The following is a 57,671-nucleotide window of genomic DNA, read 5'->3' on the forward strand; positions in this document are numbered from 1 at the left end:
AATGGAGCACTTACTGGATCGAAAGAAAAGCGGTGATCGTCGAGTGATTCTCGCTCAATATTCGTATCCAATAAGCGCATACCCTGATGCATATCAAAGTGTAGTTCTCAGGGTACGAATGACTATACTTCGCTCAAAGCTGACATTAATTCCAGCGCTAATTTTTCAAAAAAATGCAAATGCCTTTTCCCCAAGAAAATTTCGGCCAGGTACTAAAAACCTAAACCTTTACATCCATGAGGTGGAATGCCTTTAGAAAGCTCTTTTTGTTTTGCTCGAATATTTTATGGTCTGGATGATTTATTGAGCGTTTCTCTTCAAGAAATGCTGGTGCGACACACCCCCAGTTCGAATTCCTTGCGAAGTAGACGACACAATCGACATTACTTTCTTTCCATTGGTTCGAGACGTCGTGTTTGAGATCAGAAGCGGCGACTGTTTTAACTTGAATTCGATAGTAGTTTGGTCCATCAGAAATCAATAAATCAGTTTGATGTCCGTGATCTAAAATAGGTAAGAATACTTGCCATCCATCCTGCATTAGCCATGAAACCACCATGCTTTCAAATGAAGTATTTTTTAGAGCTTGATGCGTACCCTTTTGCGTTTGAGTTAGGCGACGTGGCATTTCACTATCCTCTGTAAGCCTTTCAAGCGACCACACCTCGGCACTTAGGAAATGCCGAGCATCCCCAGAACTGCCGCCCTTGATGTTCACCTCGTTTAACCAATCGCTTTACCATCTGTGCACCACATTTTGGGCACTGAACGCCCTCATCAGCGGAATTTGATTTATTGGTCTTCTGCTCAATGATTTCTTTAACGTGCTGGCGATGCGCACGAGAAGTTTGAATTGAACGTGTTAGCGCATTTGATTCAATCTTATCTCTAATTACACGCACTTCCTCAGTGCTCAACACAGGCATTTTCTTGGCTTGAATAAAATTAATATAACGTGCACCAAAGAAAACATTGTCCGGCATTTGTGACTTAAATTGGCTATCACCGATAAATACAATCAGCGAGTAAATCTGTTCATCGGTTAGTTGCAGTATTTCTTTGAGTACTTGGGTATGTTTGTAGTTTTGATGCAACGGATTTTGAAAGTTATATTTATTGCGGTAAATAACCTGAGTCCATGTCTTTTGCTTCTCAGAACCGAAAATCCAACCGCGGAAGTACTTTGTCTCAACAACAAATACGCCATAAATCGAGACAATAATATGATCAATTTGTGTAGTGCCGTCATCAGTAGGTAACGTCACATCTTTTATGAGGTGGTATTGGTTTTTATCTAAATGAATTTTCGCGGCAAGGTTCACTAAAAACTCACCGAGTTTTCCTTTGAACCACGACGTATTGAAGATTTTGATAACAACAAGCAGCAACGCCATAGCACCAAGATACTTAAACATATCGGTGTTTTGCTGAAACGCTGACAGCAGAATATCCATATTCATTTTCTCCATTTTCGTCTCGTGACTGGCTAATATATCGCCATAGAACCGCTAAGCAGTCAAACATAAAAAAAGGCGAGCTAAAAAGCTCGCCTTTTTCATCACATCAAAACCAATCAACGATAACTATCAACCGCTGGGCAGCTACACATCAAATTTCGGTCGCCGTATACGTCATCAATACGGTTCACGCTTGGCCAGAACTTGTTGATTTTAACCGCAGCTACTGGGTATGCAGCCACTTCACGGCTGTATGGGCGTTCCCAGTTGGCGTCAACGATGTCTGCTAACGTGTGTGGTGCGTTGTGTAATGGGTTATTGTCTTGCGCCCAGTCACCTGCTTCAACACGTTTTGCTTCTTCGCGAATGCTAATCATGGCTTCAATGAAGCGGTCTAGCTCAGCTTTTGACTCTGACTCGGTTGGCTCAACCATTAAGGTGCCCGCTACTGGGAAGCTCATGGTTGGGCTGTGGAAGCCATAGTCTTGCAAGCGTTTTGCTACGTCCATTTCAGTTACGCCGCTGGCGTCTTTCAATGGGCGTAAGTCAATGATGCACTCGTGCGCAACGCGGTCGTTACGGCCTTTGTACAGAATTGGGTAATGCTTGCTTAAGTGCTTGGCAATGTAGTTGGCGTTCATGATTGCCACTTCAGTTGCTTCGCGTAAGCCGCGGCTGCCCATCATGACAATGTACATCCACGAGATTGGCAGAATGCTTGCGCTGCCGAATGGTGCTGCAGAAACTGCGCCGTTGGCTTTGTCGGTACCTTCAATGGTAATCACGCTGTGATTCGGCAAAAACGGTGCTAAGTGTTGTTTAACACCAATTGGGCCCATACCTGGACCGCCGCCACCGTGTGGAATGCAGAAGGTTTTGTGCAAGTTCAAATGCGAAACGTCAGCACCAATATAGCCCGGCGATGTAACGCCTACTTGTGCGTTCATGTTGGCGCCGTCAAGGTACACTTGGCCACCGTGCGCGTGCACAATTTCACAAATGTCTTTAATGCCTTCTTCGTACACACCATGCGTTGATGGATACGTAACCATGATGCACGACAAATTGTCGCCGGCTTCAGCGGCTTTCGCTTTCAGGTCGTTCAGGTCAACGTTGCCGTTCTTATCGCAATCTACCACCACCACGTTCATGCTCATCATTTGTGCAGAAGCTGGGTTGGTGCCGTGTGCAGAGCTTGGAATCAAGCAGATGTTACGGTGCGCGTCGCCGCGGCTCTGGTGATACTTCTGAATCGCCAGCAAGCCAGCATATTCACCTTGAGCACCCGAGTTTGGCTGCATAGACATCACGTCGTAGCCAGTAATATCCACTAACCACGTTGACAAGGTGCTCAGCAATTCTGCGTAGCCTTGTGCTTGGTCTGCTGGGCAGAACGGGTGCAACTGACCAAACTCAGGCCAGGTAACCGGAATCATTTCTGCAGTTGCGTTCAGCTTCATGGTGCATGAACCCAACGAGATCATGCTGTGGTTCAACGACAAGTCTTTGTTTTCAAGCTGCTTGATGTAACGCAGCATTTCAGTTTCTGAATGGTAGCTGTTGAACACTGGGTGTTCCAGAATTGCACTTTCGCGGCGCAATGCTGCTGGAATTGACTCAACGTCGCCTGAGGCAACGCGTGAATCCAGTACGTCAACTTCTAAGCCGTGGTCATCACCGAATAGCACTGCAAACAATGCAGCGACGTCGTGACGGGTTTTGGCTTCATCAAGGCTTACGCCAAACTGGCCGTTGCCATCAACACGTAAGTTAATTTCTGCTTGGTCAGCGCGTGCTAACACGGCATCGGTATCGCCTTCCAGCTTGAAGGTTAGCGTGTCGAACCAATGGTTATTAACCAGTTTCACGCCCTTTTCTTTCAAGCCCAGCGCCACAATGTCAGTTAAGCGATGAATGCGTGAAGCGATTGTTTTCAGGCCTTGCGGGCCATGGTATACCGCGTAAAACGAAGCCATATTGGCTAACAGAACCTGCGCGGTACAGATGTTTGAGTTGGCTTTTTCACGGCGAATGTGTTGCTCACGCGTTTGCATGGCCATACGCAGTGCTTGGTTGTCGCGCGAGTCTTTTGACACACCAATGATACGGCCTGGCAACGAACGCTTGTACTTGTCGCGGGTTGCGAAGAATGCAGCGTGTGGGCCACCATAGCCCATAGGTACGCCGAAACGTTGGGCTGAACCCAGCACCATGTCTGCGCCCATTTCACCCGGTGACTTCAACAGCACCAAGCTCATGATATCTGCAGCAACGGCAACCACGCCTTTGTTCGCTTGAATGTCGGCAATCAGTTTTTCAATGTTATGAATTTCACCGTTGCGATCTGGATATTGCAGCAATGCACCAAATACGTCCTGACTGTCGGCGTCACGTGCTGGGCCAACTAAAACTTCAAAGCCAAACTGTTCGGCGCGGGTTTTAACCACGTCAATTGTTTGCGGGTAAACGTTGTCCGCAACGTAATAGGTGTTTGATTTGCTCTTGCTTACGCGCTTGGACATTGCCATGGCTTCGGCAGCCGCGGTTGCTTCATCAAGCAACGAGGCGCTGGCCAATTCAAGGCCGGTTAGGTCCATGGTCATCTGTTGGAAGTTCAAAATAGCTTCTAAACGACCTTGCGCAATCTCTGGCTGATAAGGCGTATAAGCGGTGTACCAACCTGGGTTTTCTAACACGTTACGCAGAATAACGTTGGGCACTAGGGTGTCGTAATACCCCATACCAATAAATGACTTGTAGACTTTATTCTTGCCGGCGATGGCTTTCAATTTAGCCAGCGCATCGCGCTCGGTCATTGGTTCGCCAACTGACAAGAATGGGTCGCGGCGAATCGCGCCAGGAACGGTGTCTTGCGTGAGCTCTTCGAGTGAATGAACACCCAGCTCTGCTAACATTGCTGCCGTTTCATCAGCACTTGGGCCAATGTGACGCGCAATAAATTCACCGTGATTTTCTAACTGCTTCAGCGTGGTCGTAGTCATTTACTTCAGATCCCCTAGCTTTCGGGTTGATACAAGACATTTGAAACACAAAACCCCGGTGCAAATGACCGGGGCTTAGCAACAAAACGAGCTGTTATTCTTCGTCGATAACTGCTTGATAACCTTCGGCATCAAGCAAGCTTTCAACTTCAGTTGGGTCTTCGGCTTTGATTTTGAACAACCAGCCGTCACCAAATGGGTCATTATTTACAGTTTCTGGTGCATCTTCTAAATCTTCGTTAATTTCAACAATTTCACCAGCAATTGGTGCATAAATGTCAGAAGCTGCTTTTACTGATTCTGCAACGGCAACATCATCACCGGCAGCAACATTGGCACCAACATCTGGCAGCTCAACAAACACCATATCGCCTAACAAATCTTGCGCGTGCTCAGTGATGCCGACAGTAAAAATGCCGTCGCCGTCGTTACGCACCCATTCGTGCGTTGATGCGTACTTAAGTTCCTTTGGGATGTTGCTCATGTTCTGTTCCTCATTTTCTGTTCTTCAGAAAGGTAATAAATGCTTAGGCAAGTACTGACTTACCGTTACGGACGAAGCTTGGTTTGACCACGCTTACTGTAACTAATTTTTTGCGAATTTCCACCTCAACGCTGTCACCGACTGTGGCCGGCACGCGGGCCATAGCAATCGAGAAGCCTAAGGTTGGTGAAAAGGTACCTGATGTGATCACGCCTTCTGCGCCATCAACCACTACTTTTTGACCGTGGCGTAGCACGCCTTTTTCTTTCATGACCAAGCCAACCAACTTATCGTGGCCCGCAGCTTTTTGCTGTTCAAGCACTGCACGCCCAATAAAATCGCGATCAGCCGGTTCAAAGGCAACGCTCCACCCCATATTTGATTCTAGTGGTGTAACGCTTTCGTCCATATCTTGACCGTACAAGTTCATGCCTGCTTCTAAACGCAGTGTATCACGGGCGCCGAGCCCACATGGTTGTACGCCAACATTTAACAGGTCGTCCCACAGCTTCTCAACTTTGTCGCCAGGCACAACAATTTCGTAGCCTTTTTCACCGGTGTAGCCGGTGGTCGCGATAAAGTAGTCACCTGCTTGTACAGACATAAACGGCTTCATGTCTGCCACTGGCGCAAATGCTTCGTCGCCCAGTACTAGCTTAAGTTTTTCTGCAGCTTTTGGCCCTTGCAACGCCACCATACCGAAACTTGGTTGTTCTGTGATGGTTACTTTGAAGCTTGCCGCAACGCTGTGAATCCAGTCCATGTCGCGCTCGCGGGTTGCGGAGTTCACAACCAGGCGATACGACTCGTCACTGAAGAAATAAACGATAAGGTCATCAATTACGCCGCCTTGTTCGTTCAGCATGCCGCTGTAAAGGGCTTTACCCGGAATGCTGAGTTTTGCAACGTCATTGGCTAACAGGTAGCGCAGGAAAGGTTTCGCATCAATACCGGCCACATCAACAATTGTCATGTGCGACACATCGAATACGCCTGAGTCGTTGCGCACCGCATTGTGTTCTTCTATTTGCGAGCCGTAATTCAGCGGCATGTCCCAGCCGTGGAAGTCGACCATTTTCGCGCCAGCTTTCACATGCGCGTCATATAAAGGAGTGCGATTTGCCATGAGCTAGTTGTCCTTTTTTGGTGTCGATGCGCCGAAGTTTTCACAGTGCTTGCGCATTCAAAAAATTAGGGCGAATTATAGAACTCTAAGGCCCCCGCAACAAATGAATATTACTTATACATTCATAAATATTTTAAATATATTTGATATTCATATAAGATTCAGTAATGAAACCCATGAGAATAGGGGCTGCAGCATGCAACATCTCCCGTTAGAAGCGCTACGTGCATTTATAAGTATTTATGAATTGCAGAGTTATACCGCTGCCGCCCAACAATTGAATCGTTCGCAACCGGCAATAAGCTTGCAATTGCAGCGCCTTGAAGACTTACTTGGCGTGTCGTTATTAAGTCGCAGCGGTGGCCGTATTCATCTGACCCCTTCTGGCGCAGAGCTGCTTGATCAAGCGCGGCTGTTGCTCGGCCTGAATGATCAAATCTTTGCGCGCTTTACCGAGCCCAGTGTGTCGGGGCAAGTGCGCTTAGGTATTCCAAGCGAGTTCGCCAGTAAACTGTTGCCGCAGGTGCTTGGTCAGTTTGCGCAGGCCTATCCGAATGTTTCGCTGTCGGTCACATCGGCGCTTAGCAAAGACTTACTCAAAGACGAACAAGCGCATTTTGACTTAGTTATTGCCTTAAAAGAGCCCGATAAGCGCGTTACCCGTCCCGGTTTGATTATCTTAAAACAAGAACCTTTAGTTTGGGTGGGCAGCCACAGCGAAATCGGTGGTAGCAGTGAAGCCCTGTCTTTGGTTGTGGCGCCCGAAGGCTGTATTTATCGGCGGCGCGCTTTAGCTGTGCTACGACAAGCCAATACGCCGGTTCGCATCAGTTACACCAACGCGGATTTCTCGGGCCTCACGGCCGCCATTGAAAGCGGTTTGGGGTTAACGGTGTTGGCGCAAAGTACGGTGCCGGACAACTTAGCGCGATTGCAACGTAGCCACTACCATGCGCTGCCTGAACTTGGCGAGGTAAGCGTTGCGATGTGGCAAGCCGATGCCGACAATCAAGCCGCCACGCAGCTTGCCCAGTTTATTCAAGAACGCATCTAGCGGCTATTCGCCCAGCGCTGCTTTTACCAGCATACGTTTGATAGGCGCCGTGCTATTGGCCACTTTAAAGCCCACACCGCGCACCAATTTAAGTAACGGATTGGCACTGCCGAAACCACGTTTGAAGGCTTCCATTGCGGTGATCATGGTAAGCGCGGCAGCTTTGCGCTTGCGCTCCCAGCCTCGCAAGCTGCGCTGGGACGGCGATTGCTCAAATACCGCGAGTAAATCAATAACATCACCAAAACCCAGGTTAGCCCCCTGCCCCGCTAACGGGTGAATGCTGTGCGCGGCGTCGCCGATAATCAGCAAGCGGTCTTGCAGCCACCGCTGCGCATATTGCATGCGCAATGGAAAGCCAACCCGCTGTGACGCTAACTGCAGGGTGCCAAGGCACTGATCACTCGCGGCTTGCAACTGGTGTATAAATGTTTTGTCGTCATCGGCAAGCAACTGCTGTGCATAATCCGAGTCGGCCGACCATACCAATGACACATGGTGTGGATCATGCAACGGCAGCCAGGCCACCGGCCCTGTCGGCAAGAACACCTGCCGTGCTACGCCTTGATGCGGTTGCTCAGTTTCAATGACGGCGACAATGCCGGTTTGTTCGTAGTCCCAAAAGCTAATGGGTAACTTCGCACGTTCGCGAATGGCTGAACGCGCGCCGTCTGCGGCAATTAAATAGTCACCGTGCAATTGCTGGCCTGAACTTAAGGTTACGTGCGCATGTTCGGCATCAACCTGATGCGCGGTCACTTCTTCTTCGGCGTGCATGACCACACCGCTTGCTTCAGCGGCATCCCATAATGCTTGCTCTAACACGCGGTTTTCAACAATCGCACCAAGGTCATCCGCATCAACTTCTGCCGCGGCAAAGCTAATCTCACCAAAACTGTCGTGGTCCCACACCTGCATGCCGGTGTACGGGCCCAAGCGTTCGCTCGGAAGCTTCTGCCACACGCCAAGGTTTTGCAGTAATGCCCGGCTATGATGCGCCAGTGCGCTTACGCGCAGCTCGGTTTGTTCGCTATAGGTCGGTCGGCCAGAGCGCTCAACCATGTGCACGCGGTGGCCTTGCTGGCGTAAGCCTAAAGCAGCGCTTAAACCAATCATGCCGCCACCAACAATAATGACTGTCAGGGCATTCGTTTGAGTTGTCATAGGTCACGGAACCCCATCGTTTGTCGCGCAAAAACATGGCGCAACGGCGGTAAGTTATCTAACCCAAATAAGGCTAAATTACGTCCCATAATCAATGGTGCATAGTGGTTGGAAAAGCCACGCACTAAACTGTCCGTTAACCCAATAATATGCTTGTAGTCGGCTTGGCGCGCTTGGTTGTAACCACTTAATATTGCGTAGCTGCCGGGGTCGGTGGCATTGATGAGTTTTGCACTCAACTCAATGGCGTCACGCACCCCTAAATTAAACCCTTGCCCGGCAATTGGATGCAAGGTGTGCGAGGCATTCCCAATAATGACCGTACGATGGGCAATGCTGGTATCTGCCAAGTGCAATTGCAGGGGGTATTGCACCCTGTCGGTAACCGCTAAAAAGCGACCGGCACGGTAGCCAAAGGCCTGCTGACAAGCTGCCAGAAAGTCATCATCGGCACTTGTTAATGTGCGTTGAGACTCTTCAGGGCTTAAGCTCCAAACCAGTGAGGCTTGGTTATTCGGTAAAGGCAATAACGCAATGGGGCCGGTTTCCGTGAAACGTTCGTAGGCCCAGCCTTGTAATGACTCAGATAAAGTCAGTGTGGCGATAATACCGGCTTGTTTATAGTCGGTGTGTTGCATGGTAATACCGGCATCGGTGCGTACTTGAGAACGCTGCCCGTCGGCACCAACCAGCAACAGCGCTGAGCTTGTGTGCTCGGTGTCATTCACCGTGTAGGTGATTTGAATGGCGGCAGGTTGGCGTTCCGCACGCACAAACCACGCACCGCCAACCCAATCAATATTGTCCTGCACCTGACACGCCTCATACAACGCCTTGTTCAGCGTTGCTGCGGCAATCACTTGCCCCATTGCTGGCACACCATGCTGGTGCGCGTGCAGTCGTGTCATCCCTAAATGGCCGCGATCGCTCACATGAATGTGTTCAATCGGGCTCGCCTTGTCCGCGATAGCTTGCCAAATACCTTGGCGCTGCAATAGCGATACGGTGGCGGCTGCCAGCGCAATGGTGCGCTTGTCTTGGGCGGGGCCTTGTTGTTGCGGTTCAAGCACGCGAATACGCCAATCGGGCCGGCCACGTGCCAGCAGCAATGCGGTCAAAGCGCCAACCAGACCGCCGCCAGCGATGATTACTGGCTGCTGTGCTACTGAGCCATCCATTGCTCAATCTCTTCAACTGTTTTAGGTACGCCTTGTGTCATGTTTTCATAACCTTGTTCGGTAATAATGACATCGTCTTCGATGCGAATACCTATACCATGCCATTTTTCATCAACATCGGCTGTGCCTTTGGGAATGTAGATACCCGGCTCAATGGTTAACACCATACCCGGTTCAAACTTGCGCTTTTTACCGGCTTGGGTGTAGGTGCCTACGTCATGCACATCAAGCCCTAACCAATGGCCTAACCCATGAATCATCAACGGCCGAAATGCGTCATTTGCTATCAGTTCTTTTAGGTTGCCCTTAATAATGCCAAGTTCATGCAAGCCTTCGGTTAACGCCTTGCCCGCCGCAACCATAGCTTTTTGCATGTCGCTGCCCGGCTTTAACGTATCAAGCGCTGCCTGCTGAGCGGCAAGCACAACGTTATACAGCGCCTTCTGATCGGCGCTAAAGCGTCCGTTGACGGGGAATGTTCGCGTAATATCACCGGCATAGCCTTGATATTCAGCGCCTGCGTCAATCAATAGCAGGTCGCCATCGCGCAGCTCACTTTCGTTTTCGGTGTAATGCAAAATACAAGCATTTTCACCGCTGCCACAAATGGTTCCGTAGGCTGGCGAAAGCGCGTTTTGCATGGCAAATTCATGGTGAATTTCTGCTGCAACCTGGTATTCAAATTTACCCGGTTTCACAAATTTCATCGCACGCTTGTGTGCATCAACACTTATACGCGCGGCGTGGCGCATAAGCTCAAGCTCTGCGGCACTTTTTACTATGCGCATATCGGCTAACCACGGGTTAATATCAACCCACGAATGCGGCGCTTGATGGCCTTTTTTCGGTGAGGCACGCAGCTCATCGGCCAGCGCGTGCAGTTGCCCGGCGAGTTCTGGCTTGTCATGCGGGTAATAAACTTGTTCCGCGCCATCAAGAATGGCAAATAAGTGATCGTCCACATCGTCAATGCTGGCGGTAAAGTCGACGCCCAAAGTTTCCCGTGCGCGGTCAACACCAAGACGACGGCCGTGCCACACTTCATCGATTGGGCTGCTCGGCTGACAGAATAACTGCACCGGGGTTTCGCTATCTGGCGCAAGAATCAACAGTGCATTGGGTTCGTTAAAGCCAGTAAGGTAGAAAAAGTCGCTGTCCTGACGAAATGGAAATTCCGTATCGCGGCTACGCGTTTGCAATTGTGCACTTGGAATAACGGCCACAGCCGCAGGCGACGACTTTTTTAAAAGTTTTAATACGTGGGCGCGTCGCTTTTTGAATTCGGCAGAAACTTGGGTATGTGACATGTGAACCTACATCAGAAACGGGTCAGTGAATTAATGTAAAATCTTATTGGTGACACAATCGGTGCCGGCTCGCTGGCCCAACTCGTTAAAGCACAACATGGCGGAAATCCGTAAATACTCCACCACTTCATAGTAGGCGCGCTCGCCTTCTTCGTCGTCATCCACGGCAAAATCAAGTTTTGCAATTTCGACCATGTCGTCAATAACTTCGCGAACATCGTCAGATAGCCCCGCCAAGTTAGTTTGATTCACACCAAAACCAACCAGATAGGACTGTACCCAACCGATCATGCTACCAAGGCGTTCAACTAAAGCTTCGTGGTCATTCGGCAATAACAGGTTAAAGCCTAAATCCGGATCGCGCATGCTGGCGCATACGTCTGCGGCCATCTCGATAAGCTGTTCTTTGACGACAGGCTTAAACGATTGACCTTCATGGATTAAGTCGCTCAGTAGCGTCAACCAATCTTCGCCTTTCAGGCTGGCGCCGCTCGCAACCATTCCGGTTAAAATGCCGTGAACTTCGGCCGCACTGGATAATATTCCTTGCTGCTCGAAGAATTCGTTTAACTGGTCGTAATTAAGTGGTTTAGCATTACTGCTACCCGTTTCAGACATAGCTATATTCTCTTTACGTTCTTTACGCACATCCTACCATATTCTCTTTACGTTCTTTACGCACATCCTACCATTGCAAAGCTATTCAGGCTAGCTGACAAAGGCCGGTAGGACGTGTCATAATATTAGCAGTGTAATTAATAAGAATAGTTCAAGCACAGAGGAAGCGGCATGAGTCAACGCACCATGGACATAAGATTGATGGAACGTCACTACAAGGTGAATTGTCCTGCTGGACAAGAAGTGGCGTTGCAACAGGCCGCCGACCGCTTAAATAAAAAGCTCGAAACTATTCGCGGGGCAACGAAGTTATCAAACCCTGAACAAATTGCGGTTATGGCGGCGTTGAATTTATGCCATGAATTTGCGCAAGATGAACAACGTAAACAACAGTACATTGTTGATTTAGAAGAAAAGCTGAAGTTGTTGCAAGAAACGCTTGAGCAAGTAATGGCCGAGCAACGCCCCGGACGTTAGTACAAAGAATTATGACTGCCTGGGATGTGCGCCAGCACGCCGATGTCCCTGAGCCGATGCTAGCAGTAAAGGGGCTCACTGGGCGACTATTGTGCAAGCTCGACATGTATCGAGAAGCCTGCGGTCGTTTCAATTGCGCCCCGCCTTGAACCAGTGGGTTCAAGGGCCAAGGCACGCAGCGGCATTCTGGGTGGTCACCCTTTCGAAAAAACCAGTACGCAATTAGATATTGAAGAGCGATATTAGATATTAGTCAAAGTCCAACCCGCTAATATCTAATATCTAATATCTAATATCTAATATCTATTACCGTTTTTGCTTTTCTTTTTGCACGATGGTGCGGACGTCGGATAGCAGCTCTTGTGCATCGTAGATGATGCCATCTTTGATGGTGTAGCGAATGCCTTTGGTGCGCATTGGCTCATTGTTTTCGTCGAGCTTGTAGTGGCCGGTACCGTACAGCACCTTAAAGTTTGCTAGCGGGTTTTCGTCAACCACAATTAAGTCGGCTTTTTTGCCCGGCACCACACTGCCAATTTCATCTTCAAGGCCAAGCGCTTCGGCGCCGTTAAGCGTTGCAGCTTGAATCACTTCAAGCGCATTGAAGCCTGCTTCACGTAATAATTCCAACTCGCGGATGTAACCAAAGCCGTATATTTTGTAAATGTAACCGGCATCCGAACCTGTGGTGATGCGACCACCATGGTTTTTAAAGTCGTTTAAGAAGGTCATCCACAATTGGTAATTCTTGCGCCATGCAATCTCTTCATCGGTGGTCCAGTCAAACCAGTATGAACCGTGCGCATAACGGCTTGGCGTAAAGAAGTCCCACAGTTGCGGTAAGGTGTATTCGTCGTGCCAAATTGCCTGACGCTCCCGCATCAAGTCACGGCTTGCTTCATAAATAGTAAGCGTGGGGTTAATGGTAAAGTCGAGCGCTATCAACTCATCACGTACCTGATTCCATTTCTCTGAACCCGGCTCTGCAGCTTGTGCCCAGAGCTTACCTGCTTCACGGAAGCGATCTTGTTCGTTGTTGTAGTTGTAATCGGCCGGGTAATTTTGAATTTGCTGGCCGGTAAATAGCGCTTCTGGCAAACCATACCAGTGCTCCATGCTACCCAAGCCTAAACGGGCAGAGTCAATAACGCTGGTACGTACCACGTTCAACTGTGCATGGTGCATCATGGTGCCAAGCTTTTGCTGGTTGGCTTCATCAAGCGCCGCCGCCATCACTTTCGGGGTTGCACCAAAGAATTTTATCCCGGCTGCACCCTGTTTCTTGATACCGCGTACCCAATCACGTGCTTGTTCGCCATTAAAAATAGGAGCGTCAGCGCCCATTCCAAAACCTGCGTATGGGATAAGTCGCGGTGAAACAATCGAATTCTTCTCAGCCTGTTGCTGATGCCACTTGGTCCAGTCCAGACCGTTAAAGCTGCCCGGTTCGCGCACCGTGGTAATCCCGTGTGCCAGCATGAGCTTCAGCACATATTCGGCTGGAATGCCTTCAGCAGAGCCACCAATATGGCCGTGCATATCAATAAAGCCCGGCAATACGTATTTACCGGTTACATCCAGTTCGGTGTCGTTAGGCCCAGCTTTCGGCCGCCCTTGCGCTTTAATTGGTACTCCGGGGTTGCCGACACTCACCACATTCACAATGCGATCGTTTTCGATAACGATATCAACCGGCCCTTGCGCAGGTGCACCTTCACCGTTTATCAAGGTTGCCCCGCGTAGAATTAAACGCGTGTATGGGCCGTCGCCTTGGTCGCCCCGAGCTGGTGCTTTTGGCGGTGCAGCGACAGCTGTACTGGCTATCACAAAGGTCAGGGTTAACGTGGTCAGTAATTGGCGTATCATGGTATAACTCACTGTTATTCGATTTATTATGCAACTAAGGATATCAGCGCCGTGTCGCAACAGCAATTACGCAGCCACCTTCTTAACGCACGCGCTAGCCTATCTGCCGCAGAGCGCGATGATGCGGCGCGACAGGTCGGTGAACACTTACGTAACTTACCTGAGCTGCAGCAATCTTGCACACTCGGCAGCTATTTTAGCGTGCGTGCTGAGCTACCCACCCATGCCATAAACCAACACCTTATGGATGCGCAGCATCAACTTGCTTTACCCATTTTGCACCCTATTCTTGCGGGGCATTTGTTGTTTCTGCAGCTCAGCGAAACCACCCAATGGACCCACAACAAATACGGTATACCTGAACCCGAATTAAACGCGCAGCACATTGTGCCGCTGCAGCAGATGCAAGTACTGCTAGTGCCGCTGGTGGGATTCGACCGCAGTGGCAACCGCATGGGTATGGGCGGTGGCTTTTATGATCGTACCTTAAGCGCCTGGCACAAGGGGCATATCAAAAACCTACTGCCTATTGGCTTAGCACTTGATTGTCAGTTGGTGGATGAACTGCCCAAAAACCCTTGGGATGTGCCGCTACCGATGGTGATTACACCCGCGAAAACATGGGACTTTCGCAGTTAAGACTGTATACTCAAAGGCCATAGATAACTGACTGTGGGAATCCGTATGACGACCTCTCAAGACCTACTCAAAAAGCAAGCCGCTGAAGCCGCACTAAAGTATGTAGAACCCAACACCATTGTGGGCGTTGGTACCGGCTCAACGGTAAATTTTTTCATTGACGCACTCGCGACCATGAAGAATGACATTGAAGGCGCGGTTTCAAGCTCGGAAGAATCTACAAAACGTTTGAAAGCCCATGGCATTGAAGTTGTTGAGCTCAACAATGTTGGCAACCTGCCCGTTTACATTGACGGCGCCGACGAAATTGATGAGCACCTGCGCATGGTGAAAGGTGGCGGCGGCGCACTGACGCGCGAGAAAATCATCGCTGCTGTAGCCGATAAATTCATCTGCATTGCAGACGAAAGCAAGGTGGTTGGGCGCTTAGGTAATTTCCCGGTGCCGATAGAAGTGATTCCAATGGCTCGCTCTTACGTTGCCCGCGAGATTGTAAAGCTCGGCGGTGACCCTGTTTGGCGACAAGGGTTTACCACCGACAACGGGAACGTCATTCTGGATATTCATAACTTTGATATCTTAGACCCTGTTCAACTGGAGCAACAATTGAATAGTATTGTAGGTGTTGTCACCAATGGCCTCTTCGCCAAACGCGGCGCCAATAAAGCAATTATCGCAAGCCCCGCAGGCTTAAAATTTATGGAGTAGCAATGAACGACGTGACCGCACCACAGGTTTCACTGGCCAAAGAGCGTATTCAAATTTTATTGCTTGAAGGTGTGCATGACAGTGCTATTGAAGTGCTTAAACAGCATGGCTATACCAACATTCGGGCACTCAAAACATCGCTCAATGAAGATGAACTGTGCGAAGCAATTAAAGATGTGCACTTTATTGGTATTCGGTCACGCACGCAGTTAACGCCGAAGGTGTTTGCTGCGGCCGAGAAACTGGCAGCGGTTGGATGCTTTTGTATTGGCACCAACCAAGTTGATTTAGAAGCTGCACGCGACCATGGCGTGGTGGTATTTAACGCGCCATTTTCAAATACCCGCAGTGTGGCCGAGTTGGTGCTTGCAGAAATTATCATGCTGTTGCGGCGTATTCCGGAAAAGAGCGCGTCAGCGCACCGTGGCGGCTGGGATAAAGCTGCGAAAGGTTCATTTGAAGCCCGCGGCAAAATTTTAGGCATTATTGGGTACGGGCATATTGGTAGCCAACTGAGCATACTCGCCGAACAGCTTGGTATGCAGGTGCGTTATTACGATATCGAAACCAAATTGTCGCTGGGTAATGCTCTACAGGTGCGCAGCTTAAATGAGCTGCTTAGCCAGGCGGATGTTATTACGCTGCACGTTCCTGAAACCCCGCAAACCCAGTGGATGATTGGCGCAGAGCAACTGGCCAAAATGAAGCCTGGCGCGGTATTGATCAATGCATCACGCGGCACTGTGGTGAAGATTAATGCATTGGCTGATGCGCTTAAATCAGGGCACTTAGCTGGGGCTGCAATCGATGTATTCCCAGTTGAACCCAAAGGCAACAACGAGCAGTTTGAGTCGCCACTTCGTGGTCTGGATAATTGTATTTTGACGCCGCACATCGGCGGCTCGACCCAAGAAGCACAAGAAAACATTGGCATTGAAGTGGCGGGCAAGCTGGTGCGTTATTCCGATAACGGTTCAACGTTGTCTGCGGTTAACTTCCCTGAAGTGGCCTTGCCAACCCATGCTGGCGCACGCCGGTTGCTGCATATCCACCAAAACCGCCCGGGCATGCTAACGCGCATTAACCAATTGTTGGCCGACAACAACATCAACGTTTCCGGCCAGTATCTGCAGACTGACAGCAAAGTCGGTTATGTGGTGATTGATATCGACACACCACCGAAAAGCACCATTGCCGACGACCTTTTGGTTGAGATGCGCGCCATTGAAGGCACGATTAAAGCGCGCGTACTCTACTAACAAAAACGCCGACATCTTGTGTCGGCGTTTTGCTATAAGGCTTAAGGCTTAGCGGTTGCCTTTAACCGTTTTCTCCATCGATTCTGGCGACACGTGACGTACGTCTTTGCCTTTCACGAAGAAGATAATGTACTCCGCAATATTCTGGCAACGGTCACCAATACGTTCAAGTGAACGCGCCGACCACAACACATTCATGACTTTCGGAATACCACGTGGGTCTTCCATCATGTAGGTCATTAATTGGCGTGTGAGCGCTTCATATTGACGGTCAGCTTGAGCATCCATTTGATGCACTTCATAAGCTGAATCAAGATCCATACGCGCAAATGCATCCAGCACACCTTGCAGCATGGCGAGTACTTGTTGGCCTAGATTTTCCAGGCTCACCAAAAACTGCTGCTGGTCGTTGTTGAAACTCTCAAGCGCGACACGTGCAATGCGCTCAGCTTCATCGCCAATACGCTCAAGATCAGAAATGGTCTTGAAGATGGCAATCACTAACCGCAGGTCGCTAGCTGCTGGCTGACGCTTGGCAATAATTTGCACACACGCTTCGTCAATTTGAACTTCTAACGCGTTGATTTTGTAATCGCGCTGCAGAATCTTTTCTGCCATTTCGTGATCAGACTTTTCAATGGCATGCAACGAATCACGCAGTTGCTGTTCCACCAAGCCACCCATAGTGAGTACTTGGTTACGAACCGCTTCAAGTTCATCGTTAAACTTACCGGAGATATGCCGGCTCATATTGTTTTTATCCATAGCCTTCTCCTATTAACCGTAACGTCCGGTAATGTAGTCTTCCGTTTGCTTCTGTTCTGGCGTGGTAAACAAGGTATTGGTATCTGCGTACTCAATCAACTTACCCATATACATGAACGCCGTTTGATCAGAAACCCGGGCGGCTTGTTGCATGTTGTGGGTAACAATCACCACGGTAAACTGCTCTTTTAATTCCGTGATCAACTCTTCAATAGTAAGCGTCGAAATTGGGTCCAATGCCGAGGTTGGTTCATCAAGCAATAGCACTTCAGGCTCAATCGCAATTGCACGGGCAATAACCAAACGCTGTTGCTGACCACCTGATAAACCGAATGCAGATTCGTTCAGTCGGTCTTTCACTTCTTCCCAAAGCGCGGCACCTTTTAACGAGCGCTCAACCACTTCGTCCAAGGTGCGACGGTCATTCACACCCTGCAACCGCATCCCGTACACAACGTTCTCGTAAATTGACTTAGGAAACGGGTTCGGGCGCTGAAATACCATACCAACACGGCGGCGTAATGCTGCTGCATCAACGTCTTTTTCGTAAATGTTTTTATCATGCAAGCGAATTTCACCACTTACACGGCAGATTTCAACCAAGTCGTTCATACGGTTAATGCAACGCAACAGTGTTGATTTACCACAACCTGACGGCCCGATGAAGGCGGTTACACGATTTTTCGGAATGTTCATCGAAATATCGTATAAAGCCTGTGCATCACCATAGTGCAAGTTCAAATTGCGAATTTCTAACGCAGTTTGCTCAGGCGTCAAATTTGCTAAGTCTAATGATTCGACATTGCTTGTGCTCGGGGTTACCGAAATCATAATGTTTAACCTTCTGCCCTAAAATTTGTTAACGCTTTAACAGCTTAGTGTTCAAGCGAGCGATATTTTTCACGTAAATGGTTACGCACGCCAATAGCGGTCAGGTTAAGCCCGACAATTACGGTAACCAATAAAAATGAGGTGGCGTAAACTAACGGACGCGCTGCCTCAACGTTTGGACTTTGGAAACCAACATCATAGATGTGGAAGCCAAGGTGCATAAATTTCCGATCTAAATGGAAGTACGGGAAGTTGCCATCAACTGGCAACATTGGCGCCGACTTCACCACACCAACTAACATCAGCGGTGCAACTTCACCTGCTGCGCGCGCCACGGCCAAGATTAAACCAGTCATAATTGCTGGTGAGGCCATCGGTAAAATGATCCGCCACAGGGTTTCGGCTTTGGTTGCGCCCAATGCCAAGCTGCCTTCACGCAAGGTGCTTGGAATACGTGACAGGCCCTCTTCAGTAGAAACAATAACTACTGGCAACGTCAAAATCGCCAAAGTAATTGCTGACCACATAACCCCTGGGGTACCAAAGGTTGGGCTTGGGAGCGCTTCTGGATAGAAAATTTGGTCCAGTGAGCCACCAACCATATAAACAAAGAAGCCAAGACCAAATACACCGTAAACAATTGACGGCACACCGGCTAAGTTGATAACCGCAATGCGTATCAAGCGTGTGATGGCATTTTTACCGGCGTATTCATGCAAGTACACAGCAGCGACCACACCAAACGGTGTTACGATAACGGACATCAGCAATACCATGAATACCGTACCGAAGATTGCGGGGAACACCCCACCTTCCGTATTGGCTTCGCGCGGGTCTTCCGATACAAACTTACCAATTTGCACAAAGAAGTGACCGACTTTACTCAATATACCCATGTCATTCGGGAACGTGGCATCGAGTACGCGGTACAAAGGTATTGAAACCTCCATGCCACGCATGTCGCGCATCACTACGCTGTCACGGCTCGCTTGCTCGCGAAATGTGAACAGCTGCTTTTCAAGCTCACGGTATTGCTCATTGAGCGCCTGCTCTTGTGCAGTAATGCGTTGTTTTTCAGCTTCTGTGAATTTGCCTTCAAGGTCTAACGCACGGGCTTCCAAACGCAAGCGGTTCAGTTCATGGTTGATTGCACCAATTTCGCCTTGCTGCAAATCAGTGGCTTTTTCATTCAGCTCTACTGCACGTTCGATGCGCTCGAATAGCACGTCGCGGATATCACGGTCGTTAACGACCGACTCGCCCTGCTCCCGCACATCGACAACGTAACCGTAAAAGTTACCGTCTTTAGAGCGCTCTAGCACGCCTAAGTCGGCTGGCGTTTCGTCGCGAATAATTTGCGGTTCCATTACCCACATAAAGTCGAGCGGTACAAACTCACGGTTACCGACTTTAAACAGTTGACGCTCGAGCGTGTCGCCGTCAAAGCCATCGAGCTTTACGCCCGACTCTTGCAAGCGTTCAATCGGAACTTGCTCGCGGTCGTATACTTCGCCAATGATAACTCGGGTCGAACCGTCATTGGCTTGCACTTCCACTTCGTGAATTTGTGCGGGCCAAAAGAACGACAAGCCGCGCCAGGCAATAAGTGCCAGTAGCCCGAGTACGGCAATAAGACTCACACTAACTGCACCGGCGGTGAGCCAAATGTACGGTTTTCCTGATTTAAACCATTTGTTCATGGAAATCCTCTAGCTTACATCGAGCTGTATTTTTCACGTAACCGCTGGCGAACAAGCTCTGCCAACGTGTTAAACGCAAACGTGAATACAAATAGAACAAAGGCAGCCAAAAATAGTATTCGATAATGCGAGCTACCCACTTCCGATTCAGGCATTTCAACGGCAATGTTTGCAGACAAGGTGCGCATGCCCTCAAAAATGTTCCAATCCATAATCGGCGTGTTACCTGTGGCCATAAGTACAATCATGGTTTCACCCACGGCACGGCCAAGGCCCATCATTACCGCCGAGAAAATACCTGGGCTGGCTGTTAACAACACCACTTTAGTAAGCGTCTGCCACGTGGTTGCGCCCAGCGCCAATGAGCCATTCGATAAATGGTTCGGCACACTAAATACAGCATCTTCGGCAATCGAGAAGATGGTCGGAATGACCGCAAAGCCCATCGCGATGCCCACCACCAACGAGTTACGCTGGTCAAACGTGATGCCTAATTCATTGGTAATAAACTGACGCACGTTGCCGTCAAATAGCACCCGCTCTATAAATGGCGACATTTCAAATGCGAACCAGCTGACCAGTGCGACCACCGGCAACAGAATCAAAGCGGCTCGGCCATCTGTGAATTTGTTGCGCCAGGTTTTTGGTAAGCGGCTGCTCAGAAACGCCACCAAAATAATCGCGCTTGGCACCAAAATGATGGTTGCGACAATTCCGGGCAAGTAATTCTCAATAATCGGGGCTAGCCACAAACCTGCCAGGAAGCCCAAAATAACTGTTGGCAATGCTTCCATGATTTCGACAGTTGGCTTCACCACTTTGCGCACGCTTGGCGACATAAAGTAGGCCGTATAAACCGCAGCGGCTAAACCAATCGGCACCGCAAACAGCATGGCGTAGGCGGCTGCTTTTATGGTACCGAATGAAATCGGCACCAAGCTAAATTTCGGTTCAAAGTCATCTGACCCAGACGTGGATTGCCAAACGTACTGCGGCTCAGGATACCCTTCGTACCAAACTTCTTGCCAAATGCCACTCCAGCTTACTTCTGGGTGTTCATTTTCAAGGTTGAAGGTGTGCAATTCACCGCCACTCTGCATCAACAAAGTGTTTGCGCGTGGGTCTATCACCACACGGTCGGCACGCAGTTTGTCAGGGTGCTCAAGGTACAGATCAGCTTCTGAAGTGGTGTGAAACACGCCCACCTGCCCATTTTCTGAAACGGTATAGAAGGTTCTGCGGTAATACTCAGCAACGATATCAACAATGGCATCGTCACCGGCTTTGAATTCACGAATGTATTGATACTGACGGCCATTTTCACCCGCCACTTCAAACCACTGTGTGACCAGGCCATTGGCGTGACCAAACATGACCGAGCTGGCACCAGCAAGCAACTGCATGCTAGTTATTTCGCCGTAACGGCGACGCTCAATATTCAGTAGCTGGCGCTCAGTTACTTTACCGGTACGCGACACATCAAACACGTAAAAACGATTGCCTTGGCGTACAAAAACTTGGCTTAAGTTTGGCTGCACGAGAATGTTGTCTACTTCGCCGGTTAGCGGCAATTCAGTGAACTTTGATTCAAGCTCAACGGCCCCGGTTAAGAAGCTCTTGGTTGCCATGGCGTAATTAACAATCACGGTGTTATCGGCGGTTACCGCAGCGAACAACGACGAGTCACCATCATATTCATAAGCCAACTGCGTGAGTGTGCGTTGCTGTGGGTCAACCTGAATCAGTTCACCGTCATTGCCAAAATCAACGTATGGCGTTGTTAAGCGCTGACCTGCGGTAAATTTAGAACGGAATTTCGGTTCGATGATGCGCACTTGCCCATTAGCTACAGCATAGGCGTAACGCTTCTTCTGCGGCTGCGTGGAAGCAAAGGCGGTAGGCTGTTCAGCAACACGTTCAGATAAAAGCACTTCACCAGGCTGCCAATCTGTGCCCGGTTTAGTTTTCAGGGCGAAAAAGGTCAAATCACCTTTATCACTGAATCGAAAACCAATTTCTGACTGCTCTTCCATGCCCATGGCGAGGGTTTGGCCCTGCCCTGGAATGGCAAAGGACTGTTGCCGCTCAATTTCCACACCGCGGAAAATTGGCTCAACCACATATAACAAATAAAAGAAGATCAGTAGCAGTGCTATTAAGACTAATCCGCCGCCAAAGGTTACCCCCCAACGCGCGGCTCTGTCTTTGAATAATCGCACATTACTGGCTCCCAACTCAGAGCGTTGTGATGCCGCCATTGCTGCCTCTTACGTTATAAACCAACGAATATATTTATGATGCCGCATAGTATAGACGCGTTCTATGACAGTATTGTTACAGTACTGTCATATTAGTGAAATTTTTCTGTCATGCAGCAAAAAGCCCGCTAGGAATTAGCGGGCTTTTTCATGGTTCGTTTTGCTTAGCTTAAGCCTAAACGCTCAAGCTCTTGCTCAACCACAATGCGTGGTAATGGAATGTAGCCGTCTTTGTCGACTATTTCCTGGCCAGCTTTTGACAATACCATTTTCAAGAACTCAGCTGTTGCTGGGTCTAATGGCTTGTTTGGATGCTTATTCACATAAACATACAAGAAGCGCGATAGTGGGTACTTACCAGCAAGTGCATTTTCTGTGGTTGCGTCAACGTATTCTTCACCAGCTTCAACCGCTAATGGTACGGTTTTAACACCAGAGGTCATGTAACCGATACCTGAGTAGCCGATTGCGTTCAGTGAAGTTGATACTGACTGCACAACGGATGCAGAACCTGGCTGTTCGTTTACGTTGTTACGGAAGTCACCGTCACACAGTGCGGTTTCTTTAAAGTAACCGTAAGTACCTGAAACTGAGTTACGACCATAGATTTGCAAGTCGCGTGCGTCCCAGCTACCGGTAAGGCCTAAATCACCCCAACGACGTACTTCTTCGGTTGCACCGCATAAACGGGTGCTTGAAAACACAGCATCCACTTCAGCAATGGTCATGCCTTCGATTGGGTTATCTTTGTGTACGAATACTGCTAAAGCATCAATGGCAACACGAACTGCGGTTGGCTTGTAACCGTGACGCTTTTCGAAAGCTTCAATTTCTTTTGCTTTCATAGCGCGGCTCATTGGGCCAAAGTTTGAGGTGCCTTCAGTCAACGCTGGTGGCGCAGTTGATGAACCAGCCGCCTGAATTTGCATGTTCACATTCGGGTACATGCGCTTAAATTCTTCAGACCAGAAGGTCATCATGTTCGCTAAGGTGTCAGAACCCACTGAAGATAAGTTGCCAGATAGGCCGCTTACTTTTTCATATTCAGGTAAGTTGTCAGTTGCTTTTTGCGCGGTTGCTGAAAAGCTCAATAGGCCTGCAACTGCTGCGGTAATCAATGCCGATTTGAATTTCATAATAGACTCCAATCGTTAATGTGTGTTGGCGCAAACCAACCGTTTAATCAGTAACTGGAATCTATTCTAGTAGGTCAATGTGACAGTATTGTGACAATTATGACAAAGCTGTCATTTTTTTATCACAAGCTCTTCAGAGATACGGAAATAAAACCGCGAGCCGCGCCCAACAACAGAATCAATTTGCAGGCGGCTATGGTGGTGTTCCAAAGCTTGTTGCACGATTGCCAGGCCAAGACCGGACCCACCTTTCTTGCTGTTGCGGTCTTTATCAACGCGATAAAAACGCTCCGTTAAACGCCCTACATGCTCCGCTGGAATGCCGGGGCCGTTGTCCTGAACGCTGAATTCTGCGTCTTGCCCAACCATTTTCCAGGTTATGCGAATGACGCCGTTGGGCTGCGTGTAGTGAATTGCGTTAGAAACTAAATTTGAAAACACGCTACGCAGTTCATCTTCAACGCCGTGAATTTGAATTGGCTGGATATCAAATTCGAGTGTGTGCTGCTTGTCTTGATTAAGCCGCTCCGCGTCATTTTTCACCGTCTCCAGCATACTGGGCACGTTGACAACGCGTTCAAACATGTCGGTGCGGTGTACATCCATTCGCGACAGCGACAGCAATTGATCAACCAGGTTGCGCATGCGGTCACTTTGGCCCTGCATATCACTCACGGCTTTGGTAAGCATCGCTGGCGGCATAGAGGCTGGCTCATCGAGCATTTCCAAATAGCCTTGCAGCACGGTGAGCGGTGTTTTTAATTCATGTGAAACGTTCGCGACGAAGTCTTTACGCATTTGTTCTAACTGTTTCAGCTGCGTCACGTCGCGTGCCATAAGCAAGTATTGGTCGTCGCTGTAGGGCATGATGCGAACTTCAAGCTCGATGTCTTCACGCACCGGTGAAGGTATATGAATGTCTTCGCTGAAATCGCCTTTTTGCAAGTAAGCGACAAATTCAGGGTGTCGAATTAAGTTTGAAAGCCGAATGCCAGTATCTGCTGGCCATTTCAGACCAAAATAGAACTGCCCCAGTTTATTGCACCAAATTAAGCCACCGTCTTTACGAAACACGATAGCTGCATCAGGGATTGCTTCTGAGGCTTCACGAAAACGGCGCAGTAATCTGGCCAACGCGCGACGGCGCTGCTGGCTGCGGCGCTGGGTGCGGTAAATGCCGTCATAGATGTAACTCCAGCTACCCGGCGCGCTCGGTGGAAGCACTGTACGGCGATGCCATAGCCAGTCCACCAGCTTGTATTGGTAGTAATAATGCCACACCACCAATGCAAACAATACAATGGCTAACGTTGCCCAAAAATAATCGAACAACCAACCGAAAAAGCCCACTGGGATAATAAACCACAGCAGGCCTTTTAGAATAAACAGCACCGAATAGCGGCGATCCATGCTCAGAACCCGCCTTGTTTAGCTTTTTGAGAAACGATAGCCGACACCGCGAACGGTTTGCACCAAGCGGTCATGACCGTGGGTTTCAAGTGCTTTACGCAAGCGGCGTATGTGCACATCAACGGTTCGGTCTTCGACATAAACGTTTGTTCCCCAAACATGGTCAAGCAACTGCTCACGACTATACACCCTATCTGAGTGGGTCATAAAGAAGTGCAGTAGCTTAAATTCTGTAGGCCCCATATCCAAGCGTTCATTAAACGCTGTAATACGGTGCGAAACGGGGTCTAAACGCAGGCCTTCCACTTCCAGCGGCTCGTCAAGAGCGGTGGGCGCGACGCGACGGAATACAGCACGCATACGCGCCATTAATTCTTTCGGCGAAAAAGGTTTGGTCATGTAATCATCAGCACCAACTTCTAAACCGCGAACTTTGTCTTCTTCTTCGCCGCGGGCGGTTAGCATAATGATTGGAATTGACCGGGTGAAATCATCACCCTTTAATTTTTTAGCGAGCTGGATTCCGGAACCACCTGGAATCATCCAATCCAGTAAGATCATATCGGGGAACGGCTCGATAACTTTATCAAGTGCACTCTGGTAATCGCCTGCTTCAACAGCTTGATAGCCATGTTGTTCCATGACAAAACTTAGCATTTCACGAATTGGCGCTTCATCTTCTACAATCAGTATCTTTCTGGACATGTGCGTCACCTATTGATTTCAAGCACCGCCGATTATCTAGATACTTTATGACACTTTTATGAAAGTCGGCAAATTTGTTTCATTTATTTTAATTGAATGTCTATCCAAACCAGCCGATGGTCAGACGAAACCTTACGGTTACGCACGAGCTCAGCCTTTGCTGCGTTGGGCTCCGGCCAAAATACGCCCGCTTGAATCAGGCTGATTCCAGCCACCGACGGTAAAACATAATCCGCGCGCTTGCGCCAACCGGCTGTGTGCGTTGATGCCTGCGGGTTATCCGGTGAATGCGCGGCCCCACCGCGACTTTCTGGGGTTACTTCGGCATTTACTTTGGGATGCTTTAGCAACTGGGTAATGGCGCCTGGCACGTTATCGTCGCTTTCAACCGAAGCATTCAAGTCACCAGCAATAACAAATGCTTGGTTCTCACCAAGACCGCCAAAATTGCCATTATCATCGTAGATATAGTCACTCAAATGCGGCTGTATGTAGTCTGCCCAGAATCTGATTTCATCGTGGTTACGGCGCCCATTACGATTTTCTTTGCCATCAAATACGGGCGGCGTTGGGTGGCTGACCAGCACATGCAAGGTGTGTTGCTTGACGGCTATAGGCACATCCCAATGCGACTTTGAGCTCAAACGAAATTCTTGCCACGCCTCGGCACTGTAAAACGGTTCGCTGGTACCTGGCTTCAACGGGGCAAGCGCACCTGGCATATCCTTCCACTTGAACATTTGAAAGGTACGCACTGCATCGGTTTGGATTGGGTATTTGGACAACACCGCCATACCGTATTGGCCCGGATAAAAACCGAAACCCCAAGCATCATTGCCGGTGCCCGTTGCTTCGCCATCGCCGCTTAAATCATAAGGGCTCGGCACGCCAGTATTCACCGGCGCAATATACACATACGGGTAATCAATGGGCGATTCGCCATTTTGACTCACGGCCAAATAATCACGCTTAAATACATCAACGCCGTGCTGCTGATCAACATAGTCAAATTCATTAAGTACGAGCACATCAGGGCGTGTGTGCTGAACAATTTCGGCGATTGCCTGAATTTGTGGATGTTGTTGCGCTAATGCATCACGCAAAGCGCTCGCGCCTTTGTGTGGAAGCTCTTCCGCAGCAAGGTAATTACTCGCATCCATGCTCACGTTAAAGGTAGCTACCCGCAATGCGACTGGCTCATTAATTTTTTCTTTGGGCATATCGCATCCTACTAAAGTAAGCGCAGATACAGACAAGACAAGGGCTGTATACAATTTCATCAGGGTGGGAGGTCCTATTAGGGTCGCGATTAGATGTCCTAAAAGAATAAAGGTTCAATTTAATCTATGCAATTTACTTAGAAAATGCGTAAAATATTGTCATATAAATGACATCTTCTTGTGAAAAATTTTTTGTAATTGTCATCAAGGCGTAATAAATGCGGTATAGCTTTGAGTAAATTTTAAGTACAACCAACAACCCAGGAAAATAAAATGAGCACCTCAATGCGATTTTCTCGCACCGCTAGTGCAATAGCCGTGGCCTTAGGCCTAGCTTCAGCATCAGCAGTTGCACAAGATACTTCGGCATCTATGCGTGGTTCTATCGTTGGCCCTACTGGTGAAGGCGCAGCGAATACTCGAGTCATCATAGAGCACGTTCCTTCAGGCAGCCGTTTAGAAGTTACCACTGACGAAACTGGTAATTTCATTGCAAGTGGCTTGCGTGTAGGCGGCCCGTACCGAGTTACTCTTGACTCTGACCTATACCGCGACACAACTTACAGCGAAGTTTTTCTGAAACTTGGCGAAACTTACCGCTTAACCGCTCAGCTTGAGCAATCAAACGTTGAGCGTATCACTGTTACTGGCGCGGCGCTAAACCCAGCCAGCATGAACAGCGGTTCAACCAGCTCGTTCGGCGAAGACAATATTCGTAACATGCCGACCTTTAACCGCGACCTGAAAGACATTATTCGTCAAAACCCACTTGCAGTAAACTTGGCTGACGAAGATAGCTCTTTGACTGTTGCTGGTAGCAACCCGAAATACAACTCAATTACTGTTGACGGCATCGGCCAAAACGATGACTTCGGTTTGAATGGTAATGGTTATCCAACTCAGCGTTCACCTATTTCTGTGGCTGCTGTTGAACAGTTGTCAATTGACGTTGTGCCATTCTCTGCAAAAGACGGTGGTTTCAGTGGCGCTAAAATCAATGCTGTAACGAAGTCAGGTACCAACGAATTTGAAGGCGAAGTATTCTATGAATACACCAGCGATTCATTAACTGGTAACCCAGATGCTTCTCGTTATGAGCCAGATGCAGCAGCACCTGATTTAGACTTTTCTGAAAAAACGTGGGGCTTCGCGGTTGGCGGTCCAATTATCAAAGATAAATTATTCTTCTTTGTTAACTATGAAAAGTATGAAGAGCCAAAATCTGTAGAGCGCGGGCCAATTGGCGCAGCGGCTAACCAACAAGCTTCAGTAACACAAGATGAAGTTGACCAAATCACTCAAATCGCGCGTGATGTTTATGGCGTTGATGTGGGTACTTGGAACGCAAACCCAGTGCAAGAAGACGAAAAAATTCTCGTTAAACTCGACTGGAACATCAATAACAATCACCGTGCTGCTTTTACTTATCAAACAGCTGAAAGCAACGCGACCAACAATAACGGCGGCAGCTCGAGCACTTTACCGTTGTCTTCACGTTGGTACGATAAGAGCGAAAAGCTTGACGCTATGGCGTTACAAGTTTATTCAAACTGGACCAGCAACTTCTCAAGTGACATCAAATTATCACGCAAGAACGTTGAAACTGCGCAAGCACCTTTGCTTGGCTTAAACTTCGGTCAGGTTAACATCCGTACTGCAGACGGCACTGTGCAAATTGGTCCGGATCAATACCGTCACGCGAATGCCTTAGAGAACACCACAACTGAATTCCAGTTCAACGGTGAATACTTGACTGGCGACCACGCTATTGGTTTCGGTTACGAATATGAAGAAGTCGATATCTTCAACTTGTTCGTACCTGCTTCATTAGGTGTTTGGGATTTCGATACAATTGCTGACTTCGAAAACCAAGAAGCTGCATACTTTGCTTATCGCAATGCCTTCACGAACAACGCAAACGACGGTGCTGCTAGCTTAACGCCTGCAACTCACGCGTTCTATATTGAAGACACGTGGACGCCATCTTGGGACTTAGAAGTAAGCTTTGGCTTACGCTATGAGCGTCAGTCTGTTGACGGTACACCACGTTACAACCAAAACTTCGAAGACCGTTACGGCTTCGCGAATACTGAAAACTTAGACGGTCGCGACATCTGGATGCCACGTGCTGGCTTCAAATATCAGCTTAACGACAACTATCGCTTACGCGGTGGCTTCGGTCGCTACGCTGGTGGTCGTCCAAATGTTTGGATTTCAAATGCCTACTCTGTTGACGGTGTAACTATTGTTGACGCACCATTCAGTGTTACAAGCAACTATCAGTCAGGCGTTGACATCACCACTATTCCACAAGAAGTGCGTGACAGCTTAACTGCTGGTGACGGTAACACCACACCTATCGACCCGAACTTCGAACTGCCAAACGAATGGCGTTACAGCCTTGGCTTGGATTACGAAGGTGATTTAGGCTTCTTAGGTGAAGACTGGTACGCAAGTGCAGAATATATCCGCACCCGTAAGCAAAACGATGTTCGCTGGGTTGATTTAGCCCGTCGTCCATTAACGGATGCTGATGGCAATGTGGTAACAACTTCTGATGGCGGTCGTATCATCTATGTTGTTGATGACCCATTAGATAACTTCACCCCAACTGAGCCAGGCGAATTCGGTGGTGTTGACCGTTATGACGTGATGTTAACCAACGGCTATGGTGGTAATAGTAATATTTACACCTTCTCGCTTGGTAAAGCGTTCGATAACGGTATCTCATTGAACACTTCATACACGCATCAAGACGTAAACGAAGCAGTTAATGGTGGTTCATCGCAAGCAGCGTCGAACTATCAATACGTAACCGCACTTGATCGTCAAAATCCGTTGCCTGCAACTGCTGGCTACGAAATTGAACATCGCTTCGTAATTACTGCGCAATACAGCACTGAGTTGTTTGCTGGTTACGAGTCGAAGTTTGCAATGTTCTTTGAGCGTGTATCAGGTCGTCCATTTAGCTACGTAATGAGCTCATTCCGCGACTCAGACCTTGGTGACCAATCAGCGTTTAACCGTTCAAGCCAATACTTAGCGTACATCCCAACGGGTCCAAACGATCCGAATGTTGTGTACGAAGGTGGCTTAACGTATGACGACTTAGCACAAATCATCGCTGATAAAGGCCTTGAGCAGTATGCTGGTGGTTATACGGGTCGTAACGAAGCACGTGGTCCATGGAACACCAACATCGACTTACGTTTCGAGCAAGAACTTCCAGGCTTCTGGGAAGGTCACAAAGGTGCCTTGTATCTTGACGTGAAAAACGTGGTTGCTCTATTCGATAAAGATTCAGCGCAACAACACGTGATTCCATTCGCAGATACGACCCAAGGTATTGTTGACTTCGGTGGCTTGACTGATGAAGGTCAGTACATCTACGCACCAGTGTTTGGCGGCTTAGATGACTATGCACCAACGCGCTATCGTGCAGAAGCTTCAACGTGGCAAGTAAAAGTAGGTGTTCGTTACAACTTCTAATTGTTAGAAGTTACTCGAAAACATCAAAGCCCTCGCATATGCGGGGGCTTTTTTTTATCATAGCCAATAACCTAACTAAAACTGAATCAAACTATGCACCACGAAGATTTTATGCGCCGCGCGCTAGAGCTTGCTCAAACCGCCGAGGAATATGGCGAAGTGCCCGTTGGCGCAGTGCTTGTGCTGAATAATGAAATTATCGGTGAAGGCTTTAATCAAGTCATCACCCTGAATGACCCGTCTGCGCACGCGGAAGCTCTGGCAATTAGAGCAGCGGGACAAGCATTAGGTAACTATCGACTCGTCGACACCACCTTGTACGTTACGCTAGAACCTTGTGCTATGTGTGCAGGTTTAATCACCCATGCGCGCATAAAGACGCTGGTTTATGGTGCAACAGATCCTCGCACCGGTGCAGCAGGTACTGCCATTGAAGTGCTAAATCATAGCTCTATGAATCATAAGGTGGAGATTATTGGCGGTGTTCTTGCGGAAGAGTGCGGCGACATTTTGCGAAACTTCTTCCGTAAACGGCGATAAACAGGCATAAAAAACCCGACGGAGATATCTGCGTCGGGTTTTTGTTTTAAACGTGCTGTTTCTATTTAACCAAGATAAACACGTGCGTTGCGGAACATGCGCATCCACGGGCTATCTTCGCCCCACTCATCTGGATGCCAGCTATTCGCCACAGTACGGAATACCCGCTCAGGGTGCGGCATCATAATAGATACGCGGCCATCCTGTGTGGTTAAGCCGGTGATACCTTCTGGCGAGCCATTCGGGTTCGCCGGGTAGGCACTCGCAACATCACCACGGTTGTTAATATACCGCATGGTCACCAGCCCTTCGTTATTCACGGTAGCAAGGTTACTGCCTTTAAACTCAGCGCGGCCTTCACCGTGTGATACCGCGATTGGCATGCGTGAACCGGCCATACCTTCAAAGAACAGTGAATTACTTTTCTGAACTTCAACCAAGCTAAAGCGCGCTTCAAAACGCTCAGAACGGTTCGTCACAAAGTGTGGCCATGCTTCTGCACCTGGAATCAGTTCTTTCAGGTTCGACAACATCTGGCAGCCGTTACACACGCCTAATGCAAAGGTTTTGTTGCGCTCAAAGAAAGCAGCGAACTCATCGCGTGCGCGGCTGTTGAACAGAATCGATTTTGCCCAACCTTCACCAGCGCCAAGTACGTCACCGTAAGAGAAACCGCCACAAGCGACCAAGCCATTAAATTTCTCAAGGCTAACGCGGCCACTTAAGATGTCACTCATGTGCACATCAATTGCGGCAAAGCCGGCGCGGTCAAACGCTGCTGCCATTTCAATGTGCGAGTTAACACCTTGCTCGCGCAAAACGGCAACTATAGGATCACGTCCTGTATTGATATATGGCGCAGCAACGTCTTCACTGACATCAAAGCTTAAGTCGGCAAATAGGCCTGGATCATTGAGGTTTTGTTTCGCCTCGAATTCTTCATCAGCGCACTCAGGGTTGTCGCGTAACCGCTGCATTTGGTGCGTAGTTTCTGCCCAAATCGCACGATAATGGCTGCGCAAATGCGAAAGTACTTCTTCGCCATTTCGGTTAAAGCGCACCACGTCTTCACGAACCGGACGCCCGATAACGTGTACGCAATCTTCCAACCCATGTTCGGCATAAACTGCCAGCACATCGTCCAATTGCTCAACGCTTACTTGCACCACAGCACCGAGTTCTTCGCTAAATAATGCGGCTAAGTCATCGTCTCCGAGTGTATCCAATGCAACTTCAACACCGCAGTGACCGGCAAAGGCCATTTCTGCTACTGCCGCAAATAGTCCGCCGTCAGAACGATCGTGATAAGCCATAAGTTTCTTATCATGAACTAATTGCTGGGTTGCATTGAAGAAGCCTTTCAAAACTTCAGCGTTATCAACATCAGGGGTCATATCGCCCAGTTGACGGTACACCTGTGCCAACGCCGACCCGCCCAGGCGGTTCTTCCCGCTGCCAAGGTCAATCAGCAACAGTTTGCTGTCACCCTTGTCCATACGTAGCTGTGGCGTTACCGTGCGGCGCACGTCGCGCACGCGGCCGAATGCGGTGATCACCAGGCTTAGCGGCGCAGTAACAGCTTTTTTGCCCTGCTCGTCTTGCCACTGGGTTTTCATCGACATTGAGTCTTTACCAACTGGAATAGTAATTCCAAGCGCTGGACATAGCTCTTCGCCAACGGCTTTTACTGCTTCGTATAAGCCGGCATCTTCACCTGGGTGACCCGCTGCGGCCATCCAGTTTGCAGATAATTTGACGTTTTTAAGGTCGCCAATATCAGCAGCTGCAATGTTAGTCAGTGACTCACCCACGGCCATCCGCGCGGATGCTGCGTAATTTAACAGCGCCAGTGGCGTGCGTTCACCCATGGCCATTGCTTCGCCAGCGTAGGTATCGTAGCTGGCTGCTGTCACGGCTACATCGGCTACTGGAATTTGCCACGGGCCGACCATTTGATCGCGCGCAACAAGACCTGTCACGGTGCGGTCACCAATGGTAATTAAGAATGTTTTCTCAGCAATTGCGGGCAGTCGTAATAAACGTTTTGCCGCTTCATTAATCTTAATGCCTTCGCGAGCAAGTGCTTCACCGCTGACTTGTTGTGACTTCACGTCACGATGCATTTTCGGCGGCTTGCCGAGTAGTACATTCAGCGGCAAATCAATCGGCTTGTTCTCAAAATGCGCATCGGTAAGGCTGAGGTGCTCAGCTTCGGTAGCTTCACCAATAACCGCAAATGGCGCACGTTCGCGCGCGCAGATGTCTTCAAATACGCTCATTCGCTCTGGCGCAATTGCCATCACATAACGTTCTTGCGACTCGTTACACCAAATTTCCAGCGGCGACATGGCTGGTTCGTCGTTGGGGATTTTCCGCAGGTCGAATTTACCACCGCGACCACCGTCGCTCACCAGCTCAGGCATTGCGTTCGATAAACCACCAGCGCCAACATCGTGAATAAATACTATCGGGTTTTTATCGCCCATCTGCCAGCAGCGGTCGATCACTTCCTGGCAACGACGTTCCATTTCTGGGTTGTCACGTTGTACCGATGCGAAATCAAGATCTTCAGTGGAGGTACCCGAAGTCATTGATGAGGCAGCACTGCCACCTAAACCAATGTTCATAGCTGGCCCGCCAAGCACAACCAACTTTGCACCGACCGGAATCTCGCCTTTTTCGACGTGCTGCTCACGAATATTACCCAGGCCACCAGCAATCATAATTGGCTTATGGTAACCGCGAATTTCTTCGCCATTGTGGCTGGTAACTTTTTCTTCATAGGTACGGAAGTAACCCGTTAATGCAGGGCGACCAAACTCATTATTAAATGCTGCGCCGCCTAATGGGCCTTCGAGCATAATATCGAGCGCAGTCACAATACGATCAGGCTTACCAAAGTCTTCTTCCCACGGCTGTTCAAAGCCCGGAATACGCAAGTTAGAAACGCTAAAACCAACCAAGCCGGCTTTTGGTTTAGAACCACGACCGGTGGCGCCTTCGTCACGAATTTCGCCACCTGAACCGGTCGCCGCACCAGGGTATGGTGAAATGGCTGTTGGGTGATTGTGCGTTTCTACCTTCATTAAAATGTGAATCGGCTCATGGAAATAGCTGTATTCGCCTGCAGCATTTGAACCGGTCGGGTACGGATAAAAACGACCCGCTTCTGAACCGACCATAACTGCGGCATTGTCTTTGTAAGCCGAAAGCACGTTGTCAGGAGTAATCTCGTACGTGTTTTTAATCATTTTGAACAACGATTTCAGTTGTTCCTTTCCGTCTATGGTCCAATCGGCATTGAAAATCTTATGGCGGCAATGCTCTGAGTTCGCTTGCGCAAACATATAGAGTTCAATGTCGTTCGGATTACGCTTTAATGCGCTGAAGTTTTCAAATAAGTAATCAATTTCATCGTCTGCTAATGCCAGCCCCATAACCACGTTGGCTTGTTGCAGCGCATCGCGGCCACCTTGCAATATATCGATACTTTGCAGCGGCGCTGGCTCAGCTTCGGTAAATAGCACCGCAGCTTCATCAAGGCTCTCGAGTACCATTTCTGTCATGCGGTCATGAACCAAAGCGGCGGCTTGTTGCAATTCCGCTGTGGTTAGGTCGCCAGAGAGGTAATAGGCTATGCCACGTTCAATTCGATGGATTTGGGTTAGGCCACAATTATGAGCGATGTCAGTAGCTTTAGACGACCATGGAGAGATTGTTCCTTGGCGAGGAACGACAACAAGCAACTGCCCTTCCGGAATATGAGAAGCCAGTGCAGGACCATAAGTGAGTAGCTTCGCTAATACCGCATTTGAGTCATCATCAAGCTTTTGCTCAACATCAACAAAATGCATGTACTCGGCGTATACTTCAGCGACAGGTAGACCGGCACTTTGCAAACGTTGCAATAACTTTTCAGTTCGAAAATCAGACAAAGCGGGGGCACCGCGTACTATTTCCACAGACATGTCTCCAAAAATTATGGGGAAATTATTCTTGTTTCTCAGTTAATCGAAACCATTTCTGCCGACGCTCGGTCTGCAAATGGCGTTGCTTTCGCAACCAAGCGCGGCGGCGCTCGGGTGATACTAATCGGCGGTTCTTATTGCGCATTATTTCACTCCATCACCACTTCCCTCAGGGATAGTGATTTCCATAGATTTAGCTGGAATGCGTCCGCGCTCGTCCAACCAAACCAACGTGTCGAAATAGCGACGTATGTTCCCTACGTATCGCACCGGTTCATCACCACGCGCAAACCCAAATCGGGTTTGTCGATAAAATTTCTTTTGACGTAATAAAGGTAGTCGTTTTCGCACATCTATCCAACGATCGGCGTCACCACCTTGTTGCTGGGTTAGAATACGTGCGTCTTCTAAATGCCCGTAGCCAATATTGTAAGCAGCTAAGGCAAACCAAATTCGATCAGGCTCAGGTATTCTGGCTGGAATTCGTTCCAACATGCGTTCAAAGTAACGCGCCCCGCCTTCAATGCTTTGTTCGGGATTCAATCGGCTGGTAACCCCCATTGCTTTTGCGGTGGGCAGGGTTAACATCATCATACCGCGCACACCGGTTGGCGATAACGCGCGCGGATTCCAGAGACTTTCTTGATAGCTTATTGCAGCTAATAAGCGCCAATCGAGTGCGCCAGCATATTTTTCGAACGAATCACGGTATTTCGGCAACACGGTTTGTACTGCATTGATAAATAAACTGGTATCAACGTAGTTAAAACTCGATACATGGCCATAATGCTGATCAAGCAACTGGGACAGTTGCCCTGAATGGCGCAAATTACCAAAGAAGTCGATCACTTCAGAATACAAAGAAGAATCGACTTGTTGGTTCACCAGCCAAGCAATGTCGACGTTATCACGCACGGTGAACGCAACACTTAAATCGGGGTAATAGCGCCGTTGAATGTCGAGCGTGTTGCTATCGGCGATGGTGTAGGCAATATCACCTTCAACAACCTGACGTAACAGCTCACTGGCATCGTGGTCGTCCGTTGTACGCCACTGTAAGTCTGGGTAGTCCGGGGCGACGCTTTCCAACCAGTCCTGATGGCTGGAACCTTCCACCACCACCAGTTCGGCATCCAGTTCTTCTAAACTGCGAGGCCGGTTGCGCGAACCTTGACGAAATACAATGCGCTGGGCCACTTCCATGTAGGGCGGGCCAAAACGAAATCGTTCGGCGCGTTTAGCCGTTCGGTCAAGTCCGGCAGCCAATAAATCAACCTCACCTGAGTCGAGCAGGTTCAGTAAATTTTTGACGTTGTAGCGCGACACCATTTCGAGTTCAACGCCTAACTCGTCGGCAAAGTTCTGGGCCAGTATAAATTCAATACCGGCCTGCCCTTCGGCGTCGAGATAATAGCTGGTTGGCCCCAGCAGGGTACCAACGCGCAGCACCCCACGTGCTTTTATAGCGTCGAGCTGGCTGGGCTGTGGCTCAGGTGCACACCCAAGCAACAACCCGACAAGCAATAAGCTAGCCAGCCAACGAAGCACGCGCTATTCCCACTCTATCGTTGCAGGTGGTTTACCGGATATATCGTAAACCACGCGCGAAATACCATCGATTTCATTAATGATGCGGTTCGACACTTTTTCGAGTAACTCATAAGGTAAATGAGCCCAACGCGCGGTCATGAAATCTATGGTTTCTACTGCACGTAACGCGATAACCCAATCGTATTTACGGGCATCACCCATTACACCAACCGAACGAACCGGTAGGAACACCGCGAACGCCTGATTCACATCGTGGTAAATGCCAGCATTACGCAGTTCAGTGATGAAGATATGATCGGCGCGGCGCAGCAGGTCGCAATATTCTTTCTTAACTTCGGCCAGCACCCGAACACCTAAGCCTGGGCCAGGGAACGGATGGCGATATAGCATTTCGTACGGTAGACCAAGTTCTAAGCCAATTTTGCGTACTTCGTCTTTAAACAGTTCGCGCAACGGCTCAACCAGCTTAAGTTTCATGTCTGCTGGCAGGCCACCAACATTGTGGTGCGACTTAATCACATGTGCTTTGCCAGTTTTAGACCCGGCAGATTCAATTACATCCGGATAAATGGTGCCTTGGGCTAAAAATGAAACATCTTTAATGCGGCTTGCTTGTTCGTCAAAGATATCAATAAATACGCCGCCGATAATCTTACGTTTTGCTTCTGGGTCCTGCTCGCCAGCAAGCGCATCAAGAAAACGATCCTCGGCATCAACGTGTACTATGTTTAATCCGTAATGGTCACCAAACATTTCCATTACTTGCTCAGCTTCTTGCCAACGCAACAAGCCATTGTCGACAAATACGCACGTTAGCTGATCACCAATTGCGCGATGCAATAACATTGCGGTTACTGAGCTATCAACGCCGCCGGATAAACCAAGCACGACCTTTTCGCTGCCAACTTGTTCGCGAATTCGCGCCACTGCATCATCAATAATGTGTGCGGGTGTCCAATTGCGTTCGCATTCACATATTTCAACCACGAAGTGCTCAAGCATACGCATGCCTTGACGGGTATGCGTTACTTCTGGGTGGAACTGCACGCCATAAAAATCACGCTTATCATCAGCCATTGCTGCAATTGGGCAGGTTGGCGTTTGTGCAACAATGTCAAAACCTTCAGGTGCTTCAATGACTTTATCGCCATGGCTCATCCAAACGTCAAGTTGCGGATTGCCGTTTTCGTGCACGCTGTCTTCAATGTGGTGGAACAACGGGCATGGCGCAGTGCGCTCAACCTGTGCATAACCAAACTCACGCTCTAGCGAACCTTGAACTTTACCGCCAAGTTGCGCGGCCATGGTTTGCATGCCGTAACAAATACCAAATACTGGTACGCCCGCCTCAAATACATACTGCGGTGCGCGCGGTGAATTTTCCGCGGTAACAGATTCCGGACCGCCCGACAAAATAATGCCATTTGGGTTGAAGTTTTTGATGTCTTCGTCACTAACATCCCACGCCCACAATTCACAATAAACGCCCAATTCGCGAACGCGGCGTGCTATCAGCTGAGTGTATTGCGAACCGAAGTCTAAAATTAAAATTCGATGTGCATGAATATCTTGCATGATTACTTAACCCATCCGGTAGTTTGGTGCTTCTTTGGTAATTTGCACATCGTGAACGTGTGATTCACCCATGCCCGCTGCAGTAACTTTCACAAACTGTGGCTTGGTGCGCATTTCTTTCATATTCGCAGAACCTGTTAAGCCCATTGCCGAACGCAAACCACCCATCTGCTGGTGAATAATGGTGGCAATTGGCCCTTTGTAGGCAACGCGACCTTCAATGCCTTCAGGCACTAGTTTTTCAGCTTCGTTGCTGGCTTGGAAATAACGGTCTGATGAGCCATGGCGTTGATTCATTGCGCCAATGCTGCCCATACCGCGATACGATTTGTAGTAGCGGCCTTGGTAGAGTTCTACTTCGCCTGGTGATTCTTCGGTACCAGCAAGCATGCTGCCAACCATTACGCAGTCAGCGCCAGCGGCTATCGCCTTGGCGATGTCGCCTGAAAAACGAATACCGCCGTCAGCGATTACCGGAATATTGGTGCCCTTCAATGCGTCAACCGCATCACTAATCGCTGTGATTTGTGGCACGCCACAACCGGTAACAATACGCGTGGTACAAATTGAACCTGGGCCAATACCAACTTTAACGGCATCAACACCGGCATCGGCCAGTGCTTTTGCGCCAGCGCCTGTCGCAACGTTGCCGGCAATAATCTGTAAATCAGGGTAGGTTTTACGCGCCCACACAACACGGTCAATAACGCCTTGTGAATGACCATGCGAGGTATCAATTAACAACACATCAACGCCAGCTTCAACTAGCGCTTCAATACGCTCGTCAGTGCCTGGGCCTACACCTACAGCGGCGCCCACGCGCAAGCGACCTAGCTCGTCTTTACAGGCGTTGGGTTTATTTTCTGCTTTAGTGAAGTCTTTTAGGGTGATCATGCCGCGCAAGTGGAACGCTTCATCGACAACGAGAATTTTTTCAATGCGATGTTGATGCATCAGATTCAGAATTTCTTCGCTATCGGCATTTTCTTTTACCGTGATGAGCTTATCTTTTTGCGTCATGATTGAGCTTACCAGACGATTATCGTCACGCTCTGCACGGGTATCGCGACCGGTAATAATGCCAACCAGTTCGCCTGACTTTTCAACCACTGGGAAACCGTGGAAACCATGCTCAACCGCTAGCGCGCGAATTTCTCCAAGCGATGTATCTGGGCTAACTGTGATAGGATCAGAAACCACGCCGCTTTCGTACTTCTTCACTTTGCGTACGTGCGCAGCTTGCTCTGCAATTGTCATATTCTTATGCACGAAGCCTAAGCCGCCTTCTTGCGCTAAAGCGATAGCAAGCGCTGCCTCGGTAACGGTGTCCATTGCGGCGGAAACCATCGGAATATTGAGTTCAATTGAGCGCGTTAACCGCGTGCGTAGGTCGGCTGTATGGGGTAATACAGTTGAATGTCCAGGGACGAGCAAAACGTCGTCAAAGGTAAGGGCTTCTTGAGCAATTCGTAGCATGGCAACATCTCACTGGCTGACTTAATGTTGCGAGCAGATTTTACTCGCAAACCGCTTTTCAGTAAACTGATTTTTTCAATTCTTACCGAGGTTTTCACATGCAGCAACCGCACATATTTACTGTTCATAGCTTAAATACCGAGGTGCGGCAGGTGCTTGAGCAAGGCTTCGGTTCAATTTGGCTGGTTGGCGAAATCTCAAACTTCGCCGCACCAGGCTCCGGTCATTGGTATTTTACCCTAAAAGACGAGCGCGCGCAGATTCGTGCAGCGATGTTCAGAAATACTAATCAACGCGTCAAATTTCGCCCGCAACATGGCATGCAGGTACTGGTTCGCGCCAAATTAACGGTGTATGAGCCGCGGGGCGATTACCAACTTATCATTGAGCATATGGAAGATGCCGGTGCTGGCTTGTTGCAGCAAAAGTACGAACAACTTAAAGCGAAACTGCAGGCCGAAGGTTTGTTCGATGCCGAGCAAAAACAAGCGCTGCCCGAATCAATCAAGAAAGTTGGCGTCATTACGTCGCCTACGGGTGCGGCGGTGCGCGATATTTTAGCGGTGTTGAATCGCCGTGACCCAAGTATTGAGGTCATTATTTACCCGAGCTCAGTGCAAGGCCAAGCGGCCACTGGTGAACTATTAAATATGCTGCAGCGTGCGATATCGCGTAATGAAGTTGATGTATTGATTATGGCGCGCGGTGGCGGCTCACTGGAAGATCTCTGGTGTTTTAACGACGAGCAGTTGGCGTATGCACTGCACAGCTGCCCTATTCCAACCATTTCTGCGGTGGGTCATGAAGTTGATTTTACCATTTGTGACTTCGTTGCTGATGTGCGCGCCCCAACCCCGTCAGCCGCTGCAGAGTTAGTCAGCCGTGATCAGCGCGAAAACTTGCAACGGGTAACTCACTTAAGCCACCGTATTGAGCAGGCGTGGCAGCGCCAACTCCGGCAATGGCAGCAACAAGCAAATTACTTGGTGCAGCGCCTGCAACAACGCGATCCGCAGCGACAACTGCAGCAAAACAATCAACGCCTTGATGAGTTGTCTTTGCGTGCGGGCAGCGCAGTACAACGTCTCGTGTCACAGCAACAACGTAATCAACTGCAGATTCAGAACCGCCTGCAAACCGTGCATCCAGAGCGACGCATTGCCCCATTGAAACAACAGCAACAGCAACTTCAGCAGAGATTACAGTTGGCGATGCAGCAACTTGTTAAACAACAGCGCCAGCACTATCAAGGGATTACCCAAGCATTGCATATGGTTAGCCCCTTGCAAACCATTGATCGTGGTTACGCCGTGGTGCGAAAAGCGGATGGCAGCGTGGTGCGTAGCCCAGAACAGTTAGCAGCAGGTGAAGCCTTTCAGGTGAAAGTTGCGCAGGGTGATTTTACCGCCACGAAAACTGGCAACGAAAGCACTTAAATAGTTACTAGAAACTGAATTAGCGCATACCAAAGTGGCAAGGTGACAAAACATAAAATTACGCCGTAACCCACAATAGCGGCGGATAATGTCGGCGCCAGCCCCGCCATAATTGCTAACGCGCCAGCCGAAATCATGGCTGGCATTGCTGCTTCCATAATTGTCACCTGCACGGCCAGCTGTTCCAACCCAAAACCGTAGAGCACAGCCAATGCAACCAATGGCGTGGCAACTAACTTTAGCCCTAGAGCCCAATATAGCGGTGCACGATCTTCTTGCGGCAGACGGAATTTCAGCTGAAAGCCCACCGCGACCATGATGACGGGTACCAACGTGATTGCCAGCGAATCAATAAACTGACTTAAAACTTCAGGGTAATTAAAGCCACGCGCCGCAAAAGCGATAACCAATGCCACAAAAGGCGGGAACTTGGCTATGCGCCAGGCAATAGCACCGGCACTTGGGCGTTGTGCACTGGTGCCCGGTTCATGGCTGTAAATAGCGGCAACGATGGTTGCGTAAATCGATAAGATGAAGAACGAGCCCAGTTGGTCGTAAAGCAACGCATAAGGGATGCCTTCAGTACCGAAAAAGGCCTCAATCATCGGGAAACCGACAAACGATGTGTTGCCAAGCGGCACCACAATCAACATTGCACCGGTGGTTAAGCGTGACCAATTCAGCCACTTTGCCAGAGCCAGTATGACCGGAACCGTCAATAACAGCAGCAACCAAGGCATTAACGCCGGATACAACAGCTCTTTGCCAAATGTCAGGCTGGGTATTTTTTGCAGCACCACGGCCGGCAGTGCAACGTAGATCACGTAGGCATTAAGAATTTGCCCCGTGTTTTGTGGAAATTGCCGACTACGTTGCAGCAATAAGCCGATAACAACGTAGCCAGCAATAAAGATGAAGTTTGCCATCAATCGCGTTCGTTAAGAAAGATGGCAATAGTGTACCTTGCTTAAAACTTATGTTCGATACCAATCGCAAGATAACTCTGATTCACGTCGATGCTTTCTAGATCACGACCCGTATACCAGCTATAAACTTTGGTGTTTTTACCCAGTTTATAGTCGACGCCTGCAGCCAATGATGTTTGTTCGCCATCAACACTGAAATCCATCATTTGATACTGCGCTTTGAAGGTAAAGTTTTGATACGGATATTTAATACTCGCAACATAACCATCGGCTTCAGCAGTACCGTCTACTTGTTCCTGTTGTTGCCACATTAAGCCGACAACTGCTTCAGAAACCTTGGTGTAACCGACTAAACGCTCAATATCGTAACCGTCAACTTCACGGTCAATAGCGGCACCAACGTAAAAGCGTGTGTCGTCAAGACCTTCATCGCCGTAACTCACGCCAGTAGAGATGCCATCATCAACCAATGGATCATCGCTAGCAATATAGCTTACTGCGAAACGCACATGGTTAAACGCTGGTGAATAGTAGCTTACGCTGCTGCTTAAGCGGTTTTCACCTTCAAAAATGGCTTTAATGTCGCCTTCATAGTCGCTGAATAAGTCAATATCGCCTTGAATTGTTTTCAACACGGTATCGCGGCGGCCAATGGTGACTTCACCAAAATTGCCCTTCAAACCTATATATTGATTGCGCGATTTTAAATTGTCTGACCCGCCCAAATCGGCTACATCCACTTGCCATTCAAGCTTATAAATAACTTCAAGATCATCATTTAACTGCGTGCCACCTTGAATTCCGAAACGTGAAGCGTTCGATACCATATCGGTTTGCGAACCGTTTCCGTCATCAAGATCGTTACTTTGCAAAGAAACATTTATTTTACCGTAAATGTCCCAAGCTAATGGCTTCTCTTCGGCGAACGCAGGTTGAGTAAGTACTGCTACTGCCGCCGCAACTGCTGAGGTAAGGAATAATTTGTTTTTCATAACATAGCAGCCCAATTTTCGGAGAACACAAGTGGATATATACCACACCCTCGTAATATTGGCGGTATGTTATGTCAGAAATATTACAGTTTCATGACTATGTGTCAGTTTTTTGGCATTTATATGTCGTTTACATGTCGTTTACATTTCACTTCTATGATTTTTTTATGTCAGCCTTCAGCTCATTTAAGCTATCTTGTTGTTTCTGCTCGGCTTGCGCGTAACGTTCCCATTGCGCTGCAGATTGGCGCGAATCATCAAATTTTTTCGCTTCTGCAAAGGCTTTCAGAGCCGCATTGAAATTTTCCAAATTCAGTTCAGCCATACCTATGACTAAATGCATTGAACCCGGTTGCTCCAAGTTACCTTTACGCAGAGCTTGTTCAGCTGCAGCAATTGCTTCTTGGTTGCGCTCAGCATTGAGCATCAATGTTGCACGCTGCGCATCGAGCTGACCGTTGTCACTCAACTCGGCCGCCGCTTGCAATGCTGCGTTCGCTTTGTCGGTTTCACGCGCAGCAACCCACGCCTGAGCAAGTAACTTTAAGTTGCGCAAGCTGCGTTCAATTGCACCTGTTTCTAAACCTTGTTCAAGAACTTGCCCTGCTTTAAAAGGCACATCACTAAAAAAGTAGGTTTGGGCTAAGTTCAGCAGGTCTTGCCCTTTGGTTAAAAAGCCCTGTTGAAATGCAGTTTCTAACATCGCTAACTGTTTTTCTTCCTGACCTAACTGACCATACACACCCGCTAACTGCACCCAGTATTCAGGCTTATTGTAATACCGCACCATTTTTTCGAGCACTTTGGCGACATTGTCAGTTTGTTCCAGTTCAAAAAATACAGCGCGTTGCAGCACCAACCAGTTTTCTTCTGGCACTTGCTGTTTCGCTTCAACAGCATTAATTGCAGTTGAGATTGGTTTCAAGGCTTGCTGATAATCGCCTTTCTGATACAAGGCTTGCGCCTTCAGCACATAAGCTTTTTGCTTTTGATCTGCACCAACCAACTGTTCCCATTGGTCTAAATACGCCAACGTTTTGGCATAATCGCCTTGGCCCAAAGCAAGTTGCGCAAGGCTAAATAAGGTGTTTTGTTCCAGCGATTCAGGAATCGCTTCTTCTTTGGTCACTTTATCGAAGTAGCTAATTGCTTTGGCGATGTCATCCTGACCGTAATACATGTAACCGTAGAAATTCCAGAGCATGGCGCGTTCGTAGCTGTTCATGCTACTGAGCTTACTTTCAACATTGTTTAACGCCTGCAAGCCGGCTTGCACATCGCCTTCATCAGCTAACTGCTGCGCGCGGGCTAGCTGGCTATACACTTGCTCGCGTAAGGCCGGTGTTTTTTTGCGTTCTTGCGCAATGGCACTGGCGTTAGCAAGCACCGACAATATAACGATAACCCATAGTAAATAACGCATGACCTATCTCCTCTAACCATCTATCGCGAATGTGAGGCGATTCTGAACACCCTGCACTTCAACAGGTTCGCCGTTAACCACGCGGGGTTTATATTTAAATTTCAAAACCGCATCCATCGCTGCCTGATCAAAAATGCTTTCAGGTTGCGCCTCAACCACATAAGGGTCGCGCACCGTGCCTTGCTTGGTCACTGTAAATTCCACCACCACATACCCTTCAATGCCGCGCTGAAGTGCGCGCCGCGGGTACACGGCCTGAACTTTTACAATCGGCAGATACTCGCCATCACTGGTATCGAGCCCAACACCGCCTGACAAGCTTGTATCCGCTTGAACATCGGTGGAGAAATCTAAGCCAGCGCCATCACTTTCCGCCACATCATTTTGCATTTGCGGTTGCGGCATATCCGGTGGCGGTTGCTCCGGCTCAGGCGGGCGCTGCGGCTTGCGTTCTTTTTCCTGTACCACTTCTTCAGGCTTCACACGGACAAAGTCCAGCACACTGCCTTTGGGTGGTTCCGACATTGCACCTTCGCCACCGGCTATTAATGACTGCATTAAATAAAACAGCCCGGCGGTAACAGCGAAAGCAACAACTAAAGCAGCTAAAAAACGTTTCATAACTAGTCTTCTTGGGTTGCAATCGAGACATCAAATACACCCGCAGCACGGGCAGCGTCCATCACCTTGATCAGGGTTTCAGTGGTGGCTTTTTTATCAGCCTGAATAACCACTGAACCTTGCGGATTTTCCGCGTACAGGCGCTCAATGTTGGCTTGCACGGCGCGTGCATCCACTTGACGTTTGTTAATCCAAATTTCACCACTGTCGCTAATCGCAACAAGAATATTGGCGCGATCCTTTTGCACCGCAGTAGCAGCTTCTGGACGGTTCACGTCAATGCCTGACTCTTTGACAAAAGACGCGGTAACAATAAAGAAGATCAACATGATGAACACCACATCGAGCATCGGCGTCATATCAATTTGCGCTTCTTCTTCATCAATCAAATTTGCAAAATGCTGTTTCATTGCGCGCTACCTCTATGAGTGTTCAGTCGTCTGTTGATTTGAATGGTCTAGCAGCAAGCGGTCTTCAAGTTTGAGCCGCTCGCGCTTTGCCGTACGTTGTAGCCAAGTGGTGGCAAATACGCCTGACAGCGCACCAACCATTCCTGCCATGGTTGGAATGGTGGCTTTGGAAACGCCGGCTGCCATCGAACGTGCATTGCCCGTTCCAGCCACGGCCATGACATCAAAAACTTCAATCATGCCGGTTACGGTGCCCATTAAGCCGAGCAATGGGCACAATGCGACCATTGCCTGCAAAATAGGTAAGTTGCCACCTAAAGCTAACGAGACCCGTGAAATCATGGCCTCGCGAATTTGTTCAGCCTGCCACGATGACTTATCCGCACGGTTTTTCCATGACTGCATCGCTGCTTTTGTGGTTTCTCTATGGCCACGTAAGTAATAGAAAATACGCTCGAGAATCATTAACCACATGACAAAAATGAGTACACCGATAACCAGCAGCACGTTGCCGCCGGTTTCGATGAAGTCTTGAATTGCGTTGGTGAACTCAAGCAGAAACATGATTAATGACTCCGCTCAGAGCGCTCCGCAATAATGCCAGACGCTTGTTCTTGCAGTATGTGCACGATGTTACGGCTGCGCGTGTTCAAGGTGGCGAATAACAACGTCATTGGAATGGCAACGACCAGACCCAATACGGTTGTTACGAGCGCTTGTGAAATACCACCAGCCATCAATTTCGGGTCGCCGGTGCCAAACAAGGTAATTGCTTGGAAGGTATTAATCATACCGGTTACGGTACCGAGTAAGCCCATTAGCGGCGCGACCACTGAAATAATCTTAATAAAGGTTAAGTTGCGCGTAATTTTCGGAATTTCACGCAAAATCGCCTCGCTGAGTTTCAACTCCAGCGTTTCCGTATCAACATCAGGGTATTTACTTTGTACCGCCATAACACGACCGAGCGGGTTATCATTGGCTGGCTCTACTTTCTTCATCTGGCGTTTCACTTTGCCGCCCATCAGAATCAGGGTGACAAAACGCTCTAATGCAATCAGTAAGCCGATAGCGCCCAAGGCCAGAATGATGTAACCAACCGTGCCACCTTGGTCGATGCGTTCGCCAAGATCTGGTGCTTGCACCAAAAGGCCAAGAATTGAGCCGCCCGTTGGGTCCATCGCAAACTTAACCGGATTGTTGTCTGCCGACTCAAGGGCACCAATGGTGTCAAGGTAGCGGCCCGATGGCTGACGAATTAACTCCGCCACGGTATCGGTGCCTGGTACAAGCTCTAAATAACGGCCATCCGCGACCATATTAAAGGTGCCCACACGGGTTACCGGTTTCTGCACCTTTTCACCGTTAGCAAGTGTCACTTGCGTGTCGAACTGGCTGACTTTGCCAGACTCGGTCATTTCTTGCAGAAGTGCTAACCACACTGATTCAATTTCTTCTATCGATGCTAACTTCGAGCTGCTGCCCATTTTCTGGGCCAAATCGCTCAACTGCTCACTGCGACCAGGAAATTCAACTGACACAAACGAAGATTGCAGCTTACTGCTGGTGTCGCCCGCAACTTGTTGCAATACACCGAATAGCTCACGTAGTGAACCCATGCGTTGGGTTAATGTGTCGGTAAGCCCGGCAAGTTCGATCTCGTTCTTTTCAAAATTGGTTTCTAGCGTTTCGCTGAGTTGTTCCAAACGATCACGTTCAGCAATGGCTTCACGCAAGATGCGCGCCTGCTCATTGGCTTCTGCGCGAAAGCGTGCTTCACGCTGTTGGTTCTCTTCAGACTGTGCAAACTGACCTTGTTGCAACTGTTGTAACAACTGGTCCAAATTTATTGGGTCTTGCGGCGCGGCAGCGGTGCTTGCTGAAAGTACCATTGCGGCTGCTGCTAAAGTGGTGGTGAACAATTGTTTTAGCATGGTTATTCTCCAGCGCCGGTGGTGTTAGTAAAAACGGGAAGCATCAGAAGGTCAGGTGCAAGCTGTTTACGCGCAACGCGCAGTGCTTCTTGCACATTGCTGGCATAGCTGGAATCTAAAGGCTGCCAATCGCCTTGTTGTTGATTCCAAACACCCATTTGATTGCCGTCGCGGGTTTTATAAACAAGTACCGTGCGGCCCATGCGCAAGAACTCGACATCTTGTTGCTGACCGTCAACAGTCATTTCACCGTTATAGGCTTCGATATTACGGCCGTAATCAGCTTCAATTTGAAAGGCTTCCATAACGCGGCGAAATTTCTCTGAAACATCAACATCGGCGCGGTCCATCAAGTCACGTAGGCCAGCGACGCGCTCAGCGCGTTCTTCTGGCAAGAATGGCACGTCAAGCTCAACAAACTTCGCCAGACTATCAATCATGCGCAACATTAATGGGGTAATTTGACGCTCAACCACGCTCACTTCATCAATCGATGTATTGAGTTCGTTTTTTTCGGTGGCTTGGGCGTTAAGTTGTTTTTGCAGTTGCTGGGTATAAACTTCCAGCCCCTGAATTTGACGTGTTATTTGCTTATATTGCTGGATTCTCTCTTGGGTAGAGTCTGCAATTTTTTCAACAGTAAGTTGTGACGATTTCGCCGCTGCATTAATTTTGTTGGCCGCATCAACAACCGGCTCAAGCGAATGTTCTTGAGCGGCAAGCGGTGCGCTTAGCAACGCCAGTGCCGCGACCGAGGAAATAAAGGAATGCTTCATAACAATACCCTGCGCATCTAATGAGTGATGATGCGCACGATACTGCAGTTATGTGACAGCTTGGTGACTCTATTGTGTCAGTTATGTGTCAATATGACGGTTTTGTTTGATTTGTGTGACCATCTCGCGCATATCCACCCCGCTAGGGTGCTGGAACACACGCAAGCCAAACTCGGGCAGGATTGAAATCAAGTGATCGAAAATATCCGACTGGATGCCCTCGTACGCCACCCATTCAGTGGTGGCGGTAAAACAATATATCTCAAGTGGCAAACCATCGGCGGTTGGATTCAAATGACGCACCATTAAGGTCATTTTCTGATGCACCCGTGGATGATTTTTTAGGTACTGCAGCACATACGCGCGGAAGGTTCCCAAATTGCTTATACGACGCGTATTAACCGGCTCTTTGCCTTCATCTTTCAGCTGTTGGTTCCAGTCATCAATTTCTTGTTGCTTGGTACTCAAATAATCTCTCAACAAACGAAAACGGTGCAGCTTGTCGCGCTCATCTTCTGACAAAAAATGTACGCTGTTTTGATCAAGCATCAAGTTGCGCTTAATGCGCCGACCGCCCGACTCTTGCATGCCCCGCCAGTTTTTAAACGGGTCAGAGATAAAACGCTTGGTTGGTATGGTTGATATGGTTTTGTCCCAGTTCTGCACTTTTACGGTATGCAGTGCAATATCAATCACATCACCATCAACACTTAAATTAGGCATTTCTACCCAGTCGCCCACACGAATAATGTCATTCGAGGTAATTTGAACACTGGCAACCAATGATAATAGCGTATCTTGAAACACCAACATCAGTACCGCGGCCATCGCACCGAGGCCAGATAAAAGTATGATGGGTGAGCGGTCAATCAATGCTGCAACAATAAGGATGGTGACAACGGCGTAGATACCAATTTTGACCACCTGAATATACCCTTTGATGGGTTTTTCATGTGCGTCGGGCTGCCGTTCATAAACTGTATTCACCACGGTAAGTATGCCGCTAAGCGCGCGCCCTATGGTGAGCACCACAAAGGCATTGCACACATTGGTGACAACTATCGCAACTTCCTCTTGCAACCCCGGTACCGCGCTAATCCCGTAGGAAATAACCAGAGCAGGAACGACATTGGCCAATCGCGCAATGATATTGCGCTCAAATAACTGACGATCTTTTCCGGCTGGCGTGTACGAAAGTGCGGTCATGGCACCGCGCATCAGCACTTTTTTGACAATGAAATTTGCGAGCCAGGCACCAGCCAGTAACAGGACGAGTTTGACGATAGTGTCCGTATCAGGGTGCTCTGAAAGCCATTGTTGCCACTGCTGAAATTGCTCTTGCATGCGGTTTTATCTCTGTGCGACACCGTATTGGCGAAGGGTTTTAAACTTCCCCTAACATAGCTGAAGCGGGTCGTTTTCGCAATGCTTGATATATTGCGAATCTAGCTAAATTCCAGTACCTTGTGTGAAAGTTTTATAGGACCTCACATGGCAACGTCGAGTATTTCAAAATCCCTTTTGACGAATGTACTCTCAGTGTACTTTGTACTGACACTGATCGTTACGTCCGTGCAGGTTGTGGGTGAATACTACGACACCAAAAACATGTTGGTGCAGGAATTAAACAACCAACAAAGCACGTTCAGCCACTCGCTTGCCCGCTCGTTGTGGGAATATAACACGCCGCAAATTGATGCAATCGCCGACGGGCTTATCAATATTCCCGCCATTGCTGGCTTGGTTATTCGCGATGATACCGGTCGGATTGTTAGTCAACTTGGCCGCACCCCGCCGCTTCGCGCATTCCCAATTATCTCGGCTGACAGTTATGAATTGCCGGAACGCGAGGGTGTGTTCGGTTACTACGCAAAGTTAGTTTTTGAGTTCTCAGGCGACTCCACCCAAGTTGGCGATGTAACGCTCTACACCACCCGAGACATTGCCATTGAGCGGATTAAAGTAAGCTTATACTTCATCATTGGCTCCGCCATTATCAAAAGTACATTTCTCATCATGCTCTTTAGTTTTGCCTTTCATCGCATGCTGAACCGCCCGATGCGCGACATGATTGGGCAGATTAAAAACTTCCGTCTCGATGACCTTGACCACTCTAAGTTGCATTTACGCAACTTACGCAACACTGAATTCTTGCTGCTTGAACAAGCTTATAACCAGCTGGTCGATAGCCTGAAAGATTACCAAGACGACCTTGACCGCACGCAAAAACAACTGCTGCATGCCAATCGCAAACTGGATGAACAAAACGGCATTCTGGAGCAAGAAGTTGCCCGTAAAACCAGTAACTTGAGTCGGGTTCTGGTTGATCTTGAGCGCCAGAAGAACGACCTTGAATTGCGTCAGGAATCATTGGAAAACGAAATTCGCCAACGCCGCGTTATTGAAACCGATTTGCGTGAAATTAATAGTCGTTTGCAAGAATCATTAAGTGCGCTTGAACGCGCCCAAGATCAATTGATTGAATCTGAGAAAATGGCTTCGCTGGGCGGTCTTGTGGCGGGTATTACGCACGATGTAAATACACCGATAGGCATTTCAGTAACAGCCGCAACCTACATTCGCGATCAGCTCGCCGAGGCAGAGCGCGCGCTTGGTAATAAAGAGCTGACCCAGGCCCAGCTGAAAAAAGTGTTTGCCCTGAGTAAAGAGTCGCTCGACTTGCTTGAAAGTAATTTAGCACGCGCATCCGATTTAATTAGTAGCTTCAAGCAAGTCGCTGTTGATCAGACCTCGGAAGCCATACGCGACATTAATATGAAGCAATATGTGCAAGGCGTTATCCAAACCCTTAACCCACGCTTTAAGCCGTTTAAGCCAAATATTCACGTTGACTGTGCCGATGACATTAACGTGCGTTGCCCAGCTGGGGCATTTGCCCAGATTTTCACAAATTTAATCATAAACTCATTGATTCATGGCTTCGAAAATAAGCAAGATGGCGAAATAGATATCGCCATTAAGCGAATCGATGACAAGCTTGAAATTACGTATAACGACAACGGAAAGGGTCTAGAGCAGCAGCAGCTTGATCAGCTGTTTGACCCTTTCTTCACCACCAAAGTGCAACAAGGTGGCAGTGGCTTGGGTACGCATATTATTCGCAACCTAGTTACCCAAACACTAAATGGCACGATTGAAGCACAGAGCAAGCCCGGACACGGCTTAACCTATCGAATGACACTGTCAGTTACGTTTATCTAATTTTAAACAAGGTAATGAACGTAACGGATACATGTCGCATTGATTGATTCAAGGAACAAACATGTGGTTTAAGAACTTGCGTATTTACACGCTCGCAGAAGACTTTGCATTACCAGAAAATATTGAACAGCGCCTCGAAGAGCATGCATTTCGTCCGTGCGGACGCCAAGAACTCGCAACTTTCGGCTGGAGCTCACCTTTTGGTCAAAATAGCGAGGTGCTTTCACACCAGCTTGGCAGCAGTTATTTATTTTGCGCCCGCAAAGAAGAAAAAGTATTGCCTGCTGCGGTGGTGACTGCAGAACTTGATGAGGCCGTTGCTCAAATCGAAAGTGAGCAAGGTCGTAAAGTACCGAGCAAAGAAAAGCAAAACATGAAAGAAGACATTATTCATCGTTTGCTGCCACAAGCCTTTACGCGCTTTCGTTTAACCTGGGGCATGCTTGACACTGAGTTAGGTATTGTTGTGGTTGATGCGTCAGCAGCTAACCGCGCTGAAGATTTTCTGGGCTTATTACGCGGCAGCTTCGGCTCGTTACCGGTGAAACCCCTGTTTAGCGAAAACCCAAGTGAGCTTTACTTCACTCAGTGGCTGAAAGACGGCAAAGCACCAGGTTCATTTGATTTTGGTGACGAAGTTGAATTGCATGACGCTGCCGATGAAGGCGGCATTGTTCGTGTGCGTAAACATGCATTGACAGGTACCGAGATAGATACCCACCTTGAACATGGTAAACAAGCTATAAAAATAGGACTAAACTGGAACGATCGAATGACGTTTGTGCTTGAACATGATCTTGCAATAAAACGCTTCAAGCCAACCGACATGCTCATCGACGAGCAGGACAAGCTCGTTGATGCGACACCGGAACAAAAAATTGATGCTGACTTTGCGCTCTTGGCCGGAGAAATTCGCGCGTTGTATCCAGACTTAGTTAGCTTATTTAAGGAATAACAATGAACAACACATTACGCATCACCATGACAGCACTGGCCATCAGCTTCGCTTTGGTCGGTTGCAGCAAAGAACCAGCGCCGGTCGAACCGGCTAACACAGAGGTTGCCGAAACAACGTTAGTTGCCGGTGCTGAGTCGCGCTTAGGCATTTACTATCCCGTTGATTTAAAAGCTGACTTAAGTCACTTGTCTGATCGCCAACGGCATGTTGTGGAGCTACTCATTGAAGCTTCCGAAATCATGGATAACTTATTTTGGCATCAGGCCTACGGCGCAAGTAAAGATAGCTTGTTGAGCCGCATCAATGATGAGCAAGTGCGCCGATTTGCAGATATAAACTACGGCCCTTGGGACCGCTTAGATAACAATAAACCGTTTTTAACGGGGTTTGGTGATAAGCCTGCAGGCGCAAATTTTTATCCTGCTGATATGACCAAAGCTGAGTTTGAACAAGCACAGTTTCCAGGGAAAATAGATTTATACACGTTGGTTCGTCGCAACGACCAAGGTGAACTCTATGCGATTCCCTATAACGAAGCCTACCGCAGTGAATTAGAGCGCGCGGCCGCATTGTTACGCGAAGCTGCCGAATTCGCCGAAGATGAAGGCTTCAAAAATTATCTAACCATGCGCGCGGATGCCTTTTTAAGTAATAACTACCAGCCGTCTGACTTTGCATGGATGGACATGACCGAGAACGCCATTGATGTGGTCATTGGCCCTATAGAAAGCTACGAAGACCAACTCTATGGCTATCGTGCAGGGTTTGAGTCTTACGTGTTGATCAAAGACTTGGCCTGGAGTGAAAAACTCGCCGTTTACGCACAGTATTTACCTGAGCTGCAACGTAACTTACCGGTACCGGCCGAGTACAAAGCGGAAGTGCCTGGTTCGGGTGCTCAGTTGAATGCCTACGACGTGGTCTACTATGCTGGCCACTCCAACGCAGGCAGTAAAACCATCGCGATTAACTTGCCGAATGATGAGCAAGTTCAACTGCAAAAAGGCACGCGCCGTTTACAACTCAAAAACGCGATGCAGGCAAAGTTTGATGCCATCTTGGTGCCTATCGCAAACGAGCTGATTGTGCCGGACCAGCGCCAGCATATTACCTTTGACGCATTCTTTGCCAATACCATGTTTCATGAAGTTGCACATGGTTTAGGCATTAAAAACCTTATTGGCCAAGAAGGAACCGTGCGTGAAGCCTTAAAAGAGCATGCCTCGGCGCTAGAAGAAGGCAAAGCTGACATTTTGGGCTTGTACATGGTCACCCAATTGCTTGAAGCTGGGGTGATTGAAGAAGGCACACTGGAAGATTACTACACCACGTTCTTAGCGGGCATTTTCCGCTCAGTGCGTTTCGGAGCTTCCAGCGCACACGGCAAAGCCAACATGATTCGCTTCAACTACTTTGAGCAAGCGGGTGCCTTTTCACGCAATGAACAAGGCCAGTATTCAGTAAACATGGATGCCATGCGCGAAGCGATGAATAGCCTGTCAGAGAAAATTCTGACCCTGCAGGGCGACGGTGACTACGCGGGTGTTGGTGAGTTATTTGATACCATGGGGAATATTGGGCCGCAGTTACAAGCTGATCTTGATCGCCTGTCAGCTGCCGACATTCCAGTTGATATAACCTTCCGTCAAGGCAAAGACGTGTTGGGTTTATAATCATTTAAAGGGAGCCAAGGTTTTTGGCTCCCTTTCTCTCACCTTTCAATTTCGCCAATCACGCTCGGTCGAATTTATTAACAAACCAGTAGAGCGCTGCACTCGGTATTCCAGCAACAAGCGTTAAAATGAACCAAAAGAATCCATTCAATAAATAAATATTCTTACCGGCTCGTCGGGTTGAAAGCGCATCTGAATACACGGCAACGGCTAATACGACATGAATTATAGCCGTAAGAAGTAAATAAAAAATGCCGATACCCGAAGTAAAAGAATGTTCGAAAATCATACACATCTCCTTTTGTGATTCGCCACAACTATACCAATAAATATCTCTGCAGACTTAATGTTTTCAAGCATCGCACATTGGTCATCTTTAAGGTAAAATTGCTGGCATTGAAAGCCCATCGGCTTCTCCGTGGCTTCTCCGTAACTACAGGAATAACGCATGACACCCGATTGGGATGAACTCGAACTGGACGATGAACTCATCGACGTTCTACGAGCAGCTGACATTAACAAGCCCGCTAAAGTACAGCAAGCCGTAATTCCAGCGGCCCTTGAAGGGCACGACCTATTGGTTAATTCGCCGACGGGTACGGGTAAAACACTCGCCTTTCTGCTACCAGCTATTCAGCATTTGCTGGATTTCCCACGTCGGCACCCAGGGTCTGCACGCATCTTGATTTTAGCGCCAACGCGCGAATTAGCGCAGCAAATAGCAGAACAAGCCGATGCGTTTGGTGAAACAACCAACCTGAAAACGGTATTAATTACCGGCGGCGTCAATTACGGCTCACAGCATCAAGCTTTGCAAGCCAACCATGACATTGTGGTGGCGACGCCTGGCCGCTTGCTGGACCTGATTGGTGCTGACCAATATGAACTTGAAAGCGTTGAGTGGTTGGTGATTGACGAAGCCGATCGTATGCTTGACATGGGCTTCACCAGTGCCGTGAAACAGCTCGTTAACGAAGCACGCAATCTTAAGCAAACTCTGCTGTTTTCTGCCACGTTAGACAGCACTGGGGTGCAACGTTTTTCTGCGGAGATTCAAAAAGAGCCGCAGCAAATTACCATCGACCCGCCGAAGCGCGAGCGCGGTAAAATAGTCCAACGCTGGTATCAGGCAGATACCGCGGCGCACAAATTCAAGCTTCTTGAGCGAATTCTGGGCGAATACAAAGGGCGCCGTATTATCTTTGTTCGTACCCGCGAGCGTGTTGAAGAGCTGGCCGGGAAACTGCAGTCTGCCGGCGTTAAAACGCTGACCTTACGTGGCGATATGCCGCAGTCAGATCGCCAACGCATTATCGCGCGCATGGAAAAGTTCGAAGACAGTACGTTGATTGCAACTGATGTTGCTGCGCGCGGTATTGATATTGACGATATTGAAGTGGTTATTAACTTTGATTTGCCGAAGCAGGCAGACGTTTACCTGCATCGCATTGGCCGCACAGCCCGCGCCGGTAAGTCGGGTGTAGCCGTTGCCTTGGTAGAAGCACATGATGCCGAACTACTTGGGCGGATTGAGCGCTACCAAAAGGTCAAAATGGAACGTCGTGTAATAGATGACTTACGCCCGCAGTATAAATTCCCTACGCCAGGCAAGTCGAAAAAGAAAAAAGCAAAGAAAAAGAAAGCTAAGTAGGCAACTACTTAGCTTTTTTCTTATGGTGAAAGCGCCAATAGGCGAACGCGTAATAGGTTGCGGCGCCAGCCGCATCAGCAAGCAAATCACCTAAGCTGGCCTGCCGATAGGGCAATAAGTCTTGCGCCCACTCAATTGCCAAACCATAAGACGTCAAAATAGCCAACGCTGCCCATATCGGGATTGGAAAGGCCCGATGAAATGTAAGGGCCAAAACAAAAAAAGCACCGAAATGAACAACTTTATCTGCATGCTCAAACCGCGGTACTTGATTGCCAGAAATTTGCACGAGAAAAGCAACCGACAACCCTATCAGTACAATTAAAAATATAATTCGAGCAACATTTCTTGGCGTCATTTAGTATCCTTTTACGACTTGTTTGCCTTGCTTTCAGGCTGGAACACTGCAACGTTTTTGTACCCCTGCTCTTGCAAATACAGGGCCTGTAATTTACTCATTACCCCTTTGTCACAATACAACAAATAGGTTTTACTCGGATCAAGTTCAGCAAACGCCGCTGCCAATTTAAAAAACGGAATATGGCGTACCTGAATATCCGCGCCTGGCGCAATAAAAGCTCTTCGCTCAACTTCATCGCTACTGCGAATATCGATAATTTCGCTGGTTGAACCGTCGACCGTGCTGACCGAGTCAACTTTTTGAATTTGTTCTTCCGTCGCACTGCCAATTTGGCTGACTTCTTCAACGCGCGACTGCCGCACAACCTGTTCCAGCAGGCTCGCATCCAATGCAGCCTCAGCTTCAATCAACGCATCACGTTGTGCTTTCACTGTCGGCTTATTAGAAATCACACCACAGTATTCTGGCATACTTCGCGCAAAATCGGCGGTACCAATTTGTTGCGCAATGTTAATGATTTCTTGTTTATCCATAGTAATCAACGGGCGCAGCACCAGTTTATTGGTGGCTTCGTCAATTACACTAAGGTTACTAAGCGTCTGGCTCGACACTTGACCAAGTGCTTCCCCGGTTACGATTGCTGCGGTGTGCAGTTTATCAGCAACCATTTCTGCCGCCCGCAACATTTGGCGTTTTAATACCACGCCCATTAAGCCGTTATCTATTTTGGTAAGAATCTCTTCCACCACAGGTGCGAAGTCGATACTAATAAATTTAAGCGGATGTGAACTGGCATATTGCTGCCACAGGTAATAAGCAGTTTGCCTGACACCCGTTTCGTGTTGTGCCCCGCCTAAGTTAAAAAAGCAAAAATGCACACGCGCACCGCGGCGAATCAGCTGAAAACTCGCAACACTTGAGTCAAAGCCGCCCGAAAGCAGACTTAACACGGTTTCTTGGGTAGGCAGCGGGAAGCCACCTAAGCCCTGTTGCTTGTCACCGAATACACGAACCACGTCATTATCGATTTCAACACGTACCTCAACGTCTGGCCGGCCTAAGTTCACGCGGCTATTGTGGCAATGCTGTAAAATGGCGCCACCTAAGTAACGCTCTAAATCTATTGAGCGAAAAGGATGTGTCCCTTTTCGTTTTACGCGAACAGCGAAACTCTTGTTCGGCAAAGAGGACTGCCAACACTGCAATACTTCCGCCATAATCGGCTCAAAGTCGGTTGGGTCACCGCTCGCATTTCCGTAAGGCAAAGGCAGCTCATGTGAACGGCTAAACCACGAGATACCCGGAATGCGTTGTAAGAGTTCGCTGATTTGTTCGGCGCCTTGCTGCTGATCGTTCGCAACAACCACTTCGATTCTATCCCAACACCAGATAACCTTGGCGTCTACTTCGTTACGTCGCAAGATACTTTTCAGATTATTTACCAGTACCTTACCGTAGCGTTTACGAACGCCTTTACTTTTAATGGTGATTTCTGCGTGCAATCGAACTATAAATTTCATGATATTATTTACGGCCGTTTATGTTACTTCGTGTAAAAACGCGGCATTATACCTGATTTGACCGCACTGCGGAATCAAGGTAACTTGTGCGCCATATAACAGCACAGCCACTGGATTCACTAGCCTTATGAGCGATTTATCATTTGAACAAGCCATGCAACAACTTGAGCGTATTGTGGTTCAGCTTGAGCAAGGCGAACTGCCGTTAGAACAAGCGCTTGAACAGTTCGAGCAGGCCGTGAAATTATCCCGCTTAAGCCAACAGAAATTGCAGCAAGCTGAGCAGAAAGTCAGTCAGCTATTGCAACAGCAAGGCGCGGAAACTCTTGCACCATTTCAGCCAGCAGCTGAGGACGACGCGTGAACCAACGCGAACACCTGCAAGCCCTGCTGGATGAAACGCGGGAACAATTTAATCAACAACTGACGCGTTTACTTGAGCAGCGTACTGCGCTGGCACCGCGCCTCAATGAGGCCATGCATTATGCTTTGGTGCTCGGTGGTAAGCGTGTGCGCCCTTTCTTAACGCTGCAGGTTGGCCGATTATGCGGTGCTAATAAACATAGCTTAGAACGGGCTGCGGCCGCCGTTGAATGCGTGCATGCATACTCATTGATCCACGACGACTTACCCGCCATGGATAACGACAGCTTACGCCGCGGTCAACCAACGTGCCACATTGCATTTGACGAAGCTACGGCCGTTTTAGCTGGCGATGCGCTGCAAACCCTTGCTTTTGAATTGCTCAGTACCAACGACAAAGCCTTGGACCCTACCCGCCAACTGGAAATGATTCATGTGCTTG

At 48.6% G+C, this 57,671-nt stretch carries 49 protein-coding genes and 1 other RNA gene (1 of these 50 running past the window's edge); 15 read left to right on the plus strand and 35 right to left on the minus strand.

The genetic code is table 11. The features are described 5' to 3' along the window. Positions 1–220: 220 nt before the first annotated feature. From EGC76_RS10350 to gcvT, 5 genes are all read right to left on the minus strand, one after another. Positions 221–628, minus strand: a complete 408-nt coding sequence (locus tag EGC76_RS10350) for a hypothetical protein (RefSeq protein ID WP_128352931.1) — start codon at positions 626–628, stop codon at positions 221–223. A gap of 22 nt (positions 629–650) precedes the next feature. After that, positions 651–1,454 (minus strand): NERD domain-containing protein, encoded by an 804-nt coding sequence (locus tag EGC76_RS10355; protein ID WP_128352932.1) that lies wholly within the window; start codon positions 1,452–1,454, stop codon positions 651–653. Between the two features lie 119 nt (positions 1,455–1,573). After that, positions 1,574–4,459 carry an aminomethyl-transferring glycine dehydrogenase gene (gene gcvP, locus EGC76_RS10360; RefSeq protein WP_128352933.1) on the minus strand — a complete coding sequence of 962 codons (2,886 nt, stop codon included), beginning with the start codon at positions 4,457–4,459 and terminating at the stop codon, positions 1,574–1,576. A 94-nt stretch (positions 4,460–4,553) separates the two neighbouring features. Then, entirely contained in the window at positions 4,554–4,943 is a 390-nt protein-coding gene (gene gcvH, locus EGC76_RS10365; RefSeq protein ID WP_128352934.1) for a glycine cleavage system protein GcvH, read from the minus strand. A gap of 43 nt (positions 4,944–4,986) precedes the next feature. Then, the gene (gene gcvT, locus EGC76_RS10370; RefSeq protein ID WP_128352935.1) at positions 4,987–6,069 is read right to left on the minus strand and encodes a glycine cleavage system aminomethyltransferase GcvT; all 1,083 of its coding nucleotides are present in this window, start codon (positions 6,067–6,069) and stop codon (positions 4,987–4,989) included. A 196-nt stretch (positions 6,070–6,265) separates the two neighbouring features. Between gcvT and EGC76_RS10375 the strand changes: the two genes are divergently transcribed. Then, the gene (locus EGC76_RS10375; RefSeq protein WP_128352936.1) at positions 6,266–7,123 is read left to right on the plus strand and encodes a LysR family transcriptional regulator; all 858 of its coding nucleotides are present in this window, start codon (positions 6,266–6,268) and stop codon (positions 7,121–7,123) included. 3 nt (positions 7,124–7,126) lie between these two features. Here the strand turns inward: EGC76_RS10375 and EGC76_RS10380 are convergent, their stop codons facing one another. The 4 genes from EGC76_RS10380 to EGC76_RS10395 are packed head-to-tail and all read right to left on the minus strand — an operon-like array spanning position 7,127 to position 11,390. Continuing rightward, complete coding sequence (locus EGC76_RS10380) at positions 7,127–8,287, minus strand: UbiH/UbiF/VisC/COQ6 family ubiquinone biosynthesis hydroxylase (protein ID WP_128352937.1); 1,161 nt, start codon at positions 8,285–8,287, stop codon at positions 7,127–7,129. After that, a complete protein-coding gene (gene ubiH / locus EGC76_RS10385) occupies positions 8,284–9,465 on the minus strand; it encodes a 2-octaprenyl-6-methoxyphenyl hydroxylase (RefSeq protein WP_128352938.1) in 1,182 nt (393 codons plus the stop codon). Before ubiH ends, EGC76_RS10380 begins: the two co-directional genes overlap by 4 nt. Further along, positions 9,450–10,772, minus strand: a complete 1,323-nt coding sequence (gene pepP / locus EGC76_RS10390; protein WP_128352939.1) for a Xaa-Pro aminopeptidase — start codon at positions 10,770–10,772, stop codon at positions 9,450–9,452. The genes ubiH and pepP overlap by 16 nt, the downstream gene beginning before the upstream one ends. Positions 10,773–10,802: 30 nt before the next feature. After that, a complete protein-coding gene (locus EGC76_RS10395; RefSeq protein ID WP_128352940.1) occupies positions 10,803–11,390 on the minus strand; it encodes a UPF0149 family protein in 588 nt (195 codons plus the stop codon). A 171-nt stretch (positions 11,391–11,561) separates the two neighbouring features. Between EGC76_RS10395 and zapA the strand changes: the two genes are divergently transcribed. Next, positions 11,562–11,867: a cell division protein ZapA gene (zapA, locus tag EGC76_RS10400; RefSeq protein WP_128352941.1), complete on the plus strand. Its 306-nt coding sequence runs from the start codon at positions 11,562–11,564 to the stop codon at positions 11,865–11,867. 13 nt (positions 11,868–11,880) lie between these two features. Further along, a non-coding RNA gene (ssrS, locus tag EGC76_RS10405) (6S RNA) lies at positions 11,881–12,064 on the plus strand. 109 nt (positions 12,065–12,173) lie between these two features. Here ssrS and EGC76_RS10410 read toward each other — a convergent pair. After that, complete coding sequence (locus tag EGC76_RS10410) at positions 12,174–13,733, minus strand: amidohydrolase family protein (RefSeq protein ID WP_128352942.1); 1,560 nt, start codon at positions 13,731–13,733, stop codon at positions 12,174–12,176. Between the two features lie 51 nt (positions 13,734–13,784). Here EGC76_RS10410 and EGC76_RS10415 point away from each other — a divergent pair, with 51 nt between their 5' ends. From EGC76_RS10415 to serA, 3 genes are read left to right on the plus strand one after another with little or no spacing between them, the layout of a single operon-like run. Further along, positions 13,785–14,372 (plus strand): 5-formyltetrahydrofolate cyclo-ligase, encoded by a 588-nt coding sequence (locus EGC76_RS10415; RefSeq protein ID WP_128352943.1) that lies wholly within the window; start codon positions 13,785–13,787, stop codon positions 14,370–14,372. A 45-nt stretch (positions 14,373–14,417) separates the two neighbouring features. Next, positions 14,418–15,080, plus strand: a complete 663-nt coding sequence (rpiA, locus tag EGC76_RS10420; protein WP_128352944.1) for a ribose-5-phosphate isomerase RpiA — start codon at positions 14,418–14,420, stop codon at positions 15,078–15,080. 2 nt (positions 15,081–15,082) lie between these two features. Beyond that, positions 15,083–16,339, plus strand: a complete 1,257-nt coding sequence (gene serA, locus EGC76_RS10425; RefSeq protein ID WP_128352945.1) for a phosphoglycerate dehydrogenase — start codon at positions 15,083–15,085, stop codon at positions 16,337–16,339. Between the two features lie 48 nt (positions 16,340–16,387). Here the strand turns inward: serA and phoU are convergent, their stop codons facing one another. The 8 genes from phoU to EGC76_RS10465 form a co-directional block, all read right to left on the minus strand. Next, positions 16,388–17,104, minus strand: a complete 717-nt coding sequence (gene phoU, locus EGC76_RS10430) for a phosphate signaling complex protein PhoU (protein WP_128352946.1) — start codon at positions 17,102–17,104, stop codon at positions 16,388–16,390. 12 nt (positions 17,105–17,116) lie between these two features. Then, on the minus strand, positions 17,117–17,935 hold the full coding sequence (gene pstB, locus EGC76_RS10435) for a phosphate ABC transporter ATP-binding protein PstB (protein ID WP_128352947.1): 819 nt from the start codon (positions 17,933–17,935) through the stop codon (positions 17,117–17,119). 44 nt (positions 17,936–17,979) lie between these two features. Then, on the minus strand, positions 17,980–19,635 hold the full coding sequence (gene pstA, locus EGC76_RS10440) for a phosphate ABC transporter permease PstA (protein ID WP_128352948.1): 1,656 nt from the start codon (positions 19,633–19,635) through the stop codon (positions 17,980–17,982). 14 nt (positions 19,636–19,649) lie between these two features. Continuing rightward, positions 19,650–21,893 (minus strand): ABC transporter permease subunit, encoded by a 2,244-nt coding sequence (locus EGC76_RS10445; RefSeq protein WP_128352949.1) that lies wholly within the window; start codon positions 21,891–21,893, stop codon positions 19,650–19,652. A 164-nt stretch (positions 21,894–22,057) separates the two neighbouring features. Next, on the minus strand, positions 22,058–23,029 hold the full coding sequence (locus tag EGC76_RS10450; protein ID WP_128352950.1) for a PstS family phosphate ABC transporter substrate-binding protein: 972 nt from the start codon (positions 23,027–23,029) through the stop codon (positions 22,058–22,060). Positions 23,030–23,140: 111 nt separating this feature from the next. Continuing rightward, positions 23,141–24,439, minus strand: a complete 1,299-nt coding sequence (gene phoR, locus EGC76_RS10455; protein WP_128352951.1) for a phosphate regulon sensor histidine kinase PhoR — start codon at positions 24,437–24,439, stop codon at positions 23,141–23,143. Positions 24,440–24,457: 18 nt separating this feature from the next. Further along, entirely contained in the window at positions 24,458–25,144 is a 687-nt protein-coding gene (gene phoB / locus EGC76_RS10460) for a phosphate regulon transcriptional regulator PhoB (protein ID WP_128352952.1), read from the minus strand. A gap of 83 nt (positions 25,145–25,227) precedes the next feature. After that, positions 25,228–26,364, minus strand: a complete 1,137-nt coding sequence (locus EGC76_RS10465) for an endonuclease/exonuclease/phosphatase family protein (protein ID WP_246013964.1) — start codon at positions 26,362–26,364, stop codon at positions 25,228–25,230. A 273-nt stretch (positions 26,365–26,637) separates the two neighbouring features. Between EGC76_RS10465 and EGC76_RS10470 the strand changes: the two genes are divergently transcribed. Both EGC76_RS10470 and tadA read left to right on the plus strand, forming a co-directional pair. Beyond that, positions 26,638–29,853 carry a TonB-dependent receptor gene (locus tag EGC76_RS10470; protein WP_128352954.1) on the plus strand — a complete coding sequence of 1,072 codons (3,216 nt, stop codon included), beginning with the start codon at positions 26,638–26,640 and terminating at the stop codon, positions 29,851–29,853. A gap of 93 nt (positions 29,854–29,946) precedes the next feature. After that, positions 29,947–30,393 (plus strand): tRNA adenosine(34) deaminase TadA, encoded by a 447-nt coding sequence (tadA, locus tag EGC76_RS10475; protein ID WP_128352955.1) that lies wholly within the window; start codon positions 29,947–29,949, stop codon positions 30,391–30,393. A 65-nt stretch (positions 30,394–30,458) separates the two neighbouring features. On the opposite strand, the gene purL is transcribed toward tadA, so the two are convergent. Genes purL through guaB form a run of 5 tightly spaced genes read right to left on the minus strand, consistent with a single transcriptional unit; the run spans position 30,459 to position 38,963 of the window. After that, the gene (purL, locus tag EGC76_RS10480; RefSeq protein ID WP_128352956.1) at positions 30,459–34,355 is read right to left on the minus strand and encodes a phosphoribosylformylglycinamidine synthase; all 3,897 of its coding nucleotides are present in this window, start codon (positions 34,353–34,355) and stop codon (positions 30,459–30,461) included. A gap of 28 nt (positions 34,356–34,383) precedes the next feature. Beyond that, complete coding sequence (locus EGC76_RS12055) at positions 34,384–34,506, minus strand: hypothetical protein (protein ID WP_281277729.1); 123 nt, start codon at positions 34,504–34,506, stop codon at positions 34,384–34,386. Then, on the minus strand, positions 34,506–35,909 hold the full coding sequence (gene mltF, locus EGC76_RS10485; protein WP_128352957.1) for a membrane-bound lytic murein transglycosylase MltF: 1,404 nt from the start codon (positions 35,907–35,909) through the stop codon (positions 34,506–34,508). Before mltF ends, EGC76_RS12055 begins: the two co-directional genes overlap by 1 nt. A gap of 3 nt (positions 35,910–35,912) precedes the next feature. Continuing rightward, positions 35,913–37,487 (minus strand): glutamine-hydrolyzing GMP synthase, encoded by a 1,575-nt coding sequence (gene guaA, locus EGC76_RS10490; RefSeq protein ID WP_220445686.1) that lies wholly within the window; start codon positions 37,485–37,487, stop codon positions 35,913–35,915. A gap of 6 nt (positions 37,488–37,493) precedes the next feature. Beyond that, positions 37,494–38,963, minus strand: a complete 1,470-nt coding sequence (guaB, locus tag EGC76_RS10495; RefSeq protein ID WP_128352959.1) for an IMP dehydrogenase — start codon at positions 38,961–38,963, stop codon at positions 37,494–37,496. Positions 38,964–39,061: 98 nt separating this feature from the next. On the opposite strand from guaB, the gene xseA reads away from it, so the two are divergent. Beyond that, positions 39,062–40,399: an exodeoxyribonuclease VII large subunit gene (gene xseA, locus EGC76_RS10500; RefSeq protein ID WP_128352960.1), complete on the plus strand. Its 1,338-nt coding sequence runs from the start codon at positions 39,062–39,064 to the stop codon at positions 40,397–40,399. On the opposite strand, the gene EGC76_RS10505 is transcribed toward xseA, so the two are convergent. The 9 genes from EGC76_RS10505 to EGC76_RS10545 form a co-directional block, all read right to left on the minus strand. Further along, positions 40,396–41,325 (minus strand): AEC family transporter, encoded by a 930-nt coding sequence (locus EGC76_RS10505; protein ID WP_128352961.1) that lies wholly within the window; start codon positions 41,323–41,325, stop codon positions 40,396–40,398. The genes xseA and EGC76_RS10505 overlap by 4 nt on opposite strands. 41 nt (positions 41,326–41,366) lie before the next feature. After that, positions 41,367–42,317 carry a porin gene (locus tag EGC76_RS10510; RefSeq protein ID WP_128352962.1) on the minus strand — a complete coding sequence of 317 codons (951 nt, stop codon included), beginning with the start codon at positions 42,315–42,317 and terminating at the stop codon, positions 41,367–41,369. Between the two features lie 154 nt (positions 42,318–42,471). Next, positions 42,472–43,740: a tetratricopeptide repeat protein gene (locus tag EGC76_RS10515; RefSeq protein ID WP_128352963.1), complete on the minus strand. Its 1,269-nt coding sequence runs from the start codon at positions 43,738–43,740 to the stop codon at positions 42,472–42,474. A 12-nt stretch (positions 43,741–43,752) separates the two neighbouring features. Continuing rightward, positions 43,753–44,361: an energy transducer TonB gene (locus EGC76_RS10520; RefSeq protein WP_128352964.1), complete on the minus strand. Its 609-nt coding sequence runs from the start codon at positions 44,359–44,361 to the stop codon at positions 43,753–43,755. 2 nt (positions 44,362–44,363) lie between these two features. Further along, the gene (locus tag EGC76_RS10525) at positions 44,364–44,771 is read right to left on the minus strand and encodes an ExbD/TolR family protein (RefSeq protein WP_128352965.1); all 408 of its coding nucleotides are present in this window, start codon (positions 44,769–44,771) and stop codon (positions 44,364–44,366) included. 12 nt (positions 44,772–44,783) lie between these two features. After that, positions 44,784–45,329, minus strand: a complete 546-nt coding sequence (locus EGC76_RS10530) for a MotA/TolQ/ExbB proton channel family protein (protein ID WP_425466322.1) — start codon at positions 45,327–45,329, stop codon at positions 44,784–44,786. 8 nt (positions 45,330–45,337) lie between these two features. Continuing rightward, positions 45,338–46,705: a MotA/TolQ/ExbB proton channel family protein gene (locus EGC76_RS10535; RefSeq protein ID WP_181950961.1), complete on the minus strand. Its 1,368-nt coding sequence runs from the start codon at positions 46,703–46,705 to the stop codon at positions 45,338–45,340. Positions 46,706–46,707: 2 nt separating this feature from the next. After that, the gene (locus EGC76_RS10540) at positions 46,708–47,481 is read right to left on the minus strand and encodes a DUF3450 domain-containing protein (RefSeq protein ID WP_128352968.1); all 774 of its coding nucleotides are present in this window, start codon (positions 47,479–47,481) and stop codon (positions 46,708–46,710) included. An 81-nt stretch (positions 47,482–47,562) separates the two neighbouring features. Beyond that, positions 47,563–48,825 carry a mechanosensitive ion channel family protein gene (locus tag EGC76_RS10545; RefSeq protein WP_128352969.1) on the minus strand — a complete coding sequence of 421 codons (1,263 nt, stop codon included), beginning with the start codon at positions 48,823–48,825 and terminating at the stop codon, positions 47,563–47,565. 147 nt (positions 48,826–48,972) lie between these two features. Between EGC76_RS10545 and EGC76_RS10550 the strand changes: the two genes are divergently transcribed. From EGC76_RS10550 to EGC76_RS10560, 3 genes are all read left to right on the plus strand, one after another. Next, a complete protein-coding gene (locus tag EGC76_RS10550; RefSeq protein WP_128352970.1) occupies positions 48,973–50,703 on the plus strand; it encodes an ATP-binding protein in 1,731 nt (576 codons plus the stop codon). 61 nt (positions 50,704–50,764) lie between these two features. After that, a complete protein-coding gene (gene rdgC, locus EGC76_RS10555; protein WP_128352971.1) occupies positions 50,765–51,658 on the plus strand; it encodes a recombination-associated protein RdgC in 894 nt (297 codons plus the stop codon). 2 nt (positions 51,659–51,660) lie between these two features. Beyond that, complete coding sequence (locus tag EGC76_RS10560) at positions 51,661–53,334, plus strand: dipeptidyl-peptidase 3 family protein (protein ID WP_128352972.1); 1,674 nt, start codon at positions 51,661–51,663, stop codon at positions 53,332–53,334. 58 nt (positions 53,335–53,392) lie between these two features. Here the strand turns inward: EGC76_RS10560 and EGC76_RS10565 are convergent, their stop codons facing one another. After that, on the minus strand, positions 53,393–53,623 hold the full coding sequence (locus EGC76_RS10565) for a hypothetical protein (RefSeq protein ID WP_128352973.1): 231 nt from the start codon (positions 53,621–53,623) through the stop codon (positions 53,393–53,395). A gap of 159 nt (positions 53,624–53,782) precedes the next feature. Here EGC76_RS10565 and srmB point away from each other — a divergent pair, with 159 nt between their 5' ends. Continuing rightward, the gene (gene srmB, locus EGC76_RS10570; RefSeq protein ID WP_128352974.1) at positions 53,783–54,985 is read left to right on the plus strand and encodes an ATP-dependent RNA helicase SrmB; all 1,203 of its coding nucleotides are present in this window, start codon (positions 53,783–53,785) and stop codon (positions 54,983–54,985) included. Between the two features lie 4 nt (positions 54,986–54,989). Here srmB and EGC76_RS10575 read toward each other — a convergent pair whose 3' ends face one another. Together EGC76_RS10575 and thiI are read right to left on the minus strand one after the other, a co-directional pair. Further along, positions 54,990–55,343 (minus strand): VanZ family protein, encoded by a 354-nt coding sequence (locus EGC76_RS10575; protein ID WP_128352975.1) that lies wholly within the window; start codon positions 55,341–55,343, stop codon positions 54,990–54,992. Between the two features lie 11 nt (positions 55,344–55,354). Then, a complete protein-coding gene (gene thiI, locus EGC76_RS10580) occupies positions 55,355–56,866 on the minus strand; it encodes a tRNA uracil 4-sulfurtransferase ThiI (protein WP_128352976.1) in 1,512 nt (503 codons plus the stop codon). Positions 56,867–56,993: 127 nt separating this feature from the next. Here thiI and EGC76_RS10585 point away from each other — a divergent pair, with 127 nt between their 5' ends. Next, positions 56,994–57,230, plus strand: coding sequence for an exodeoxyribonuclease VII small subunit (locus EGC76_RS10585; RefSeq protein WP_128352977.1), 237 nt, complete (start codon positions 56,994–56,996; stop codon positions 57,228–57,230). Continuing rightward, positions 57,227–57,671, plus strand: partial view of a (2E,6E)-farnesyl diphosphate synthase gene (ispA, locus tag EGC76_RS10590; RefSeq protein WP_246013966.1) — the start only. The gene runs 455 nt beyond the window's last position; only the first 445 of its 900 coding nucleotides appear in the window; it begins with the start codon at positions 57,227–57,229; its stop codon lies beyond the right edge, outside the window. The genes EGC76_RS10585 and ispA overlap by 4 nt, the downstream gene beginning before the upstream one ends.

The organism is Pseudidiomarina gelatinasegens, assembly GCF_004025325.1.
Taxonomy (GTDB): Bacteria; Pseudomonadota; Gammaproteobacteria; order Enterobacterales; family Alteromonadaceae; genus Pseudidiomarina; species Pseudidiomarina gelatinasegens.

What these genes read in the sequence shown, in the direction of transcription:
- EGC76_RS10350 (WP_128352931.1), bottom strand. Translation starts at nt 628, where the DNA reads ATGCCACGTCGCCTAACTCAAACGCAAAAGGGTACGCATCAAGCTCTA.
- EGC76_RS10355 (WP_128352932.1), bottom strand. Translation starts at nt 1,454, where the DNA reads ATGGATATTCTGCTGTCAGCGTTTCAGCAAAACACCGATATGTTTAAG.
- gcvP (WP_128352933.1), bottom strand. Translation starts at nt 4,459, where the DNA reads ATGACTACGACCACGCTGAAGCAGTTAGAAAATCACGGTGAATTTATT.
- gcvH (WP_128352934.1), bottom strand. Translation starts at nt 4,943, where the DNA reads ATGAGCAACATCCCAAAGGAACTTAAGTACGCATCAACGCACGAATGG.
- gcvT (WP_128352935.1), bottom strand. Translation starts at nt 6,069, where the DNA reads ATGGCAAATCGCACTCCTTTATATGACGCGCATGTGAAAGCTGGCGCG.
- EGC76_RS10375 (WP_128352936.1), top strand. Translation starts at nt 6,266, where the DNA reads ATGCAACATCTCCCGTTAGAAGCGCTACGTGCATTTATAAGTATTTAT.
- EGC76_RS10380 (WP_128352937.1), bottom strand. Translation starts at nt 8,287, where the DNA reads ATGACAACTCAAACGAATGCCCTGACAGTCATTATTGTTGGTGGCGGC.
- ubiH (WP_128352938.1), bottom strand. Translation starts at nt 9,465, where the DNA reads ATGGATGGCTCAGTAGCACAGCAGCCAGTAATCATCGCTGGCGGCGGT.
- pepP (WP_128352939.1), bottom strand. Translation starts at nt 10,772, where the DNA reads ATGTCACATACCCAAGTTTCTGCCGAATTCAAAAAGCGACGCGCCCAC.
- EGC76_RS10395 (WP_128352940.1), bottom strand. Translation starts at nt 11,390, where the DNA reads ATGTCTGAAACGGGTAGCAGTAATGCTAAACCACTTAATTACGACCAG.
- zapA (WP_128352941.1), top strand. Translation starts at nt 11,562, where the DNA reads ATGAGTCAACGCACCATGGACATAAGATTGATGGAACGTCACTACAAG.
- EGC76_RS10410 (WP_128352942.1), bottom strand. Translation starts at nt 13,733, where the DNA reads ATGATACGCCAATTACTGACCACGTTAACCCTGACCTTTGTGATAGCC.
- rpiA (WP_128352944.1), top strand. Translation starts at nt 14,418, where the DNA reads ATGACGACCTCTCAAGACCTACTCAAAAAGCAAGCCGCTGAAGCCGCA.
- serA (WP_128352945.1), top strand. Translation starts at nt 15,083, where the DNA reads ATGAACGACGTGACCGCACCACAGGTTTCACTGGCCAAAGAGCGTATT.
- phoU (WP_128352946.1), bottom strand. Translation starts at nt 17,104, where the DNA reads ATGGATAAAAACAATATGAGCCGGCATATCTCCGGTAAGTTTAACGAT.
- pstB (WP_128352947.1), bottom strand. Translation starts at nt 17,935, where the DNA reads ATGATTTCGGTAACCCCGAGCACAAGCAATGTCGAATCATTAGACTTA.
- pstA (WP_128352948.1), bottom strand. Translation starts at nt 19,635, where the DNA reads ATGAACAAATGGTTTAAATCAGGAAAACCGTACATTTGGCTCACCGCC.
- EGC76_RS10445 (WP_128352949.1), bottom strand. Translation starts at nt 21,893, where the DNA reads ATGGCGGCATCACAACGCTCTGAGTTGGGAGCCAGTAATGTGCGATTA.
- EGC76_RS10450 (WP_128352950.1), bottom strand. Translation starts at nt 23,029, where the DNA reads ATGAAATTCAAATCGGCATTGATTACCGCAGCAGTTGCAGGCCTATTG.
- phoR (WP_128352951.1), bottom strand. Translation starts at nt 24,439, where the DNA reads ATGGATCGCCGCTATTCGGTGCTGTTTATTCTAAAAGGCCTGCTGTGG.
- phoB (WP_128352952.1), bottom strand. Translation starts at nt 25,144, where the DNA reads ATGTCCAGAAAGATACTGATTGTAGAAGATGAAGCGCCAATTCGTGAA.
- EGC76_RS10465 (WP_246013964.1), bottom strand. Translation starts at nt 26,364, where the DNA reads ATGCCCAAAGAAAAAATTAATGAGCCAGTCGCATTGCGGGTAGCTACC.
- EGC76_RS10470 (WP_128352954.1), top strand. Translation starts at nt 26,638, where the DNA reads ATGAGCACCTCAATGCGATTTTCTCGCACCGCTAGTGCAATAGCCGTG.
- tadA (WP_128352955.1), top strand. Translation starts at nt 29,947, where the DNA reads ATGCACCACGAAGATTTTATGCGCCGCGCGCTAGAGCTTGCTCAAACC.
- EGC76_RS12055 (WP_281277729.1), bottom strand. Translation starts at nt 34,506, where the DNA reads ATGCGCAATAAGAACCGCCGATTAGTATCACCCGAGCGCCGCCGCGCT.
- guaA (WP_220445686.1), bottom strand. Translation starts at nt 37,487, where the DNA reads ATGCAAGATATTCATGCACATCGAATTTTAATTTTAGACTTCGGTTCG.
- guaB (WP_128352959.1), bottom strand. Translation starts at nt 38,963, where the DNA reads ATGCTACGAATTGCTCAAGAAGCCCTTACCTTTGACGACGTTTTGCTC.
- xseA (WP_128352960.1), top strand. Translation starts at nt 39,062, where the DNA reads ATGCAGCAACCGCACATATTTACTGTTCATAGCTTAAATACCGAGGTG.
- EGC76_RS10505 (WP_128352961.1), bottom strand. Translation starts at nt 41,325, where the DNA reads ATGGCAAACTTCATCTTTATTGCTGGCTACGTTGTTATCGGCTTATTG.
- EGC76_RS10510 (WP_128352962.1), bottom strand. Translation starts at nt 42,317, where the DNA reads ATGAAAAACAAATTATTCCTTACCTCAGCAGTTGCGGCGGCAGTAGCA.
- EGC76_RS10515 (WP_128352963.1), bottom strand. Translation starts at nt 43,740, where the DNA reads ATGCGTTATTTACTATGGGTTATCGTTATATTGTCGGTGCTTGCTAAC.
- EGC76_RS10520 (WP_128352964.1), bottom strand. Translation starts at nt 44,361, where the DNA reads ATGAAACGTTTTTTAGCTGCTTTAGTTGTTGCTTTCGCTGTTACCGCC.
- EGC76_RS10525 (WP_128352965.1), bottom strand. Translation starts at nt 44,771, where the DNA reads ATGAAACAGCATTTTGCAAATTTGATTGATGAAGAAGAAGCGCAAATT.
- EGC76_RS10535 (WP_181950961.1), bottom strand. Translation starts at nt 46,705, where the DNA reads ATGCTAAAACAATTGTTCACCACCACTTTAGCAGCAGCCGCAATGGTA.
- EGC76_RS10540 (WP_128352968.1), bottom strand. Translation starts at nt 47,481, where the DNA reads ATGAAGCATTCCTTTATTTCCTCGGTCGCGGCACTGGCGTTGCTAAGC.
- EGC76_RS10545 (WP_128352969.1), bottom strand. Translation starts at nt 48,825, where the DNA reads ATGCAAGAGCAATTTCAGCAGTGGCAACAATGGCTTTCAGAGCACCCT.
- EGC76_RS10550 (WP_128352970.1), top strand. Translation starts at nt 48,973, where the DNA reads ATGGCAACGTCGAGTATTTCAAAATCCCTTTTGACGAATGTACTCTCA.
- rdgC (WP_128352971.1), top strand. Translation starts at nt 50,765, where the DNA reads ATGTGGTTTAAGAACTTGCGTATTTACACGCTCGCAGAAGACTTTGCA.
- EGC76_RS10560 (WP_128352972.1), top strand. Translation starts at nt 51,661, where the DNA reads ATGAACAACACATTACGCATCACCATGACAGCACTGGCCATCAGCTTC.
- EGC76_RS10565 (WP_128352973.1), bottom strand. Translation starts at nt 53,623, where the DNA reads ATGATTTTCGAACATTCTTTTACTTCGGGTATCGGCATTTTTTATTTA.
- srmB (WP_128352974.1), top strand. Translation starts at nt 53,783, where the DNA reads ATGACACCCGATTGGGATGAACTCGAACTGGACGATGAACTCATCGAC.
- EGC76_RS10575 (WP_128352975.1), bottom strand. Translation starts at nt 55,343, where the DNA reads ATGACGCCAAGAAATGTTGCTCGAATTATATTTTTAATTGTACTGATA.
- thiI (WP_128352976.1), bottom strand. Translation starts at nt 56,866, where the DNA reads ATGAAATTTATAGTTCGATTGCACGCAGAAATCACCATTAAAAGTAAA.
- EGC76_RS10585 (WP_128352977.1), top strand. Translation starts at nt 56,994, where the DNA reads ATGAGCGATTTATCATTTGAACAAGCCATGCAACAACTTGAGCGTATT.